The organism is Pseudoalteromonas sp. '520P1 No. 423', assembly GCF_001269985.1.
GTDB lineage: Bacteria > Pseudomonadota > Gammaproteobacteria > Enterobacterales > Alteromonadaceae > Pseudoalteromonas.
Genome location: NZ_BBZB01000002.1, coordinates 980,414 through 1,038,084, shown reverse-complemented (window position 1 = coordinate 1,038,084; position 57,671 = coordinate 980,414). Strand labels below are relative to the sequence as shown.

49 protein-coding genes and 2 pseudogenes (1 of these 51 cut by a window edge) are annotated in these 57,671 nt (G+C 33.6%); 32 read left to right on the top strand and 19 right to left on the bottom strand.

Annotation, left to right across the window (positions count from 1 at the left end; translation table 11 throughout):
• Positions 1–242: 242 nt before the first annotated feature.
• The gene (locus PSA_RS22985; protein WP_082305880.1) at positions 243–1,157 is read right to left on the bottom strand and encodes a LysR family transcriptional regulator; all 915 of its coding nucleotides are present in this window, start codon (positions 1,155–1,157) and stop codon (positions 243–245) included.
• Between the two features lie 78 nt (positions 1,158–1,235).
• Here PSA_RS22985 and PSA_RS24955 point away from each other — a divergent pair, with 78 nt between their 5' ends.
• A complete protein-coding gene (locus PSA_RS24955; RefSeq protein ID WP_082305879.1) occupies positions 1,236–2,165 on the top strand; it encodes a cysteine hydrolase family protein in 930 nt (309 codons plus the stop codon).
• A gap of 252 nt (positions 2,166–2,417) precedes the next feature.
• Positions 2,418–2,870, top strand: a complete 453-nt coding sequence (locus PSA_RS22975; RefSeq protein ID WP_042151103.1) for a hypothetical protein — start codon at positions 2,418–2,420, stop codon at positions 2,868–2,870.
• A 133-nt stretch (positions 2,871–3,003) separates the two neighbouring features.
• Here the strand turns inward: PSA_RS22975 and PSA_RS22970 are convergent, their stop codons facing one another.
• On the bottom strand, positions 3,004–3,900 hold the full coding sequence (locus PSA_RS22970) for a cation diffusion facilitator family transporter (protein ID WP_042151100.1): 897 nt from the start codon (positions 3,898–3,900) through the stop codon (positions 3,004–3,006).
• A gap of 157 nt (positions 3,901–4,057) precedes the next feature.
• Here PSA_RS22970 and PSA_RS22965 point away from each other — a divergent pair, with 157 nt between their 5' ends.
• The 18 genes and pseudogenes from PSA_RS22965 to PSA_RS22880 all read left to right on the top strand — a co-directional run.
• On the top strand, positions 4,058–5,272 hold the full coding sequence (locus PSA_RS22965) for a Xaa-Pro peptidase family protein (protein WP_042151097.1): 1,215 nt from the start codon (positions 4,058–4,060) through the stop codon (positions 5,270–5,272).
• A 244-nt stretch (positions 5,273–5,516) separates the two neighbouring features.
• Positions 5,517–6,782 carry a tetratricopeptide repeat protein gene (locus PSA_RS22960; protein ID WP_042151094.1) on the top strand — a complete coding sequence of 422 codons (1,266 nt, stop codon included), beginning with the start codon at positions 5,517–5,519 and terminating at the stop codon, positions 6,780–6,782.
• A 14-nt stretch (positions 6,783–6,796) separates the two neighbouring features.
• Positions 6,797–7,912 (top strand): hypothetical protein, encoded by a 1,116-nt coding sequence (locus PSA_RS22955; protein WP_059365055.1) that lies wholly within the window; start codon positions 6,797–6,799, stop codon positions 7,910–7,912.
• A gap of 5 nt (positions 7,913–7,917) precedes the next feature.
• Positions 7,918–9,087, top strand: a complete 1,170-nt coding sequence (locus PSA_RS22950; RefSeq protein ID WP_042151087.1) for a hypothetical protein — start codon at positions 7,918–7,920, stop codon at positions 9,085–9,087.
• 155 nt (positions 9,088–9,242) lie between these two features.
• A complete protein-coding gene (locus PSA_RS22945) occupies positions 9,243–10,760 on the top strand; it encodes a lipopolysaccharide assembly protein LapB (protein WP_042151084.1) in 1,518 nt (505 codons plus the stop codon).
• Positions 10,761–10,764: 4 nt separating this feature from the next.
• Positions 10,765–12,837, top strand: a complete 2,073-nt coding sequence (locus tag PSA_RS22940) for a PEGA domain-containing protein (RefSeq protein WP_052380209.1) — start codon at positions 10,765–10,767, stop codon at positions 12,835–12,837.
• 12 nt (positions 12,838–12,849) lie between these two features.
• A complete protein-coding gene (locus PSA_RS22935; RefSeq protein WP_042151080.1) occupies positions 12,850–13,125 on the top strand; it encodes a hypothetical protein in 276 nt (91 codons plus the stop codon).
• Positions 13,126–13,137: 12 nt separating this feature from the next.
• A complete protein-coding gene (locus tag PSA_RS22930) occupies positions 13,138–13,950 on the top strand; it encodes a MotA/TolQ/ExbB proton channel family protein (RefSeq protein WP_042151078.1) in 813 nt (270 codons plus the stop codon).
• Positions 13,951–15,243, top strand: coding sequence for a hypothetical protein (locus PSA_RS22925; protein ID WP_042151076.1), 1,293 nt, complete (start codon positions 13,951–13,953; stop codon positions 15,241–15,243).
• A gap of 3 nt (positions 15,244–15,246) precedes the next feature.
• Positions 15,247–16,326, top strand: coding sequence for a vWA domain-containing protein (locus PSA_RS22920; RefSeq protein WP_042151073.1), 1,080 nt, complete (start codon positions 15,247–15,249; stop codon positions 16,324–16,326).
• Positions 16,327–16,334: 8 nt separating this feature from the next.
• Positions 16,335–17,333, top strand: a complete 999-nt coding sequence (locus PSA_RS22915; RefSeq protein WP_042151070.1) for a vWA domain-containing protein — start codon at positions 16,335–16,337, stop codon at positions 17,331–17,333.
• Positions 17,334–17,369: 36 nt separating this feature from the next.
• Positions 17,370–17,981: a hypothetical protein gene (locus PSA_RS22910; protein ID WP_042151067.1), complete on the top strand. Its 612-nt coding sequence runs from the start codon at positions 17,370–17,372 to the stop codon at positions 17,979–17,981.
• Positions 17,982–18,068: 87 nt separating this feature from the next.
• The gene (locus PSA_RS22905) at positions 18,069–18,731 is read left to right on the top strand and encodes a hypothetical protein (protein ID WP_042151064.1); all 663 of its coding nucleotides are present in this window, start codon (positions 18,069–18,071) and stop codon (positions 18,729–18,731) included.
• 12 nt (positions 18,732–18,743) lie between these two features.
• Complete coding sequence (locus tag PSA_RS22900) at positions 18,744–20,213, top strand: M48 family metalloprotease (RefSeq protein WP_052380211.1); 1,470 nt, start codon at positions 18,744–18,746, stop codon at positions 20,211–20,213.
• A gap of 78 nt (positions 20,214–20,291) precedes the next feature.
• The gene (locus tag PSA_RS22895; protein ID WP_042151063.1) at positions 20,292–20,657 is read left to right on the top strand and encodes a hypothetical protein; all 366 of its coding nucleotides are present in this window, start codon (positions 20,292–20,294) and stop codon (positions 20,655–20,657) included.
• A 150-nt stretch (positions 20,658–20,807) separates the two neighbouring features.
• The gene (locus tag PSA_RS22890; protein ID WP_042151060.1) at positions 20,808–21,038 is read left to right on the top strand and encodes a hypothetical protein; all 231 of its coding nucleotides are present in this window, start codon (positions 20,808–20,810) and stop codon (positions 21,036–21,038) included.
• Positions 21,039–21,215: 177 nt separating this feature from the next.
• Positions 21,216–22,436, top strand: coding sequence for a glycosyltransferase (locus PSA_RS22885; RefSeq protein WP_042151058.1), 1,221 nt, complete (start codon positions 21,216–21,218; stop codon positions 22,434–22,436).
• A 204-nt stretch (positions 22,437–22,640) separates the two neighbouring features.
• Positions 22,641–23,735 (top strand): annotated as a pseudogene (locus PSA_RS22880) (threonine/serine exporter ThrE family protein); the annotation flags it as partial.
• Between the two features lie 27 nt (positions 23,736–23,762).
• On the opposite strand, the gene PSA_RS22875 reads toward PSA_RS22880, so the two are convergent.
• The 3 genes from PSA_RS22875 to PSA_RS22865 form a co-directional block, all read right to left on the bottom strand.
• A complete protein-coding gene (locus PSA_RS22875) occupies positions 23,763–25,283 on the bottom strand; it encodes an IS66 family transposase (RefSeq protein ID WP_059364853.1) in 1,521 nt (506 codons plus the stop codon).
• An 83-nt stretch (positions 25,284–25,366) separates the two neighbouring features.
• Complete coding sequence (gene tnpB / locus PSA_RS22870; protein WP_042153746.1) at positions 25,367–25,717, bottom strand: IS66 family insertion sequence element accessory protein TnpB; 351 nt, start codon at positions 25,715–25,717, stop codon at positions 25,367–25,369.
• Positions 25,714–26,034: a hypothetical protein gene (locus PSA_RS22865; protein WP_042153749.1), complete on the bottom strand. Its 321-nt coding sequence runs from the start codon at positions 26,032–26,034 to the stop codon at positions 25,714–25,716. The genes tnpB and PSA_RS22865 overlap by 4 nt, the downstream gene beginning before the upstream one ends.
• An 80-nt stretch (positions 26,035–26,114) precedes the next feature.
• Here PSA_RS22865 and PSA_RS25630 point away from each other — a divergent pair.
• A pseudogene (locus PSA_RS25630) lies at positions 26,115–26,252 on the top strand (threonine/serine exporter family protein); the annotation flags it as partial.
• A 37-nt stretch (positions 26,253–26,289) separates the two neighbouring features.
• Positions 26,290–26,436, top strand: coding sequence for a hypothetical protein (locus tag PSA_RS25625; protein ID WP_157575825.1), 147 nt, complete (start codon positions 26,290–26,292; stop codon positions 26,434–26,436).
• A gap of 78 nt (positions 26,437–26,514) precedes the next feature.
• Here PSA_RS25625 and PSA_RS22860 read toward each other — a convergent pair whose 3' ends face one another.
• The 7 genes from PSA_RS22860 to PSA_RS22830 form a co-directional block, all read right to left on the bottom strand.
• The gene (locus tag PSA_RS22860) at positions 26,515–27,744 is read right to left on the bottom strand and encodes a hypothetical protein (protein ID WP_042152419.1); all 1,230 of its coding nucleotides are present in this window, start codon (positions 27,742–27,744) and stop codon (positions 26,515–26,517) included.
• Entirely contained in the window at positions 27,729–30,074 is a 2,346-nt protein-coding gene (locus PSA_RS22855; RefSeq protein WP_042152436.1) for an EAL domain-containing protein, read from the bottom strand. The genes PSA_RS22860 and PSA_RS22855 overlap by 16 nt, the downstream gene beginning before the upstream one ends.
• A 20-nt stretch (positions 30,075–30,094) precedes the next feature.
• The gene (locus PSA_RS22850; protein ID WP_052380247.1) at positions 30,095–30,745 is read right to left on the bottom strand and encodes a cupredoxin domain-containing protein; all 651 of its coding nucleotides are present in this window, start codon (positions 30,743–30,745) and stop codon (positions 30,095–30,097) included.
• Between the two features lie 94 nt (positions 30,746–30,839).
• A complete protein-coding gene (locus PSA_RS22845) occupies positions 30,840–32,048 on the bottom strand; it encodes an iron-containing alcohol dehydrogenase (RefSeq protein WP_042152415.1) in 1,209 nt (402 codons plus the stop codon).
• A 424-nt stretch (positions 32,049–32,472) separates the two neighbouring features.
• Positions 32,473–32,697, bottom strand: a complete 225-nt coding sequence (locus tag PSA_RS22840) for a hypothetical protein (protein WP_042152409.1) — start codon at positions 32,695–32,697, stop codon at positions 32,473–32,475.
• A 63-nt stretch (positions 32,698–32,760) separates the two neighbouring features.
• Complete coding sequence (locus PSA_RS22835; RefSeq protein ID WP_042152406.1) at positions 32,761–33,909, bottom strand: HlyD family secretion protein; 1,149 nt, start codon at positions 33,907–33,909, stop codon at positions 32,761–32,763.
• A gap of 5 nt (positions 33,910–33,914) precedes the next feature.
• Positions 33,915–34,256, bottom strand: a complete 342-nt coding sequence (locus PSA_RS22830) for a DUF3302 domain-containing protein (protein ID WP_042152403.1) — start codon at positions 34,254–34,256, stop codon at positions 33,915–33,917.
• Positions 34,257–34,448: 192 nt separating this feature from the next.
• Between PSA_RS22830 and PSA_RS25620 the strand changes: the two genes are divergently transcribed.
• Together PSA_RS25620 and PSA_RS22825 are read left to right on the top strand one after the other, a co-directional pair.
• A complete protein-coding gene (locus tag PSA_RS25620) occupies positions 34,449–34,610 on the top strand; it encodes a hypothetical protein (RefSeq protein WP_157575824.1) in 162 nt (53 codons plus the stop codon).
• A gap of 236 nt (positions 34,611–34,846) precedes the next feature.
• Positions 34,847–35,113: a hypothetical protein gene (locus tag PSA_RS22825; protein WP_042152401.1), complete on the top strand. Its 267-nt coding sequence runs from the start codon at positions 34,847–34,849 to the stop codon at positions 35,111–35,113.
• 182 nt (positions 35,114–35,295) lie between these two features.
• On the opposite strand, the gene PSA_RS22820 is transcribed toward PSA_RS22825, so the two are convergent.
• From PSA_RS22820 to PSA_RS22810, 3 genes are all read right to left on the bottom strand, one after another.
• Positions 35,296–40,431 carry a diguanylate cyclase domain-containing protein gene (locus tag PSA_RS22820; RefSeq protein ID WP_042152398.1) on the bottom strand — a complete coding sequence of 1,712 codons (5,136 nt, stop codon included), beginning with the start codon at positions 40,429–40,431 and terminating at the stop codon, positions 35,296–35,298.
• A gap of 15 nt (positions 40,432–40,446) precedes the next feature.
• The gene (locus tag PSA_RS22815) at positions 40,447–41,769 is read right to left on the bottom strand and encodes an acyltransferase (RefSeq protein ID WP_042152394.1); all 1,323 of its coding nucleotides are present in this window, start codon (positions 41,767–41,769) and stop codon (positions 40,447–40,449) included.
• Positions 41,770–42,023: 254 nt separating this feature from the next.
• Positions 42,024–42,803, bottom strand: coding sequence for a peptidylprolyl isomerase (locus tag PSA_RS22810; protein WP_127924242.1), 780 nt, complete (start codon positions 42,801–42,803; stop codon positions 42,024–42,026).
• Between the two features lie 431 nt (positions 42,804–43,234).
• Between PSA_RS22810 and ushA the strand changes: the two genes are divergently transcribed.
• Entirely contained in the window at positions 43,235–44,893 is a 1,659-nt protein-coding gene (gene ushA / locus PSA_RS22805; protein WP_042152391.1) for a bifunctional UDP-sugar hydrolase/5'-nucleotidase UshA, read from the top strand.
• Between the two features lie 48 nt (positions 44,894–44,941).
• Here ushA and PSA_RS22800 read toward each other — a convergent pair whose 3' ends face one another.
• Both PSA_RS22800 and PSA_RS22795 read right to left on the bottom strand, forming a co-directional pair.
• Entirely contained in the window at positions 44,942–45,874 is a 933-nt protein-coding gene (locus PSA_RS22800) for a hypothetical protein (RefSeq protein WP_042152388.1), read from the bottom strand.
• Positions 45,867–46,688, bottom strand: a complete 822-nt coding sequence (locus tag PSA_RS22795; protein WP_042152427.1) for a PhnD/SsuA/transferrin family substrate-binding protein — start codon at positions 46,686–46,688, stop codon at positions 45,867–45,869. The genes PSA_RS22800 and PSA_RS22795 overlap by 8 nt, the downstream gene beginning before the upstream one ends.
• A 338-nt stretch (positions 46,689–47,026) precedes the next feature.
• Here PSA_RS22795 and PSA_RS22790 point away from each other — a divergent pair, with 338 nt between their 5' ends.
• Together PSA_RS22790 and PSA_RS22785 are read left to right on the top strand one after the other, a co-directional pair.
• The gene (locus PSA_RS22790) at positions 47,027–47,827 is read left to right on the top strand and encodes a S1/P1 nuclease (RefSeq protein ID WP_042152424.1); all 801 of its coding nucleotides are present in this window, start codon (positions 47,027–47,029) and stop codon (positions 47,825–47,827) included.
• Positions 47,828–47,897: 70 nt separating this feature from the next.
• The gene (locus PSA_RS22785) at positions 47,898–51,125 is read left to right on the top strand and encodes a TonB-dependent receptor domain-containing protein (RefSeq protein WP_042152385.1); all 3,228 of its coding nucleotides are present in this window, start codon (positions 47,898–47,900) and stop codon (positions 51,123–51,125) included.
• Between the two features lie 102 nt (positions 51,126–51,227).
• On the opposite strand, the gene PSA_RS22780 is transcribed toward PSA_RS22785, so the two are convergent.
• The gene (locus tag PSA_RS22780) at positions 51,228–51,674 is read right to left on the bottom strand and encodes a MarR family winged helix-turn-helix transcriptional regulator (RefSeq protein ID WP_042152382.1); all 447 of its coding nucleotides are present in this window, start codon (positions 51,672–51,674) and stop codon (positions 51,228–51,230) included.
• Between the two features lie 86 nt (positions 51,675–51,760).
• On the opposite strand from PSA_RS22780, the gene hmgA reads away from it, so the two are divergent.
• Positions 51,761–53,089: a homogentisate 1,2-dioxygenase gene (gene hmgA, locus PSA_RS22775; protein ID WP_042152377.1), complete on the top strand. Its 1,329-nt coding sequence runs from the start codon at positions 51,761–51,763 to the stop codon at positions 53,087–53,089.
• Entirely contained in the window at positions 53,089–53,730 is a 642-nt protein-coding gene (gene maiA / locus PSA_RS22770; RefSeq protein ID WP_042152374.1) for a maleylacetoacetate isomerase, read from the top strand. Before hmgA ends, maiA begins: the two co-directional genes overlap by 1 nt.
• A gap of 96 nt (positions 53,731–53,826) precedes the next feature.
• On the opposite strand, the gene PSA_RS22765 is transcribed toward maiA, so the two are convergent.
• Positions 53,827–54,060 (bottom strand): TIGR02647 family protein, encoded by a 234-nt coding sequence (locus PSA_RS22765; protein ID WP_042152371.1) that lies wholly within the window; start codon positions 54,058–54,060, stop codon positions 53,827–53,829.
• Positions 54,061–54,367: 307 nt separating this feature from the next.
• On the opposite strand from PSA_RS22765, the gene PSA_RS22760 reads away from it, so the two are divergent.
• The 3 genes from PSA_RS22760 to PSA_RS22750 all read left to right on the top strand — a co-directional run.
• Positions 54,368–56,122, top strand: coding sequence for a DUF4856 domain-containing protein (locus PSA_RS22760; protein WP_042152367.1), 1,755 nt, complete (start codon positions 54,368–54,370; stop codon positions 56,120–56,122).
• A gap of 93 nt (positions 56,123–56,215) precedes the next feature.
• A complete protein-coding gene (locus PSA_RS22755) occupies positions 56,216–57,496 on the top strand; it encodes an imelysin family protein (protein ID WP_042152365.1) in 1,281 nt (426 codons plus the stop codon).
• Between the two features lie 15 nt (positions 57,497–57,511).
• Positions 57,512–57,671: the beginning of a TonB-dependent receptor domain-containing protein gene (locus tag PSA_RS22750; RefSeq protein ID WP_042152361.1), read on the top strand. 2,033 nt of this gene lie beyond the right edge of the window; 160 of the gene's 2,193 nt are visible here — the first part of the coding sequence; it begins with the start codon at positions 57,512–57,514; its stop codon lies beyond the right edge, outside the window.

Sequence of the window (57,671 nt, the reverse complement as noted above, 5' to 3'; positions counted from 1 at the left end):
ACGACCTAGTTGGCTTTTGTTAATTTTTTAAAAGAACTTTAAACTTGTATTCCGCATAAAAACTAAGAATGAAGTGATTAAAACTATAATGGCTGTCGAGATGATAGGTAAAAATAATATTACTGCATTAGTCATTTTATAACTTATTATCTAATAAATTATGGGTGGTATTTTACACATGGTACACACACCCATCTTCTTTGTTGGATTTAGAATTATTTAAAACACAGTAAAAAATGGTATTAAGTATTTACGACCATTTGATTTATAAACTTTCTTTTTAATTCATTTATAAATTTTCGAAGCACAACGGGTAATTTATTTTGATATGAATGGACTGCATATACATCTCTTTGCTGCCCTGAGTACTCAGGTAAAACCCTCTGTAATTGCCCTAATGTCAATTCTTCTTTTATAAAAACAGACGGCAGCAGTCCTATGCCTAATCCACACTTTATACTGTTAATTGCACTTGTTGATGTATTCATTTTTATCAAAGTATTACTATCAAAAATTAAATCTTCATCTTTAAGACAGTTTATAACACTGTCTATTTGCCAGGGTAAAACGACTAAGGATTGAATGTTTAAATTTTCGCTTGTGATCTCTGTTGCATTTGCAATGTATTTAGGCGATGCGACCAGTACACTATCGAGTTTACCAATTAATACAGCTTTATAATTACTGTCTTTTTGTGGGCCGACGCTGATAGCCAAATCTAGTTGATTATTAAGTAAATCTAAACGTTCATCAGTGTAGATTAACTCAGGTGTAAGTTTTGTGTACTCATCACATAAATTAGCAATAATCGGTGTGATTAAGTTTGTTTCAAAAGCATGGGGCGCTGTAATTGTAATACGCCCAGCGGGCTCATTATTATATGTATCTAAATCTTGTAATGTATCAGATAGTAAATTGACTAATTGCTCACTTCTTTTTACTAGCAACTCACCTGAAGGTGTTAAGTTTAATGTGCGTGTACTTCTAGTTAATAATCTGGTATCCAATGCAGTTTCTAGTTGTGTTATGTACAAACTAACAGCAGATTTTGTATGACCAAGTGAGTGTGCTGCTAAAGTAAATGATCCTTTATTAACAACTTCATCAAACACTAACATTTGATATGCAAGTTTCTTTTGTTCAGATTTAATGAACATATATTTCACTTTTTAGGTGATTATCTATTATTTGATAAACAATATACTTAACTTAATCAAATAACAAGGAAACACATCATGAGCCAATCAATTAGAAAAGAAGTAATGCAAGCGAGTCAAAACTGGATAAATAGCTTTAATAATGGTGACGTAAATGCGTGTATAGACAGATATACATCAAATGCATTTATGCAAGTACATCCTTTTGGACGCTTTAATTCTAAATCTGAGATATCTAATTTTTGGCAAGGTTTTGCAAAAAGTAATCCAACAGATTTAGTTTATAAAAACGTTCAGATAAAAGTACTCAGCGCTACACAAGCTATATTATCTGCAAACTGGAGTATGAATATTGCTAGTGGTTTTATTACAAAAGAGCTTTGGACTTTAGCTGACGATGGTCAATGGTATTTAGAAGAAGATGATTTTAGTGTTTTAACACAATTGAGCGAACCTTTAACTGATGATAAACGCTCAGCTTTGGTATTGGTTGACTTTCAAAACGATTATTTTGAAAATGGTAAATTTCAATTGGAAGAAACTAAGATCGCAGCAAATCAAGCAAGTAAATTATTAAATAAATTTAGAGATGAAAATCTGCCTATTATTCATATACAACATATTTTCGAAGACAAACAAGCTGCTTTTTTTGCTCCTGAATCAAATGGCATTGAAATTCACCATAGTGTCGCCCCTAGAGATAATGAAGTTGTGATTGTTAAACATTACATAGACAGCTTTACTGATACAGATTTGGAGCAAACTTTAATATCGCTAGGCATTCATAATCTTTTGATAGTCGGCGCTATGGCACAGGCTTGTGTTCAAACAATCTGCAGAACAGCAACCCATAAAGGCTATAAATGTACTGTTATTGAAGATGCAATAGCAGCACCAAAATTATCGTCTAAAGATGAAGATTTTACAGGAAAACAAATTGTTGCTGCTAATTTATTATCTTTAACCTTTGGTGGCGCAAAAATAAGATCCCTTGATGACTTGTTATAAATTTTGAATAAAAAGGCAAGCATAGCTTGCCTTGACGGGGCATGAAGGAATGCTAATTCATTGAACACGTGTTCAAACTACATGGCGTTTGCAACATTTAAATTGCAAAGCAATAAACCATTTCATATTCAAAACTCATTTAGTTTCGCAGTACAGCTAAAAGGTGTCTCGTTTGATAAATCAGCTTCAAGAGCTGTGTTAGGTAAAATGGAGGTACAACCATGAGAGCTTATCCATTAATCATTTTTTTTTATGGATAATGTAGCTGCAAAAGGTAAAATTTCTAAATCTATTTATGCAGATTTAAATAATAAACAAAATTCTGCATTTAATATCAAGATGTTATTTAACGGATTCATGAGTTCAGCATATGTAAGCCAAAGTAACTGTTCAACTCAAGATTTACTAAAACAAATAAAAATATTATCTAAGAGAGTGTCTGATATTGAAGCACTTCTGGATGAAAAACCTGAATTAAAAGCCTCGCAGAGAATTAGTGAAATCTCTGGTATCGTAATTGATGTGAGAGTCAGTGATTTTATTCCTTCACTTGCTCCTAAAATCAGAAGAAGTAATGGTGATATCCTTTATCCAAATGAAAAAAATATCAATGAGATGATAGCAAGCGGTCAAATAGAATCACTTTTGCTTCAGAGGTTGAATTCGCAATGGAACACCCTATTGTGGGTGACACGCCTTTATTAATAAAGGCGAATAAAATATGTAACAACAACAACAACAACTCTGTGATCATGTTAAATAATCAAAATGCTCAAAAGCTGATTTATTTAACAAAAAATAACATGTTAAAAGATACCGGAGTTATTATTGTATTAGATTAAGCAAATGCGCCATTACAGCCGTGTGCTTCAATTTGTAATACACACTGAGTAACGTTGAATTGTTTTTTCAATAGAGATTCTACCTCTAAACGGCATATTTCATCATGCTTGCCTAAAGTACAAGCGTGCTTTAATACAATATGTACACCTACGCATATCTCTTTGTTTTCAATTTTAATAATCAAGTTATGAATATTATCAACGTGATCTAGCTGCCGTAAGGCTTTTTCTATTTTTTTAACTGAAGGTAGGCGTACGCCACAAAAGAATAAGCCGATGACACACTTATGAACGAGTTTTAAACCGGTTACTAATACAAAAATTGAAATTATCATACTTGAAATAGAATCTGCAGCTAACCAACCCGTATAATGAATCACAATACTGGTTATAAACGTTATGATTGTGGATAATAAATCAAAAAATGTATGAAGAAAGACCGCGTATACATTTATGCTATCCTTTCTTCCTCTATATAATACGAAAGCAGAAATACCGTGGAATAAGAACCCAACTGCAGCAATTGAAGACATGATAAAAGTATTAACTTCTAATCCTGCGTGATGTTCATGCTCTAATAATCGTTCAGACCCTTGAAATAAAATAAAGCCACTGATCAATAGATATAAACAGCCATTAATTAACCCGCCAGTTAACTCTGCTTTACGGTAACCATCACTAAAAGTTGTTGCAAGTTTAATTGCAAGAGCAGAAGCAATTAAAGCGATAAATAATGAACTATTATGAACAAACAAATGGCCTGCATCTGCATACACAGCAAGTGAGTTGGCATAAAAAGCACCGATAATTTGTATAATCATAAAGCTACAAGTGATGGCCAGTGCTGTTAATAAACGTCTTTGAGAAGATTTATGGGTTGTAATATCTGTCATTTAAAAAATATATAATGTTATATAATCGCAATTGTATCCTCCGTAACAATCAAAAGCACTTTAATTTTCAATTATTACAGTTAAACACTTAGCTTATCTTCATTTTTGGATATCTACATGGTACATTTTACATATTGTATGCAATTGAGGGTTTAACATGACATTAGGCGTAGGTGGCTCTACGATAGAGAAAGAGCTAAATAAATTGTCAGATATGACAAAAGAGATTGATTCAATATCTAAAAATGAATTTGAAGCGCGTATTTATAAAGCACAATCGTTAATGCGTGAACAAAATATTAAAGCTATGTATCTAGATGCTGGCACTAATTTATATTATTTTACAGGTTTAAAATGGTATAAGAGTGAAAGGCTTGTAGGTGCTATTTTGCCAGCTCAGGGCGAATTAGAGTTTATCGCACCGCATTTTGAAGAAGGCTCTTTAAGAGATCATATGCTTATTCAAGGCCGTTTTAATGGTTGGCACGAGCATGAAAGCCCATATGCCCTATTTGCAAGTACTTTAAATAAAATGAGGATCTCATCAGGTAAAATTGCTATTGATGAGTCGGCTTCATTTTTTGTTTTTGATGGTTTAAGGAAAGCAGCGTCGCATTATGAATATGTTAATGGTTCAGATGTGAGCGCATTATGTAGGCAAATAAAATCAAAATCTGAAATTGCACTGATGCAGCGTGCAAAAGATATGACAATTGAAGTACACAAAGCTGCCGCTAGGGTTTTACATCCAGGCATAACAACATTGGAAGTAACGCAATTTATAAATGAAGCGCATAAACGAGTCGGTGCAACAGGTTCTTCTTTTTGCATCGTGCTATTTGGTTTAGCCACCTCATTCCCTCATGGTGTTAAAGATCCTCAGACCTTAAAAGAAAATGATTGGGTATTAATAGACACTGGGTGTTTATTACATGGTTACAATTCGGATATCACAAGAACTTATGCTTATGGAGAAGCAACAGCAGAGCAAAGAGCTGCTTGGCAGGTTGAAAAAGATGCTCAAATAAATGCCTTTAATGAAGCTAAATTGAATGCACCTTGTGGCAATGTTGATGACGGTGCAAGAACAGTATTAGAGGCTCATGGGTATGGTCCAGACTATCAGCTACCAGGCTTACCTCATAGAACGGGTCATGGATGTGGCTTAGATATCCATGAATGGCCATACTTAGTTAAAGGAACAGAAACAAAACTTGCAACTGGCATGGTATTTAGTAATGAACCTATGTTAGTGATCCCAGGAAAATTTGGAATCCGCTTAGAAGATCATTTTTATATGGATGACAATGGACCAGTATGGTTTACAACCCCTTCTCACTCGATAGATGATCCTTTCGGATTAGAAGCTTAAACATGTTAAAAAGCATCATTTTTATGATGCTTTTTTTATTAATTTAAAATCTGTCTAATATTTACAACTATCTAATTTTTATCGTCTATACTTTAATTGAATAAAAGAAAACATTTAGTTTAAAATGTTTTAAATAAAATATAATAATAAATTAAATATCTTAGCTATAACTAAGAAAAATTTCTGTCAGGGAAAACTTGCTCAAAAGATTACGTCCAATTCGGTGCAATCATGGAGATTAGTTATGACAAAAAATTTATATTTGAATTTTAGTTTTTTAATACTGACATTTTTGTGTTTTTCTATTAGTGCAGCTAATACAATCAGTAACCCCAGTAACCCATTTAAACTTGCTGATAACAACTCACCAAAAACCTTAAATGAGCAAATCACAGACTACGAAAATGCAATTGAAGAACTCGAATCTGCTGAAGGCGTTTATAGTGATAAGTTAGCTCAAGAATTAGCCAATTTAGCCGACATATATCAAAAACAACAAAAGCATGATTTAGCGATCACCACTTTTAATCGTTCTCTTCATTTAAATAGAATTAATGATGGATTATATTCAAAAGCGCAAATTTCCATTTTAGAAAAAATAATTCTAAGCTTAAAACAGCAAAAAAAATGGAAACAAGTTCATGAGAAGTACAATTATTTATATTGGCTGCATAATCGTAATTTTGCCGAGCAAGATGAAGAGATGTTACAAGTTTTGGTTAAGTTGGCTAATTGGAATTTAACATCTTACGCCATGAGCTACTCTCCTAGCCCTGCGCAAGATCTCTATAATGCACATTACCTATATAAAATGGCGTTAAATATTAGTGAAACAGTTTATGGTGAATTTGATAAGCGCAATATATATATATTGAATAACAAATTGATAATAAACTATTTTTTTGCAACTTTTGATATTTCACAGATTAATTCAAACTTAATAGATAATACCGAATATACCACTACAACGAATTATCAAAACCAAATTATTTCACTCAAACGTACCAGCTTTTCAAATGGTAGAGATACAATATTAAATGAAATTGAGATATTGGAAAATCAGACGCAACCGGATTATTTTACTATTTCTACAGTTAAACTGAAACTTGCTGATTGGTATTTATTATTTGAAAAAAGGCAATCCGCTATGCATTTATACAATGAAGCTTATCAATTTGCGATGCTAAATGATGCTGGTAATACATTTACTGAAGACTTATTCCAAAAACCAATTGCACTTCCTTATTTACCAAATTTGGCCACTAATACCCGAGAAAACATATCGAAGGATTTATTACTATCAAATACTAAATTCATACAAGCATCTTTTGATGTGACTAAACATGGTCGAGCAAAAAACATAAGGGTTGTTAATTCAAATATGAAAGAAAGCACAAGGTTAAGATCACTTGCATTAAAATCATTGAGACATACTAAATTCAGACCTAAACTTGTAAAAGGAATACCGATAAAAACCGAACAAATGAAACTACATATCTTTCCGAAATAAATTGGAGTTATATAATGAATACAGCACTTAAATTATTTTGTATGATGACTTTGATTTTTATTCTAGTGGCGTGTAAGTCTACCCAGACGCCTGCGCCTCCAAGTCAGCCGCCTTCGAGTTCGCCACCATCAAGCTCTTCGGCTTCAAAGTCTACACCTACAAAGTCGAGTCCCCCTTCTCAATCTCAAAGTAGCACTAAAAGCCAAAGCCAAAGCCAATCAAAGCCTTCATCTCAAAAGAGTCAAACTCAAGCACAAACGCGCTCTAATGATTCAGCACAACAATCAGAGCAACAATCAGCACAACAATCAGCACAACAATCAGCACAACAATCAGAGCAACAATCAGAGCAACAATCAGAGCAACAATCAGAGCAACAATCAGAAGATACATTTGGTAATGAACAAAGTAAACCAAGCAATAAAGAAATAGACTTTTCAGAAGAGGAAGCAAGTACATCCTCAAGTTCACAATCTAGTGCTAGTGAACAATCAAGCTCAGGTGAACAATCAAGCTCAGGTGAACAATCAAGCTCAGGTGAACAATCAAGCTCAGGTGAACAATCAAGCTCAGGTGAACAATCAAGCTCAGGCGAACAATCAAGTTCAGGCGAACAATCAAGTTCAGGCGAGCAATCAAGTTCAGGTGCACAATCAAGTACTGGCGCCCTTCAGTCTACCAGAGGAGAAATAATCGCAAAGCTTGAAGATAAACTGAATAAATCAATGAATGATTACGATGGCATGATACTGAGTGAAAGAGCTTATATTCAAAACAAAGGTAGTGAAGAAGGCAGTGAAGAAGAAGTAGAAAATGCAAATAATGGCAGACTTTATGACGATGTCCTCAATGGTGAAACTGATTCTTCTCAATCTACACAAAGAGGTATGAATTCGGATTCGAATTCAGGAAACGGATCAATGCCAATGCCTAGTAGACAACCTGAAGGAGACTTTAAGCATTCAAAAAATCAGCAAATATATGCACCCCCTACTGATATTCCCAGTGGTGAAGATGATGATATTGTTGCAAGGCAAATCAGAGAGGCAGCACTTAAAGAAGCTGATCCGATTATTAGAGAAAAATTATGGCAAGAATATCGAAAATATAAAAATCAAGGTAAGGAGTAAATGAAATGCTAAAATTTATACATGTTCTAATTCCTTTAATCATTTTGCAGCTAGGCTGTGCAACAACAGAGGTTAAAACGACTAAAGTAACCCCTGTCATACTTGTAACCACTGAAATTTCAGATGCACATCTGCTTGATATTGGAATACGAGTTTTTGATCCTGGTTTAGATAAGCTACAAGAATTAGATGATGATGCTATCTATTTCCCCGAAATACGTGTGGCTGAAGCGAGTTATTTTCCCTATCTATTAATGGAAACACTACAAACAAGTGCCGCGTGGGGAGCTGTTAGGGTTGTCCCTTTGGAGCATGATTCAGTAGATGTTTTAGTCGCTGGTGAAATACTTAAATCTGATGGTGAATTACTAACACTTAGCATAAAAGTAACAGATGCAACGGGTAAGCATTGGTACACTAAAGAATATCGACATAAAGCAAGTAAATATTCTTACAATGCTAAAATGCAGTTACCAAAAGAGCCCTTTCAGAATGTATATAATCAAATAACAAATGATCTATATCTATATCTAAAAACACTACAGCCCAATCAATTAACTAAAATAAGGCAAATATCAGAATTAAAATTTGCTAAGTCTTTTTCTCCGAATATGTTCGAGGGCCATTTATCACAAGATCAATCGGGCAATTATTCTGTGAACAGGCTGCCTGCCGAGGGCGATCCTATGATGGTTAGGATCAGACAAATAAGAGAGAGAGATTACTTATTTGTTGATACGCTTCAAGAATATTACGGTCGTTATGTTAAAGGCATGAAAACCCCATATCAAACCTGGCGTAAAGAAAGCTACAATGAAGTCATAGCTATGAGAACAATGCAAAGAAAGGCCAATAACCAAAAGCTCATCGGGGCAGCCTCTATCATCGCTGGTATTTTTGCTACAGGACACTCAAGTGGTGCAGCTCGTGCAGCAGGCACCGTCGCAGTGGCTGGTGGTAGTTACATTATTAAAGATGGATTCGATAGAGATGCTGAGTCTCAAATTCACATAGAGGCACTTCAAGAGCTGGGTGATTCATTAGAGGCTAACTTAGAAACACATGTTATAGAACTTGAAGATCGCACTATTACATTAAGTGGTACTGTTGATAATCAATATGAGCAATGGCGAGAAATATTAAAAGATATCTATAAAGTTAATGTAGGTGAATAACAGCTTATGATGCTTGTTATATAAGCGATTACCCATGACAAGGAAGTTGGTTTTAAATGAATTAATTTTAAATTTAATAATGCAATTCATTAATTTCTAAACTATATATTAAACATAGAAAAGATTTTAGATTATTCGTTAACTTAGGAGGCTGGATGACTCATAAAGATACTTCGGAACAACAAGAACAGGCGATAACTCACTCTAAAACTTTTGAATTAAATGATAAAAATATAAGGAACTCAAATACTAAGTTTAATAGCGTTAACTTTTATTACCTTATAGGGATAACAGCCTTAGTTTTCGCTTTGATTTTTGTTATTTTTTATTTACCAAAAAATATCTCTAAACCTGAGTTAGAAACTGATAGTAAAGTGTTTATGGAGAAAGAGTTAAATAAAGCAATTGATGAATCTCCATGGCATGAAGCACAATTATCAAAACATCGAAAAACCTCTCAAACAATTTTGGCTAAAGTGCTTGATAAACAGAATATACTCGAACAGCATCATGTTGAGCTATGGGGAAAAGAGAAGTTTGATCTGGCTTTTGAAAAAGCGAAACAAGGTGATTTATCTTATCGGCTTCAGGAGTTTAATAAAGCGATTTCACTCTATACTGAATCGCTCACTGAACTAACTAATCTAGAGCATGAAATTGAACAACACTATCAATTGTATTTAAATAAAGGCAGTGAAGCTTTAGCTAACAATAATGCAACGAGAGCAAAGAAACAATTACAAATAGCCATGTATTTAAAGCCCACAGACGTTGAGGCACAAAAAAAATACGATCGTGCACTAGTATTAGATGAGGTACTCTCATTAAATAATGAGGGTGTCATTTTAATAAAAAATAAATCATTAGATAATGCTAAAAAACGTTTTTTAACTGCTATAGATTTAGATAAAAACTCTCAATTAACACAAGATAATTTAAAATTAGTTGAAGCTAAAATCACACAAAGAGATTTCTCTAAAGCCATGTCTCAAGGTTATATCAGTTTAAATAACCATGAATTTAAAACTGCCATAAAGTATTTTACCCAAGCACAAAAAATAATACCTGATTCGAATGATCCAAATGCAGCAATATTACAATCTAAAAATCAACAAACACAGAGTCAAATTTCGAACATATTAAAATCAGCCTTAGAACTAGAAAAGTCACTTAAATGGCAAGATGCTGCTAAAGAATATAATAAAGCTTTATTAATAGATTCAAGCCTTACCTCAGCACGAGTGGGCTTAATAAGAACTAAATCAAAAGCTGACTTAGAGCATAAACTTAATGGCATTATTAATTATCCAGCGCGGTTATCAAACAATAATGTGTATCAAGAGGCACAAAATATTTATAAACAAGCAACTGAAATACAAAACCCAGATGTAAACCTACTAAAACAAATCACATCAGTACAACATATTTTGAGGCAAAGTAAATTACCAATCAATATTGAAATTTTATCTGATGATTTAACACGTATCACTATTTATCGTATTGGAGATATTGGTCATTTCACCAATAAAAATATGTCTCTAAAACCAGGTGAATATACTTTAATCGGCTCAAGAAATGGTTATAGGGATATTAGAAAAGTTGTGAATTTACTACCTGGCAGTAAAAATAATAAAATTCTTGTTAAGTGCGTTGAAAAAGTAAATAACGGGTGAAGTTATGAATAAAGATTCAAATTTTACGAATAACTCAAACAATATAATTAAACCGTCAAATTTTGTGCCTTCAAGTGAAGTGATAGCGCATAAAAAAAGTCAATTTAGCACAAAGCATCTGGTACTGGTAATTCTATTATGTATCAGTATTATCGCGATATTATATGTGTTTACTGCTAAATCAGTTACTTTCAGCACTATGCCCGCTTCTAAGAATATTACTTTATCGGGTGGCTTCTACGTTAAAATGTCAGATTACTATTTAATGTTGCCTGGTAAATACAGCTTAAAGTCAGATAAAACAGGATATTATCAACTTGATACTAGTTTTGAAGTAACTCAAGAACAAAATCAATCTTTCGATTTTGAGTTTACTAAGTTACCAGGAAATCTTGAATTAATTGTTAAACCCAAAGTCAAAGTCGCAGTAAAAATAGATTCTGAATCTGTTGATTTAATAGATGGAATTATAAAAAGCATTCCTGCTGGAGATCATACTTTAATAGTTTCAGCGAATAAATATTTTGACTACGAAACTCCCATAACAATTGTCGGTAAAAATAAAACTCAAAATTTAACGATAGATTTATCACCCGCTTGGGCTCAGATCAGCATAAGTTCAACGCCTACAGAAACTAAAATATTTAAAGATGGCATACATCTTGGTACGACTCCCGCCTTGCTCGATTTACTTCAAGGTGCTCATTCCTTAGTGTTTAAAAAGAAAGGTTATCAAGATGTTCAAAGAAATATAGATGTAATAGCGCTAAAAAATGAAACAATGAGAGATGTGCATTTAGAAAAGTTGTTAGGTATTTTGAAAATTACAAGCTCTCCTAGTGGTGCAAGTGTTACCTATGGTAATGAGTTTTTAGGAAAAACCCCTATTTTAGCTAATGTAGTTCCTGATCAAAGTGCTTCATTATTGATTTTTAAGGAGGGATTTAAGCAGCATAGTCAAACATTAATTGTTAATTCTAATACCCAGGTTAATAAAAATATCAGTCTATCCCCTATTCTCGGTGATGTTAAGTTTAAAGTCGCCCCATCTGATGCTTTGATTTATATTAATGACACTTTGATGGGACGCGCATCACAAGATTTAACTTTATCTGTTAAAAAACAAAGTATACGAATAGAAAAGAGCGGATATGTTACATATCACAAAGACATACTACCTAATCCCACATTAGCACAAACATTTAGTGTTCAGCTTAAAACGTTAGAACAAGCAAAGTGGGAAAATATGAAGCCAATTATTTCAGATCCCTCAGGTGGAAAACTAAAATTATTTAAGCCGAAAAAAACGTTTTACGCAGGTGCTTCGCGTCGTGAACAAGGTCGTCGTGCAAATGAGATCAAGCGTACACTAAACTTATCTCGCCCTTTTTATTTAGGGTTTACAGAAGTTACCAATAAACAATTTAAGCAGTTTCAAAGCGAACACTCTTCTGGCAATGTAAAAGGTAAAAGCTTAAATGGCAAACTTCAACCTGTTGTAAATATCACTTGGATTCAGGCTGCATTATTTTGTAACTGGTTATCAGACAAAGAAAAATTAAACAATTTTTATGACATAAAAGATAATAAACTGGTTTCATTTGATAAAAATGCCACAGGTTATAGATTGCCAACAGAAGCTGAATGGATTTGGTCATCAAGATTTATAGATGACAAAATGCTGAAATACCCTTGGGGGGATTCACTGCCTCCAGCTAAAAAGTCAGGAAATTTCGCTGATATTTCTGGCGCAGCAATTTTGGGTAATGTGCAACCTAAATACAATGACGAATATCCAGTATCTGCTCCCGTTGCTTCATTTAATAAAAACCAAAAAGGGATTTATGATCTTGCTGGTAATGTCGCCGAATGGAGTCATGATTTATATGAAATTCAAACCGGTCTATCTTCAAAAGTGCAATATGATCCTATGGGGCCTCTAACAGGAGACTATCATGTTATCCGCGGCTCAAGTTGGGCACATGGAACTCGGACAGAACTAAGACTTTCATTTCGGGATTATGGCAATGATAAAAGACAAGATCTTGGTTTTAGAATTGCTAAATATGCTAATTAAGAGGCAAATTATATGGTTATAAAAATAAGTGTTTTTATGTTCTTAATTTTTACAACATCAAGTGTATCAAATGAAGCGATTAACATATCACCTACTAGTAATAAACAAGCAAAAATATCAACAAGTGATATTGATAAGCTAATAACTGATAAGCCTAAAAGAGTTTTTAGCTTATCAGAAAATAAACCAATTAAAAGTAACGAAAAACCTAAAAACAAAGATAAAAAGTTTATTCCGACAGAGTCTATTTCTGAAGACTTATCTGTTCCATTCCCTGTTGATATATAAAGGATATTTATTATGAAACGAAGTTCTGGCAGTGAATTTATATTCCAAATATTTTCTTTATTGATCTCAATTTTAATTGTACATGCAGTTTATGTTGCTGTGATCAGACCCAATGCAGACGCGCTTTTACAACAGCAAGAAGCACAGCAACAAGCCGGTAGTGAAATTAGTACTCAAAGATCCCTTTATATAGTGCTAAAAGATTATGAACAAGAAACCTGCTTTATATTAATGTTTTGGGTATTGTTGATCATGGCATTTAAAGCAAAAAAAACTGTTCATGAAACTTCAATGCTAAATTTTTCAGTATTAAATATTCAACAAGGTACCAAGGTTTTGCCAGAAGATGCCAATAGTTTATGCCGTCCAATTGAGAACCTGTCAAAAGACAAACAAGTATTGTTATTACCACGCACAATTTTAATTGCACTAAAGCGATTTATAGCAACAGAAAATATCGCAGCAGTTGCGACCGCTATAAAAGATACCTGTGATTCAGAAGCTGATAGATTAGATAGTGAATTAGCAATGGTCAGATATATTTCTTGGGCAATTCCCTCTATTGGATTTATTGGTACTGTACGAGGAATAGGTGAAGCATTAGGTCAAGCGCATAAAGCTGTTGAAGGCGATATTATTGGGGTAACCAATAGCCTAGGTGTGGCATTTAACTCAACCTTTATCGCTTTAGTGATCAGTATATTTATCATGTTTTTCACTCATCAATTGCAACTATTTCAAGAACGGCATGTACAAAATACACAAGATTATTGCGATGAAAATCTGTTAAATCATTTAAAAATTGATAGTTCAGAGGAGTGCTAAATGGATTTTATTGTTATCGAAGTTAATGACTTTCAACTTATAGTCCATGATAGTCACTCAAGCTCAGAGTCAAGAGCTTATGCATATATCACAAAAGATAAGCTTATATTTGGTGAAGATGCTTTACCTAATATCAAATTATCTCCTGATGACTTTTATTCTCATTTTTGGCAACGTTTATGTTATGAAGAAATTAACTGTAAAAATGACAGTATTAGGCATTTTGCAGATTTAGCGTATCAGCAGCTTTTAAAGATTACTGAAAAATATGATTCAAATATTCCAGTTGTTTTCATCACGCCATCTTATTACAAAGAGCAAGAATTATCATTGTTATTAGGTTTAGCCCAAAGTTGTAATTTAAATACATTAGCATTGGTAAATCAAGATGTAATAAATATTGAAGCTGTTGATTATATGGGTGATTATACTATTGGCCAATTAGGGTTACATAATTGTAATTTATCGAATTTGACCATTAGCAAGACAATTAAACTCAATGAGCAAAATATATTTCTTGAATTAGGGTTTATTGAGTTAGTTTGGTATATATCAAACTGGTGCAACCAAAAGTTTATTAAACATATCCGTTTTGATGTTTTTCATAGTGCTCACACTGAACAAAGCTTATTTAACCAAATTTATACATTGCTTATTAAGTTATCAAATACAGGACAATTAGCAGATACTGATATATCTATTAATGAAAAATCAATTAATCTAGAAACTCAAGATTTATTAGAAAAAATAGCTGAATTTTTTAGTGTTCTATTTGAAAATAAACCAAATGATGCTCCATTATATTTTACACATGACTTTTATAATTTAATTGCTAATACTCAGTATAAAAATGACGGTAAACGATTAAAAAAACCTTCTATATTCGCCTTGATACAAAACCTACTACCTTTTATTAAACAGCAATCTGGCGTGTGTTTATTGGAACAAATCCCGACTCTAAAACGATACCAACAAGATAAGGTTATAAATATCAAGCATGCCACACATATTGTATTTAATCATTTAAGTGTGGCATTTAAAAATAAACATGTGTACTTAAACAATCCTAATGATAAAAAGACCATACACCCATTTAGTCGACATCAAACATCCGAATCTTTTGCAGTTTTGACTCCCAATGGTAACAAAATCACCTTAACTTCAATTAGAGCAAAAAGCTTAACTGTCAATGGTGCATCCGTTAAAGATAATATTCTTTTAAACAATGCAGACATAATTTCAATTTCCGATAACTTTAATTTCGAATTAATTACTGTTGAAGAGGAGTTCTAATCTATGACAAAAAAGCGCCAGTTTACAACTTTTAGCTTATCATTTCTTGATATTATGTCTTGCGGTTTTGGTGCTGTGATCTTAGTTTTTTTAATTATTAAACACGATGTTGATACTGTTGTTGATGCACAAAACATTACTTTAAAGGCTGAAGTTAATTTATTAGAAGAAGAAATTTTAGAAGGAGATAAAAATTTAGTAAAACTAAAAAATACAATTTCAACTTTAGATCAAACTTTGGTCGAAACAAGTGGTTTAGCCCGTAGGATTAATGATGAAATTGATGCAATAAATAATAAAGTAACACAACTAGATATACCCGATGACGATCAACAATTATTAGATTTAAAGAATAAAATAAAAACCCTGATGCTTGAAAAAGAAAAGCTTGAAGATGAACAAGCTAAAGGGAATGACGCCAGAGACTTTTCCGGTCAAGGAAATAGACAATATTTAACAGGCCTAAAGCTCAGTGGCGCCAGAACCTTAATTTTAATAGATACCTCCGCAAGTATGTTAGATAACTCGATTGTAAATATCATTCGAAAAAAATATATGCCAGATGAAGCAAAAAGAGCTTCTTCAAAATGGATGCGTGCCATTTTAGCCGTTGAATGGTTAATCGCTAAATTTCCGGTTCAAAGCCAATATCAAATTTATGCTTTTAATACAGATGTGTCTGCGGCATTTAAAGACAGTATTCACAAATGGCATTATATATCGGATAAAGAGACTCTAAACTCTAGTATTAAAAACCTGAGAACAACAGCGCCTACTGGCGGTACAAATCTAGAAAAAGCATTTCAGGTGGTTAATTACTTAGATCCCCTACCCGATAATATTTTGTTAATTACCGATGGTTTACCAACTCAAAGTAGTACCACGGATAAAAATGCGACCACGATTACAGGCCCTCAAAGAGAAGCTTTATTTGAAAAAGCAGTAAATAGTTTGCCTGAAGGTATTCCTGTTAATGTTTTATTGTGGCCAATGGAAGGTGATCCTATGGCTGCTTCTGCATTTTGGAAACTTGCACAATATACTTCAGGTTCATTTATGAGCCCTTCACAAGATTGGCCCTAGGAGTTTTTATGGCAAGAAATAAAAGGATACAACAAGAGTCAAGTATTGCATTTTTAGATGTGATTTGTTGTGGCTTTGGTGCCATCATTTTACTGTTAATGATCACTAAAACTGTACAGCCAATTGTACTTGAAAAGTCTGCAGTTAATTTAGATGCCCAAGTTGAAAACCTACAAAAAACCTTATTTAGTATTAGAGGCGAAACAACCATCTTTAATCGTAATTTAACGGCCAAACATGAACAAATAGATAACGAAAAAAAGCGTATTGCTATTTTACGTACAAAGCTCGCGACCATTGAAGCCCAATACGCCCAAACTTCAAAAGCTGCAACTTACATGCAGAAAGAAAAAGGGAAACTAGCAATTGCGCTGCAATCGCTTTCGGATGAAATGACCCGTTTGTTAGGTGCAAATTATAAGAATAAAAATAACTTAATTGGGGGGATCCCAGTTGATAGTGAATATTTAGTTTTCATTATAGATACATCCGGCAGTATGTATAACTATGGTTGGCAAAGATTATTAGAAGAAATTATCGCAACATTGGATATATACCCTAAAGTCAAAGGCATTCAAATTATGAATGATATGGGTAAATATATGTTCACAAATTATAGAAGGAAGTGGATCCCCGATACACCAGGACGTAGAGAGGCAATTATAAAACGGTTAAGAACATGGAACCCCTTTAGTAACAGTAGTCCAGTTGAAGGCATTCAAAAGGCGATTAGTACTTTTTTTACTCAAGATAAAAAAATTAGTTTGTATGTCATGGGTGATGAATTTTCTGGACGTTCAATTCAAACAGTACTGGGTACCATAGAGCGAATAAACAAAGTAAATAAGGATAACGAAAGATTGGTAAGAATACACGCGGTTGGTTTTCCTGTTCAATTTATGCGACCTACTCATTTACAAACAACAGGCATTCGATTTGCAACCTTAATGCGAGAACTAACATATAGAAATGGCGGTACTTTTGTTGGGCTAAATGATTACAAATAGATAATAACGCTTAATTTTTATAAAAAGGACATGTTAATGATATTTAATATTATAAAATTCATCTCTTTTATTTTAGTTTTGTTTGTTTTTACAGGATGTAAAAGCACTTTAACAGTAGAGGGGGAGTTCCCTACCCCCGTCGTTAATAAACTACCTTACACCTTAGGGGTAATTTATGATAAAGAGTTTAAGGCATATCAATATAATGAAAAAGATGAAAAACGAGAAGAATGGGAAATTGAAGTCGGCGATGCTCAGTTAGCGTTATTTAACACAGTATTGCCTGCTATGTTCTCTGATGTTGTTAGTGTGCCAGATCTTGAAAGTAAACCAAATAACCCCATTGATATATTTTTTAAACCCCATGTTGATGAGTTGCAATATAACGTACCAGCAGAAACTAAGCTAAATATGTTTGAGGTTTGGATCAAATATAATATGAAGGTATATGATAACCAAGGCCAGTTATTAGCAGATTGGATATTAACAGCTTATGGTAAAACTCCTACCGCGTTTATGCAAACTCAAGAAAGTGCGTTAAACGAGGCTATGGTTATCGCATTAAGGGATGCAGGCGCTGGTTTAACGCTTAAATTTAGTCATATACCTGAAATAAATAACTGGTTAAAGAAACACGCAAATAAATAAGCATGAAATGGTGAATTTAAATAATAGAAGCTATGCTTAATTTATAAGCACTTTATTTTTAATTGCTCAATACTAAAGGTAATTATGATGATCAAACTATCTTATGCATGTGTATTTAGCCTTTTTTTTATTTTATTTGGTTGTACTACTGTGACCATAGAAGAAGTTCAACATGCCTCTACTGAATTAGTAGAAGGCGAGTCAATTGTTGTTATTGGTAGAAGAACTAGCAGTGATTATGAAACTGAGCCTGAGCTTATTTCTTGCATAGGCAAGATCTTAGCAAAAGGTGAAAATCAGCTGAATGTGATCCCAGAACAAACATTTGTTGATAATTTATACCCTTGGTTTGAGCCCCGCACTGCCCCATTGAGAGTGAGAGACTTACAACGTTTACTAGCCTATGATGCTGTATCGGAGAAATTTAACGATTTTAATGTTCACTACATTATTTGGGTTGATGGTAATACAGAAACGACCCGAAGTAGTGGTAGTATCACCTGTAGCTTAGGCGGTGGTGGCTTAGGGTGCTTTGGATTTGGCACTTGGGATAAAAAAGCTGAATATGAAGCTTCAATCTGGGATTATAAAAAGAAAAAACTGATAGGTAAAATTAGTAGCGAAGCAGATGGTACATCATATATGCCTGCTGTTGTTATTCCCATCCCAATTATCGCACAAGTACAAGCTGATGCCTGTAAAGGTATGGCTTTGCAATTAAAGCACTTTTTCAATAATACAGAGGGATAAATGGGAGTTTTTATGAATATATTGCTTATGACTATAATCAGATTTATGATTTTGATCCCTATTTTATTAATGATGGCTTGTTCAATAAATCCAGCTACTGGGACGCCAGATATCGTAATGATGTCTGAAAGCTCAGAAATTGAAATGGGCAAAGAAATGCATGAAAAGTTGATAAAATCTATGCCGATTTATCAGGATGAAAAGTTAGCCAAATATGTAGATAGTATAGGTCAAAAAATTGTTAAAAATAGCCATAGAAAAGATATTAAATATCATTTTACTATCATTGATGCCCCCGATATTAATGCTTTTGCACTGCCTGGCGGTTATATATACATCAATAGAGGTTTATTAAGCTATTTAGATTCAGAAGCACAACTTGCTGCCGTATTAGCACATGAAGTCGGACATGTGACGGCTAGGCATGTAGTTAGGCAAGACTCAGCAAGAAAAGGAGCAAGTGTATTATCTGTATTATCTGTATTTACAACAGGTAGTGCAGCCATTGGTGATGTTACAAACCTTTGGGGAACCGCTGCAGTTAAAGGTTATGGGAGAGAAATGGAGCTAGAAGCTGATGGTTTAGGTGCTGAATATCTATTTAATAGTGGTTATGATCCCCATGCTATGGTTGAAACAATCGGTGTTTTAAAAGATCAAGAGAAGTTTGCGAGGTACAGAGCTAAAGAAGAAGGTAAAAAGAATAAAAGCTATCATGGTGTGTTTTCCACACACCCAAGAAATGATATTCGATTAAAAGAGGTTATTTCAAAAGCTGGTACGCTTAAATCAAATGATAATAAAAAAATTAATGAACAAGTATATAGAGAAAAAACAGAAGGCATGATTTACGGTGTTAATTACAGCGCCCTTTTAAAAAAACAACCCGTTGAGAAAAACAGATATATACATGAAAAGTTGGGTTTTTCGTTATTATTTCCTGTAGATTGGCAAGTTACTAACACCAGAAAAGCAATTATTAGCGAACCTAAAAATAAATCAGCCCAAATACAATTACTGGTGTCCAAGAGGTTAAAAGGCGTATCTCCTGCAGCACATTTAAGAAATCAAACTAAAGTATCTATGTTAAAACGCTCTGAAGACTTTAAACAAAATGGATTAATTGGCCATACAGGTATTATTGAAGGTGCTAATGGTAAAACAGATCAAAGAGTAGCGACTATTTTTCAAGGTGGACGCGCCTATACGTTAATATCAACAGTGAATAATATAGATACAGAGATAGACTACGATAGTATCTTCTTGAAAAGTATTCATAGCTTCAAGCCCCATCGAGTTCAAAATACCAATAAGAAATCTAAAGTCATTCATTATGTTAAAGCAAATGATCAAACTAAGTACTCATTACTTGCTAAGCAATTAAAGATAGGACTTTATGGAGAGCAGCAATTACGCTTGATAAATGGTCAATATCCGCGAGGAGAGCCATTATCTGGGCAATGGATAAAAATAATAAAATAACGGTTTACTTATAGAGTGATTTTTTAATTGTATTTGATTACAATCCAAAATCAAAAAACTAACTCGATAGGTATTTTAGTGATTGATGCATTGCGTGATCAATTAACACTGATGAATGAGAACTTTGTAGAAAAGAAATCTGGATTCAAAGTAAAAGTTATTCCATATTTTTGTTCTGTGTTTGTTAAAAAAGATATCAAAAAAGAAGGTATATTAACTTTTTATACAAATCAGCTATTGAAAGTATTCTTAGTTGTTCTTTTTTTATTATTTGGCTTAGCCATTTATGATTCAAAACTTGGTATGCAGCATGGTCCAATTCAATTGGCTTTGTCTGCTCTCATATTTATCAATTTTTTGATAAGCCAAATGGCGATAGAATCGCTAAAATCGCGGATCCTGTTGTGTCAGATGAATAAAGAAAATGTGGATTTAAAAGAATAATTCACGCCAATACTTGGTACGCCTGAAATTATGGATATGCAAGTTATTGATCCTAACTAACGTGTAAACTCCCCTCAAAATGTTTCACTACATAATAAAGGCACTAAGCAACAAGTAGAAATTTTGTTCTTATCAAGTTCTGGGATCACAATGCGGGCAAACTGTATAACAAGCGCTAATAAACTATTCGAAGGTAAAGAGCTTGAGATACATTTACCTGATCAGAGGCAAGTAAAATTAGCCCTAGAATCTGTAAGATCTGAGGATAATATCATCGCGGGAAGATTTAAGAATGTTGCGCAAGGCAGAGACTGTTTGATAAAGTTTTTATTTAACCTCCATAGAACTGAGTACTCAGAGCTTTATGAACAAATAAATTAAAACTCTAAACATAAATACTGTGTCTAAAAGCTTTGATTTCCTGTTATTATCTACTTTATATAATACCTAAGATATTAGGTATAAAGCTTAGTTATCTGTTTTTAAGAGTTTGTTATATATTAGTCAATTTTATCAAGATTGAACTTTTACCCTATTTTATGTAAGAAGAATTCTGTAATGAAAAAAGTACTTGTGATCGGTTATGTTTGGCCTGAACCAAACTCATCTGCTGCTGGTAGCCATATGCTATCAATTTTGAGGTTATTCAAAAAGCAAGATTGGCAAGTTGAATTTGCAACGCCGGCTCAAAAAACAGAGCATATGATAGATTTAGAACTTGAAGGGATTTCAAGTAAAGAAATTGCATTAAATTGCTCCAGTTTTGATGAGTATATTCAAACATTATCTCCAGATATCGTAATGTTTGACCGTTTTATGATGGAAGAACAATTTGGCTGGAGAGTTGATAAGTTTTGTCCTGATGCATTAAAGATATTAGATACGGAAGATTTACAATGTTTAAGAAATGCGCGCCATCAAGCTCATAAAAAAGATCGTGCAATGACACTAACTGACTTGCAAAGCGATATTGCGAAAAGAGAAATCGCTGCAATTTTAAGGTGTGATATCTCTTTAATAATATCAAGTTTTGAAATGAAGTTGCTTAAAGGTACATTTAATATACCTTGTAACGTTTTGCATTATTTACCCTTTATGCTTGATTTAAATAAAATACCCAGTAAAACAAAAGCCTTTAACGAACGCTCTGGATTTATGACAATCGGAAACTTTCGTCATGCACCTAATTGGGATGCAGTATTATTTTTACAAAAAATATGGCCTCTGATCCGTAAACACATACCAGATGCACAATTAAATATTTATGGCTCTTATCCACCACCAAAAGCAACCGCCCTCAATAATCCAAAAATGGGTTTTAATATTAAAGGTTGGGCTGATGATGCACTTGAAGTAATGCAAGAAGCAAAGATTTGCTTAGCACCGCTTAGATTTGGTGCAGGGATAAAAGGTAAATTATTAGATGCTATGACTGTTGGCACGCCAAATATCACTACGGATATTGGTGCTGAGGGCATGTATGATAATGAACAATGGCCAGGAGACATTCAGAATGATATTAATGAATTCGTGAAACAAGCAGTTAAACTTTATGAGAATGAAGCATTATGGAATTCGGCTAGTCAGGCTGCTTCTCCTCTATTAAAAAATAGATATAATGGTGAACTTTTAGGCCAACAGCTTGTTGAGAAAATTCATTGTACCATCAATGAATTAACTTCCCATAGACGCGATAATTTTACGGGTGCTATGTTAAAACATCATACTATGAGCAGTACAAAATATATGGCTCAGTGGATTGAAGCGAAAAACAAATAAAAAATGTGAAATAAAGCGTGACAGATTTTTTTTTCAATTTACAATCCACCTAAAATTATGAACATGTTTTTTTATAAAATCTGTTCATTAAAAAATGCTTACATAAAATAGCCTAATAGTATTTAAGCTATTAATATAATTACCTATCGCTTTTATATAAATATTTTAGCTATAGTTTATGTATACTTCTTTGTGGATTGAATTTTGAATAACGCGACTTTTACTCAGAAAAGAAAATTTATAGTAAAACTTGGAAAGATGCTTCACAAATATGGCACGCCAGCGTACAGATTAGAAGCACACTTACTTAATGTAGCCAGCTCATTTGGATTAAAGTCTTCATTTATTATCACTCCAACCGCTTTAACTTTCGTTATTTGGAGTGAAGGTCATGAAAATGAATATACTCATGCAGCACGTGTCGCCCCTGGTGAACTTGATTTAGGCTCATTGTCCCGTACAGACGAATTGGTTGATGAATTATCTAACGGCACAAGAACTTTAGAAGAAGCAGAACAAAGATTAGACTATATAAACGATTTACCTAATCCATACAGTAAAGTAGCCACAGGTTTAGCATTTTCAATGTCTGGAGGTGCTTTTGCTATGCTGATGGGCACCAGCTGGAATGATGCTTTTTGGTCTGCGATTATCAGTTTAGTTGTTTATATTTTTGTTTTATGGTCTGAGCGCTCAAAAGGCGTTGCCCATATGTTAGAGCCTTTAGTTGCTGTTGTATCAGCATTAATTGCTTGTGCTATCAGTGTATATATCGACCCTGGAATTAATATAAGGCTTGTGATCCTCTCTGCTATTATTGTGTTCATTCCGGGTCTTGCTTTAACACTTGGATTAGCTGAACTTTCAGCAAGACATCTGGTCTCTGGTACAGCTCGGATCATGGATGCAATCATGCTGCTATTTAAGCTATATTTCGGTGCGTTTTTAGGCATGGCATTAGGTTTTGCGCTATTTGGTCAAGCTGAGTTTATCGCACCTGTACCACTTGAAAAGTGGACTGCTTGGGTGGCTATAGCTGCATTATGTACAAGCTTAATTATAATATTTAAAACTAAAGCAAAACATGCAACTTGGTCAATAGCCTCAGGTTTCATTGCATTTGGTGCCAGTTATTTGGGTGCGATATATTTAGATTTCACTTTAGGTGCTTTTGTTGGTGCTTTTGCAGTGGGAATATATAGTAATTTATTTACCCGAATTGCAAATGCACCTGCTTGTATTGTATCTATGCAAGGTCTAATTGTATTGGTACCAGGAAGTAAAACTTATATAGGTTTAAAGTAAACGCGCAACTAGGCGGTGCGGCTAGTTATAATCAAAGTCTAGCTGCACATTCCACGGCATTAAATCTGTTAAATCTGAATTTTCTTCTCGATTTGGCATTTCTTTAAATAAATGTTGGAAGTAGTAATATGGGTTTATATCATTTGCCCGACATGTCATGACAATACTATAAAGTATCGCACTTGCCTCTACACCATTGACTGATTGTGAGAACATCCAGTTTTTCCGTCCCGTGGTAAATGGTCTGATATCTCGCTCCGTTATATTATTGTCGATACCTAATTCACCATCTTCTATATAATGATTTAATTTATCCCATTGATTAAGTGTGTAGTTGATTGCTTTGCCAATATGGCTCTCTTTGGTGACTTTTATCTTGGCTTCATCTAACCATATTTTAAATGCTGCTAATATTGGTTTGGCTTTTTCTTGCCGTAATTGATAGCGTTTCTTTGCGCTTAGTTTCTTGTTTTTTGCCTGCGTTTCTAATTTATAAAGTTTACTGATGAAACTGATTGCCTTATGTGCCCGACCTTTATTCTTTGACTCAGCCTTAAGTGCATCATTATATTTACGCCTGGCATGTGCCCAGCAGCCTACAGGCGTGATATTTTCAACATTGTCATAAACAGGGTAGCCATCACACTGTAAATATCCTTGATAATCCCCTAGGAATTCTTTTAAACAGGCGCGACTTCTACCCGCCTGGTAATCATAAACCACAACAGGTTGCTCACTCATTTCGTTACTGCGATACACCCACATATAAGATTGGTTTGTGGCTTTTTTATCAGGCTCATCTAATACCTGAACTCGAGTTTCATCGGCGCATAAACTATGCTGAGCGAGTAAATGTCGTCTCATTGCTTCAACTAAAGGTTTAATGATTGCGCCAGCTTTAATACACCAATTTGCCAGCGTGCCCCGAGACAAGCTAAGTCCACCGCGTTTGAATATCTCAACCTGTCGATAAAGCGGTAACGCATCACAATATTTAGCCGTCACAACTGCAGCCAGTGTTTCCGCGCTGGCAATACTGCCGGGTATCGGTTGTTTTGGCTTGGAAGCGGTAATGATTTTGTTTTTGATTTCAGTATTTTCACAATGACGACAAGCGTATTTGAATTGCTTGTGTTTTATGACACTGATTTTGGCTGGGATAATTTTAACTTGTTCACTTTCTTCAGTGCCACAAACATGCATATCATTCCCGCAACACATACAACTGCTATCTGCTAATACATGTTCAACTTCTTCACGCGGTATATCTTCAGGCAGTGTTTGTTTGCCTTTTTTATGATGCTTGGGCGCTGACTTTGCTTGCTCTGCTTCGTTAAAGGTGCCACGTGGTGCCTTCTCACTTTTCTTGCCATATTTTTGAGATTTGCTCAGTTTCAATTCTGCAAGAAGGTGATCAATACGCGCCTGCATTTCAACCATATCTTCTTTTAATGCTTGTTTATCTTGCTGCAATGCATCAACCTGAGCTTGCAAAGCCGCCAGTTGTTTTTGCAGTTGATTTATTTGCGCATTATCAGACATTTATAAAGCTTTATTTATCTCAAAGTATGGCTAGCATGACACAGTAAAAAGATCGTTCAATACCTAAAAAATGCTCTTCAGGATCACATAACCGATAGGCCTGATAATGTGTGATGTCGTGACGGATTACTAACAGGCAAGCCTGAGAGTAACCATTGCAACTGGCGTTGTTCAATACCCATAGCAGCCAATGAACAACTGTTTTTCGGCCATTGAAAGCGACCTTGTTCTAAACGTCGATAATAGAGCCAAAAACCATTAGTATCCCAAAATAAAATTTTTAGCTTATCGCGATGTTTATTACAAAAAACATACCAAGCTTGATTGAGAGGATCTAACTCAAGTTGCTCAGCAACAATGATTGATAAACCATTTATGGATTTACGCATGTCAGTAAAGCCAGTGACCAAATATACCTGTTGAGGACAGATCATTTAAGTAAACTCACAATATGATGAAGCTTTTGATGACATAAGTCCTCATCAAATTCTAATTGATAGCCGGTTGGTGTACTTAATTTGAGCGAGGTCGTTTGAAGTTCAGCGGCACCTTCAACAAGCAAGGGAATAAGTTGTTGCTTTTGAGTCGGCAGGGGCTTATTGCCATTAGTTTTGGCTATGCGTTTTTTCCAGGCATAAAATGTAGAAGTTGAAAATTTTTGCTGTTTACAAAAATCAGTAATAGAAAGACCACTGTTTTGTTGCTGAATAAAGAGTGACTGCCAATGTTTAATTTTTTGCTGATATTTCATAATTATCCCGAATTAATTTGATGAGATAATTTTGCTTAAAGCTGATTGAAATTGGAATGTGGGGTTAAATTAGCGCTTACGGTTTAAACGCACTGATGTCTGGTCAAGATTTTTTACATACTGAACACATAGGACAGCAAACTTTCATTATTTTTATGTCTTTAATTGCTGGAATAATATTTGCCAACGTCGCTCTTCCTCCTAAGAAAAGCCTTTAATCATTCAGCCCTAGTTTTTAGGGCTATCCTTTTATATTTGAAACTTACTGTACCTGAACAAGACTTTAAAGAAGACGGTAACTATATTATTGTTTTAGAAGAAAAAGATTGTGGTACAGAAAACTGTGATGATACAGAATATAAATTGGCTATCGAACATACAGTTGCAAATATCGTAGAGTAACCATATTTATCAATACTTTTTAAAAGGAGCTTATTAAGCTCCTTTTTGTTTTTTTATTCTTTCACTATCTTAGGAGTATTAAAAATAATGTCTAAAAGCGAGTTGATATTGGTGTTCTATTAAATCTATATCCTGTTTTAAATACCAACGGGAAGGTCTTGATGAGTCAATCCAGTTATACTCAGTATGAATAAAGCTTCTTTTATTTAATTTATACCTATAACTTAATGTGATGCTTTTTCCGTATTCGTTGTTATTATCACCCACTGTAGAATCATAATCTTTAACTTCAAATTCTTCTAATCTTAATGCATATTGATTGTTATTCTGAAGATAACGTATCATAACAAAGCCGCTATTAAAGTCATTTTCAACAACCTTATCGCCATAAGGCGATTGCATAAATGTACTGCCAGTCATATATTGCGCAATAAACTGAAGCTGTTTATATACGTTATATTTGATGCCAAAGTGTTCAAAGTTTGTGTCCCAAGTGTATTGTCCTGATTTTACAATACTTGCATCGGCATTATTGTTATAGACTCCTCCAGACACTGTTAAATAATTTTGGTATTTCCAATTTGTTGTTAAATGTACTCCCCATCGGTTATCAAGTTCAATAAATGGATCTGAACTGGCTGCTTGTCCATTTAAAGTAGATTCCCGCGCAGCAAAAGGTTGCACAACTAACTTTTCATTCAACAGAGTCTGTCTATTGCCTAGAGTCCAACCATGCCAAGATAACATAGCGCCAGTAGTATCATTATTGTGAAATAAGGCCATATCGAAAGAAAAGTTATGAGAAGATTTGGTGAATTTTCCAAGTTTATCTAATGAAAATTGCACGCCAGAGTGTCTTAATTCCTCACCTACCCAGTTGTTTAAACTTGAGCTTGCTAATGTATAAGGCGTAGACCAAGCTGTTGCGATATTTTCTAATGAAATATTAGGATAGAAAATGCCCGCTTTTGATTTTACACGCCAGCCATTTTGGTTTGGTAAGCTTTTATAAGATATAAATGCTTCAGTTAAGCCACCTCCATCTTTAACACCATCTAGATATAAATTTCCAACAACACGTAATTCAAGATTATTCTCCCATTTTAAAGCGTATTGCAAACCAAGTTGAGACAAGGTTAACTGGGTATCATCACTATAATTAAATTTACCATAATCACCTTCTAGATAACTCGTATTATTGTCAGAAACAGATACGATTCTAGTATCAATTAAACCTTTAAATTCATGTTCAATTGAAAAAGCATTCACACTGAGTAGTGCAAATATTGAAACTATAATTTTAACCATTTACCATCCTTAGCTGTGCTGAATGCGCTTTCCTTTAACCATGTTTGAAATAAATCAGCTTTAATTGGCCGACTAATAAAATAACCTTGTGCTAATTCACAATTATGTTTTTGCAGCCAAAGTAATGTTCTTTCATCTTCAATGCCTTCAGCAACAACACTTAACCCCATATTATGTGCTAATTCAATTGTAGATCTGACAATGATTTGATCATCTTTGTTTTGCATTAATTGCTGAACAAATGATTTATCAATTTTTAACTCTTGTACAGGTAATTGCTTTAACTGAGCCAATGAAGAATAGCCAGTGCCATAATCGTCTATAGAGAGTTTAAACCCATGAGATTTTAAGTAAGCTAAAATTTCAGTTGCCTGTTGTGGATCAGATAAAACAGCATCTTCAGTCACTTCTAAAGTGATCTCATAATCTGCAATATTATTATCTTCTTTCAATGCGATGACATAGTCGCTATAAGATTTGTCTTTTAAATTATCAGCTGAAATATTAATGGCGATTTTGATATTAATATTAAGTTTTTGCCATTTTAAGTATTGCTCAATCGCTTCTTTAGTCACCCAACGGGTTAATGCATCCATTTGACCGGTTTGCTCTGCAATGCTGATAAATGAATCTGGTGGTATTAATCCATTTATAGGGTGCTCCCAACGAACAAGTGCCTCAACATGACTAATTTGCATCGAAGATAAAGAAACCTTAGGTTGATAATGTAATACCAGTTGGTTTTGTTCTATTGCAGTTTTTAAACTATTAATTAGATGAAGTCGCTCAACTGTATTAAAATCAAATTGGCGATCATAAGTTTGATAGATGCGATTATGTTTTTTTGCGTATTGCAAGGCAATGTCTGTTCTCTTTAATAGGTCGGTAATTTCACCTGTATGATGTATTGGGTATTGCGCTATTCCGATACAATATTGCAAATGAAGATTTAAATTTTCGTGGTTAAACAAAGGGTCTAAACGAATTGATAACTGTGATATGGTATTTTCGATCTCTAATTTCTGACTTATCAATACAAATTCATCAGCCCCTAAATGAAACAGCTCATCTTCCAGACAATATTCTTTAAGTCTGTTAGAAAACTCAATTATGACCTTATCTCCGACTTTATGACCTAAAGTGTCATTTATTTCTTTAATTCTTCTAATATTAATTTGAAGAATTAAAAAGCCTGTTTCCTTGTTTTTATATTCAACTAACCTTTCTGCAAGGTAGTTCCTATTAGGTAAATCAGTAATTGAGTCATGATATGCTTGATGTCTGATCAACTGCTCACGAGCGACTACAGCATCTTTCATTTGATTAAATTCATCAGCTAATTGGGTTAATTCGTGAGAGGCATCAATCTCAACATCATGATCATATTTCCCTTGGCCAATATGTTTTATTTGATGTATCAATTGTTTAATGGGACGGGTAATGCCCGCTGAAATTAAATATGCGCCAAAAAGAGATAATACAAGTTCAAACATGAATATTATGAGGAATTCCTGCCAGTCTGCCTGAATATTCTTAAGCACTGATACTTTAGACTGAAACATTAATGCCGTCAGGTTTGAACTATTAACTTCACCTAATCTAAAGTGACTTGAAATATAATTAATATCAATGCCAGCGTTTATCGATTGAATCGACTTAAGATCATATTGTTCATTATCTGATAAGTGAGAGCTGATCACTTCTGTAGTATTATTCAAAGCAGGATCTTCAAGCAAAAAACTAATATTAACACCTGTTAATTTTGCTAATTCATTTGCTAAATTATGATCTATGATATAGCCGAATCCGACCCAGCCTATTATCCTACTACCACTTTTTAAAGGCGCTAAGCTTAATTGATAGATTTTAGTATCTAAATAATAAAGCTCAGTTGTATCTGTTTGAGTAAAAATTTCAAAGTTATTAAAAGTCTTTCCTTGATCTGGACCTACTTTTACTTTTTTTTGTTTGTTTTTATGATATGTAATTAACTGACCAGTGATTTCGCCATCTGATTTAATTGATATCGCTAAATCTGCATTAATTCTTTTTCTATGGTTATTAAGTGCTAACAAAAAACTTTTTCTGTCTTCGGTAAATACATTTTTTAAACCATAATCTTTTGCCGCTGTTTCAGCAAAGGCATTTAGGTAATAGTTTCGATTGTTTAGCTGTGTTTCAAACACTTGTTTAGCGGTTGCTATTTTATTATTTAATTGAACGGTTTCAGATTTTTGCTTTGCTTGGTATGTTGAATAAAAAGACATCATTTGGATGCACAAAAGCAAAAAGAGAAACAAGATAAAAATACGACTTTGTAAACTTTTCATAAAAGAAACTTTCATAAAAACTAGTATCCTTCTAAGAAATCAAATTCGTCTTGATTTTGCTGAACGGGTATAGGAAGCAGTGCTTTAGGTAATGTTACTTTAAAATTTTGTGTTTTTTGTATCATTATATCTGTTACAAACTCATTATTGTTAGTTTCTAACTGTGGATGCCATATGGTTAGTTTATAATTACCCGAAGGTATATTTTCAAAATTACTGATACCACTTGATGTTGTTTTATTAAAATATGGCGTATCAACAACTAACACATAACCACTCATCCAATCATGTATATTACAACCCATGGCAATCTCACCTGCTGTGCTAATATTAATATTATCCTTGTGCCCCCCTGCTTTCACTTTGAAATCAAAACGGTTTTGACCTGAAACAGAGTATATGTGGTGAGTTACATCATCTTGGTTTTTAAATTTTATTTTTTGACCTTTTTGTAAAACAGCAATATAGGGTGTAAATTTCTTGTTATTTTGAGAAATTATGAGAGTTTGAGTTGTATGAGAATTAACGGACGATTTATCTAAAGGGGATAAATACACTACTACCCCTTCTATTGCAGCCAATTTTGGGTCTAATACTGTCACAGTAGTATAATTAGCTAAAACTTGGCTACTTAACAATAAAAAACTAATGAAATTAAATTTGTATATCAAGAAAAATCACCTCTAAATAGGGTTTATAACATCTAAAAATCTACTCTAGAAATTATAGACCCTATTTATAAGAAATAACTTTCAAATTATTTATTTAAACTAATAACTTACTTATAACTTCTTTACATTGCATTAAAGTCATAAATTTTGGTACAGGGTAATCTGGATGCGCTTCTTTTAATGCTTTAGTTGCAAGCATACTGATATCTGATTCTCTTAATTCAGACAAGCCTGTTGGTAGGCCCATCTGTTTATTTAAATTCTCTATGGTTTCAATTAAAGCATTGGCTTTATCGCAATCGAGTTTAAACTCATTTCCTAAGTTGCAATAACGAGCGATTTCAGCAAGTGATTTATGTGCTTTATTATCATACCACCTAAGTATGTAAGGTAAAGTCACTGCATTTGCGAGTCCATGAGGTGTGCCATATAATCCACCTAAATTATGTGCAATGGCATGTACGTAGCCAATAGATGTACGCGTAAAAGCCTCGCCAGCATAAAAAGATGCTAATAACATATTGTTTCTTTGCGTTAAATTTCCTCCTTCTTTATATACATTCAATAAATTGTCAAAAATCAGTTTACATGCTTTTAAAGCACGATCATTTGTGAATTTATTGCCGTTGATTCCAATATAAGCCTCTATTGCATGCGTTAATGCATCCATGCCGGTTGCGGCTGTAATCTGTGCAGGCAATTTTAAAGTCAATTCTGGCAGTAAAACCGCAGCTTTTGGCATAAGCACCAGATCTGTGACGGCATATTTTTGTTTGTTTATAGGATCAGATACAACAGCAGCAATAGTAGTTTCTGATCCTGTGCCTGCGGTTGTTGGTATCGCATATAGATCGGGTAACTTTTTAAGAACTTTAAACAGTCCTTTTAATTGTGCAATAGATTTTTTTGGTTTGACAACTCTTGCACCAATCAATTTCGCACAATCCATTACTGAACCACCACCAAGCGCGATTATTGCTTGGCTGTCAGAAGTTAAATAAGCACGTAAACCACTTTCGACATTTTCAATCGTTGGATTTGGCTGTACATCACTATAAATTGTATGCGCTATTTTATTTTTATTAAGTAGTGTAATTAAAGGCTCTAATAAACCAAGGTCTTTTAATACTTTATCTGTAACAAGTAATAATGAACGCTGTTCATTTGATTTTATATTTTCAACTAACTGACTTAAGGCATGCTCACCTTGATATAAAATTGGCCTAGGGAAAGGAATAATTGAACTAAATAGTTTAAGTGAATAATGATAACTACGATAAAAAAGTTTTGTTGTTAGTAGCATAGCTGAACTTATAATTATTATTGTTATAAGCCCACCTTATCTGTTTTTTAAAATACTGCAAAGTAAATTAGAATATTATATCTATTAATTTTTATGTCATTATTCAAATCATCACTTAAACTTTAAATTTAGCTAACTCTTCCGTTAGTGCATGGGCTTGTTTAGACACGTCATCCAAATTATCTAGTATGCTTTGTAATTCATTTAGTAATTGAGTAGAAGAGTCATTGAAATGATCAATAGCTCCATATCAACAGACATCTGAGATTGCTTCTCGATCGCTTAGTTTATTTGCTATTGATTCTGTGCAATTTTTACTTGATTGCATCTTCAACTTTTGCTGCATTTTCAATAATATTGATGACTAAGGTTCTAAAAGTTGTCAGAAATAGCTAAATCAGCTGTTTTTACATCACTAACAAGTTTATAGTAGCGTTTCTTCGATTATTTCGTCGATTCGGGCTTTAGTTATAGGGTTAAAGCCTGCTCTGACTTGTAATGGCTTTGATTCTTTTAGCCATGTAAATGTTTTAGCTGAACTAATATCAATATTTGGATTTTTATCAAAATTTACCTTTGGGCCAGGTGAGGCGCATGCAATCAAAAATACCATTAAACTTAATAATAAAATCACTTTCGTCTTTATCATAATGTTTCCTAAATTAATGTTTGGGTAAAAGAAAGGCTATTTATTCTGAGCCTTTTAATAAAGTTATTTTACTGGGTAGATATATTTCAACCAGCCTAGCATGCGTAATAAAATTCGACGTACAAGTGAAACATGTAAAATGTCGTGTTCATAATTTAAGGTAGCAGCTTGCCCTTGAACACCAAGTGGTAAGTTGAATTTCCCAAGATCATCATCTAATTCGATAATCGCAATCGCATATCCATGTTTGGCAATCATAGTAGATGGTATTAGTGAGCCATTTGCTTGTACTTCACCCTCAGCCATTGCTGGCAAAACTTCAACAACCTTACCAGTAAATACATGACCTGGTACTGCATCTAAAATGACTTCTGCATCTATTCCTTTCTCTAGCCTTAATAATGAATTTTGCCAAAACAGGCCTGCTATTCTGCGTTTTTCTTTTGGTACAAATGTCATAACAGGCCTTAGTGGTAAGCTCGCTGCCCTTATACCTGGTCTAATAGCAACCTGAGTTGGAAAGCCATCTGATGGTGCACGAACAAAAGTACGCTCTAAATCAAGTTTAGCTTTATCTCTCGCTGCTTTTAGTTGTGCTACTTGTGTATTTTCACCAAAAATTGTTGATTCTGTGATTAACCTTATACGTCTTTCATCAGCTTGCGCAGCATCTAATGTAGCAACATCAGCCTCATATAATTTCTTTTTAGTATCTACTTGCTGTTCAGAAAAAGGTGAATTTACGCCTCCTTTTAAGTGGCCATCACGATAACGTATATACGTCGTGTTGCTTCTGTCTTTATTTGCTTTTGCTTTCTCTACTTTTGCGATGGCTGCTAATAAACTTTCATTTTTTTGCAATGCACCACTTTTTGCTTCAATTAGCGCCGCATCGGCTTTGGCTAGTGCGATTTTTTGTTGTTCATTTTCAAGAGTGAACAAAACTTCGCCTTTATTAACGAGCTGATTAGGTACTACATTCACAGTGTTAACTGTCCCCGTTACTTGAGGAACGATAGGTACAGATACAAATACTTCTTTTGCATATTTTGCATAAGGATGGTTGTAATTCATTGTGACAATAATCGCTGATAAAATAAATATACCACCCAAAACAGCGGTTGGAACTGACCATTTATTAAGCGGTATTTTAAATGTCTTAAAAATCATAATACAAATTGCGGTATAAGTTAAAATAATGAGTAAATCCATAAATATTATTCCTTTTGCGCTATTTGGTTTTGAAGTTTATTAACTGTATCTTTTAGTTGAGCTAATTGATCTGATAATTCACATTCTTCTTGATTGTTCTTTCTTGTGTGACTTTTAAAACCCCAGCCTCTGTCTTCACGATATAGAGTGGCCCATATCCATAAAAAAGGCCAAAGTGCATGTAAAGTAAATAAGCTGATCCAACCTGTTGCATGAATTGCATCTTGATGAGGGTGATTCCTATGTACTGCTATTTCATAAGGAATATCGTGAATTACAATAATTCCGTAAAATACGACAAGGAAAACAAAAAAAACTAAAAATAGTGCAAAGTAGTCTAAAAACATGTAGAGGTTCCTTTAAATTCAAGATATTAAATTGAAGCGCTATTTCAAAAGTAGTGTATGGCCTATTGTTTTACAACTAATTCATTGTTGTTAACTATATAAACTATCTTATCTTTCATTATAGCGCTGCATTGTTGATTTGGTTGAGGGCACCAAGTATCAACGACCTCTAACTCCCCTTTAACTTCAACAATGTATATTGATCCCTTTAATGTTTATTGTTTAACTTTTCTAGCAGCGAATGCATCTAATAATGTACCTGAGATTTTTGCAGCATCTTTGCCACTTCCAGATCCAAAAGCAGAACCGAAACCAACACCTACAGCGGCACCTATTAGTGGTTTACCATCATAACCATTTTAGTTGTGATGACTTCAGATTTTTTAACAACATCTTCAAAAATTGTTGTGGTGCTATTTACGTTAAATGACAAACAAGCTAATACAATAGTAACAATTAAATTTTTCATATAGATTCCTTTAAACTTTAATCATCTTTTCACACTTGATTTTTGATGTGTTAAGGTTAAAGGATAAATGCAACAGTAATCTCAAGACCAGTTTTCTCAAGAATTGGCTACAAATCACCCTATGTTTGAAGCTGTTTCTCAGTCTATCTTAAGTAAATGGGAAAGTGAAAAACAAGAACCTCCCCTACTAAAACGCATGTGTATAGCAAATATTTTAGGTCAAAGTTATGCGTTAAATAACGAAGAAAAAAATCAACTTAAATATGCTCACTCTTTAGATTTACAGCATCAAAAATTTCAGAATATATATGATTATCAACACAATAAAGTTAAGTTAGCTCATTGGGAAAAAATAGAAAATATAGAAAAAGATCTAATAGAAAAATAACATTTAAATTTAACACATGAGGCTTTAAGTATTATGCAAAAGTCTCTAAAGATTTTTGGCTGTCAAATTTAACAACTTGGTTAAATCGGTTTAGTTTCTGCACTAGAAACGATCTGGTTTAAAGTAAATAAAGACTTTTTAAAGTCTTTAAATGATATTTGAGCACAATTAAGTATCAGCAGTTAATTCATTGTTGTAACTTCGCCGATATCTTTTTTAAGACTTTCAAAATCAATATGGCAGTGACGTCCGTTATGTTTAGCTGCATAAACAGCTTTATCTGCACCCTCTAATAACATTTTAATGTTGGTTTCATTTGTTGGTACTATAGTATAACTACCAATACTTAACGTAATTCTATTATGTGGTAAGTTACCAGAATGTGTAATATTAAGTTCAGCAATAACTTGATTGAGCCTTTGTGCCATAAAATTCGCTTGTTTTTTATCAATATCAGGCAAAATAATTGAGAACTCTTCTCCACCATAACGAGCGGTTAAATCCGAACTTCTGACAAATAAAGATTCCATCGCTTTAGCAACTTGTTTTAATACCTCATCTCCTTCTACGTGACCAAATGTATCATTGAAAGATTTGAAATTATCTATATCACAAAATAATAAGGTTAAAGGTTGAGCAAGGCGCCTGGCTCTATTAAATTCATCATCAAGACGTTGATTAAACTGTCTGCGATTTGCTAAATTTGTCAAGCCATCTGTATTTGCTAGTTTTAACAGTTTTAAATTCGCTTGTTGTAATTTTTGATGGGTATCATCTAGCTTTTTATTTGATTTTAACAACTCATGATTAAGTAACTCTTGTTTTTCAAGGGATGTTTGCAGTGCTTTAGTTCTATTTAATACTTTCTTTTCTAATTGAGAGAAAAAGTGGGAGTTAACAATTGAAATAGCAGCTTGAGATGATAAAAGCTCAATCATTTCTATCTTTTGATTACTAAATGCACCTTGTAATAGACTATTCTCTAGATATAAGATGCCAACTTGTTTACCTTGATGCATAATACAGTGGCAAAAACATGAATAAACCGCATGGCTCTCAAAATATTCATCATCGCTAAAGAGTTTATCTTGCGTTGCATTTTCTATTGATAAATCAGTTTGTGTTCTTGTTACATAATTAATGATACTGACTGGTAACATAGATTTTAATTTTTGCTCATCAGTTTCATTTATTGAAGTGATATTCAGAGCTAGAGATTCAACCCAACCAAAGGCTTGTAATGCAAGACTATCGTTTTCTTGCAATAAAAATAGAAAACCGCGATCAGCCCCAGCATTTTCCATAATAATTTTTAACAATGTCTTGGTTAAACTTTCTAACTCTATTTCTTTAGTCATCATTTGAGATGATTTAATTAAGCTTGTTAAATCAAGTCCGTCACCTGTGTGAGTTTTTCGTGTTAAGCTAAGTTGTGTATTAAGGTCAGGTTGAGATAAATTAGGCATAATGTTTATGAACTCTTTTTCTATCTCGCTTACTTTATTATGTGCCTGCCAGTTCCTATATAAATAATATGCTTGTTTAATATCTGTAATCGCTAAACGTTCTTGATTTAATGATAGGTAAAACTTAGCGGTTAATTCATGGGCAAGTGCTTGCTCATGGTGTAAATTTGCATTTTGCGCATTACAAATTGCATCAGCATAAAATGTCATGGCTTTCTGGATTTTTCCAAAAAGGCTACAACACTCGGCTTCAACAAGTTGCCATTTATTTAAATAGTTTTCAGGTGCATGCTGTGCCCAATGTTTTAACTTTTTTTGATTCTTTTTAATACGTTTTAGATGTTTACGCTTATTTGCGGGTACAGCTTTAATATCTTTTATTAAGGCTAGAGAATCGTAAAAGTGAAAAGCTGCATATGCATACATGCCTGCCCCAGATTTTAAAAACTCACGGCCTTTATTTGCATAGGTTATGGCATTTTCTTTGTTAAAAAATATACTCAATAATAATTTATTAAAATATAATAAAAATAAGGTACTGTTATCTTGTGCTTTGTGATGTAGTGTTAATTTTTGATTTTCGTTATAAGCTTTTCCACATAACATATCGGGGTCATCACATGGCTCGTAAAAGTTGTTAGCAGTTTGCCAACAGATATCATGCCAGTATTGAGAAGAAGTATATCCAAAACCTTTAAGTATTTTGTGTGTATCTTTCATACCTGCTACAAGCTCATCTAATGGCTGCGAACTATTAAATTTAGCTTGTGTTAAATTATTTAGTGCATAAGATGCGTATTCATTATCACCTTTTTCTAAAGATACTTCATAAGCGTGTTCTAAAGTTGCAATAGAATCAGTTAGCGGTTTTTCAAAGTTTTGTAACATCCAGCCCATAAAGAATAACGGCTGCTGTAACTGTAAGTCATATTTTTCAGCGATTTTTATTCCAAGATTGCCAAATTCAGTGCCAGATTTAATTTGATTTAATAGCGCAGATTCTGTGATCCCCCACCACGAAAAAGCATAACCTGTCATTGGCGAATAACCTAGTTCAACAGATATTTGCGTCATTTTAAAAACGATTACAGCGACTAAATTTTGACTAGTCCAATATGCGGGTGGGATTGTTAAACCTAAAATCCTCATAATTAATAAATTACTAGGATCGGTCATTTCTTGCAGTTCTAGTAAGCTTTCACAGGTTTGATTTCGTAATTTATATTTTGTTTTGAATAACTCAAACATTACCTTTGAAAAAGAAGGCAATTTAGACAAATTTACGTCAAGAAAAGATAAAGCAATATTCGATGCCTCAACAGCTTCTTCAAGTCGGTTTTGTGCAGTGTATGCTTGTAGTCTTAATGTCCAGATACTTGCTTGTTCAATTGGTAAGCGTGTATGCGCTAATAGTTCATCAATCCACGATTCCATTTTACAATATTGTTTTTCTAATAATGCGGTTTCGGCAGCTAACGTAAGCAATTGAGCACAAATATCTTGTAAATTACTCCAAGGATCTTCCGGTAGTAACGAAATTGCATTTTCAAAATAACAAAGAGCAGATGAAAATGCGGTACTGTTCATGGCTTTTTTACCTGCAGCCATATTTAAATTAATTAAATTATGAATATCGGCATCATTTTTAATCAAATTTGTCGCAATATTGTAGTGATTAACGATGTTAAACAGCTCTTTTTGTTTTTCTGTGTTTGATAGTTTTGATTCTAATGTGCGTGCTATTTGTAAGTGGGTTTGTGTTTTTAATGGCTCAGGAAGCAAAGCATATGCTGCTTGTTGTAAGTTATCATGGGTAAATCGATAATGTACATCTTGATAAATTACTTTTTGTGTAGCATAACGGTAATTGATATCCAGCGGCCTTATTATCCCTTCTAATAAAGCCGGTTCTAATGATTGAGCGATTATATTTTGGGGTTTACCTATTACACTAGCGAGCATTTTAAGCGAAAAGCGATTATTAATACTGGCAGCATATCTTAACGCTTGCTGTGTATCTTGGGCCAATATTAATAACTTTTGAGACAGCAATTCAATGACATTACTTGTCATATTCTCTTTATGTAATTCATCATGATGCCAATACCAAGAGTCATTTTTAACATCAAACAAGATAAGAGATTTTTCTTTTAGAGTGTCTAAAAACTGAATTAAAAAGAAAGCATTTCCGGCTGTTTTATCAAATACTAATTTTACTAAATCGTCGATCCCTATAGGACTTTGAAGCATTTCATTTATAAGGTCATAAACATCATTATATGTTAAGTTTTCAAGTAAAATATCATGATTGTTAATAGCTGAACTTTCAATGTGACTTCTAACAAGTGAGAGTGAATGTGCATCATCAACTTCATCATCTCTGTATGCATTGATCAATAATAAACATGAATCCTGCATGTCATCAGATACACGCTTTAATAATGATAGTGAGGCATTATCAGCCCATTGCCAATCATCAATAAAGATAATTAAAGGGAATTTTTTAGTTGCTAAAGAAGTTAAAAACTTTATAAATACATAATTAAACCTATTATATGCTTGGCTGCTAGAGAGCTCTGATACATCTGGTTGCGTTCCTATTATTAGTTCAAGTGAAGGTACAACTTGTGTTATGACTTTGCCTAAGTCCCCTACTGCGTCTTGAATAATATCTTTCCAGAATTCCAATACATCTGCTTTTTCTTTTAATAAAAGGTGAACCAATTCATTTAATGCTTGGGACCAAGCATAAAAGGGAATATTTTTTTGAAACTGGTCAAACTTCCCAGATATAAAGAAACCAGATGTACTGGTTAAAGGTTTATATATTTCTTGTACCAGAGCGGTTTTCCCTGTGCCTGATTGCCCTAAAATAAATAAAACTTCAGCTTTTGCACTACAAATATTAAAAAAAGAATTTAATATCGTTTTTATATGTTTTTGACGACCATATAATTTTTGCGGGATATTAAAGACTTGAAGGCTATCTTTTTTACCAATTTCAAAATCAAAATCTTGATTATTAAGTTTTAATTCAAATAAACAGGTATCTAAATCAGAGATTAAACCTTCAGAACTCTGATAGCGTGAATCTGCAGATTTAGACAATAATTTCATAATTATTTTTGCAAGCGCTTTTGGAATTTTGTTATTAATTTCACGCACATCGATTGCTTGCTTGCTAATGTGGGCATGAACTAAAGCAAGTTCTTGCTGTTCTTTAAATGGTAATAACCCAGAAAATAATTCATATAATACAACGCCATAGGAATAAAGATCACTGCGATAATCAAGGTTTCTATTCACTCTCCCAGTTTGCTCTGGTGAGATGTAGGAAAGCGTACCTTCAAGTTGATTTACATTTTGAAAATTATGAAACTCATTATTTAGTAAAGATGCTATGCCAAAGTCAATAATTTGGATTTGGTTGGTATCTTCATTATAAACAATATTATCTGGTGTAATATCTTTATGAATCAAATGATTTAAGTGCAAGGTTTTTAAGGCATTAGCTAAAGATATTGCGATTACTAATCTTTTATCAATATTGATTTCTGTATTAAATTTCAACCATTTACTTAATGAGATTCCATCAATATCATTACCAACAATGACTAATGTATTATGTATTTGAAGCAAGTTTTTTGTTTGCCAAACACTGTCAATTCCTCTTAACTCTTTGGAAACATCATACTCTCGACGAAATTGGCTTAACTCTAATTGTGTTGGGTAATCACGATTAAGTGTCTTTAATATAACAGGTGTTAAGTCATCTAAAGTAACCGCACGGTAAATAATTGAAATGTCACTTTCATATATTTTTTCTGTAATTTTAAAATCTGAGAAATTCACTAATAAATCCAAATCTTAATCTTTAGCGTGAAGTAAAGTTTTAAACTGCGATAATAAATCTTTATTCACTTGTGGACATTTTAAAGATGGAAAAAAAGATAAACATAGTTCCTTGTTAGGAGAGAAGTTGATAACAGCAACCGGTCTATTTACTAGTGCAGCTCCTAAGTTGTCTTTAGGCTCAATATTGACAGCACTTAAATGTTTTTTAGAAATACAATCATGTAAGAATCTGTCGCATCCAAGGTAATCATAATTATTCCAATTGGTTACAACAAAAGAAAGTGCTTCGTCAGAAGTACCTACTAACTCTTGTTTTATTGCCTCTTCAGTTAAAGAAAACATAGAAACATCTATGCCTTGAGTTTTAAATTCCACAATACGATTATGTATTTGTAATGCTATATCACTCAGTGATTTTTCACCATCAACAGTCACAGGTAAAAAAGAAATATAGTTACCTGTATAACGTTGCCTATCCTCATTGTTTAATAAATCGGATAACATTTTAAAACTAATTTTATGTTTTTTTGGTTTGGATCTTTTCTCAACATTGACTAAGTAAACTGATTTGGCAAGCATTGCACATACAATACTATTCTTTGTTAGTTGAGGGTAAGTATTACGACAGTGAGCGATACATTGATTAATATCTAACTGACTGTTCAGAGGCTCTCTGATATTTTTTTTGAAATTATCAAGGCACTTTGTTAACTCAGTTCTGTCTATGCCATATTCACCAATATCTTCAATTTTGTATTCAAGTAAGTCTTCAATATTCTTTGCATTATGAATTTCTTCTCTTTGTGATAAAGCTTGTGTCACAAAGTTTTCACCTGAAATTGTTTTAAGAGATTTTATTTTACTTAATATGCCTTTACTTAAAGCGGGTTCATCTTGTAACACAGCATTATAATGATTAATGAAATTGTTAAAAATATAATTGGCACTTCTTGCATCCATATAAGTATGGTTACTTGATATAGCTATGATGAATTCTGATCTATTTTTATTCTCTAGGACATTCATGATCATTGGCGCGGTACTGATTAGATCGATACTTTGACTTGATAGCTGTTTAAAGTCACCTTCTATATCATCACATAGTTGATGGCCAAATAAGATAGTAGACGGTTCATTGTTAAGCCAAATAAAATCATTTTGAGATTTATAATTTAATTGAAACTTAAATTTATTTACACAACCAAATACAGCTTCAAAACTGTGTTTAAGTTGATTAATATTGGCAGCGCCATCAAAAACATATCCATTTGTGAAAATGATATTAGCGCGATCCATTAAAGCTTCTAGGCCTATATTTTCAACTACATATGTCATCTTAACTGCCTTTTTATTATTGTTCGTTATTAATAGTTGAAACTATGTTGATAAAGTTTAGAGTAAACACTTCAAATTACATATGTTAAATACTTAATATTTCTAAACATAATACCTAAGCTATAGATAACTTCAATACGTTAGATCAGGATATAGTATTAATTGGTATTTATTTCCCTTTGTAGCTGTATTTATTTTTATACTGTTTAAAAAGCAACCTTAACTGGCTGCTTTTATTGACAATAATTAAAGTGCTATCTAAATTTTTTACGAAATGCAATCAGACCAAAGGCTAGTATATTTAGCCAAGAAAAAGTACCACCGCTACTACTATTAACCTGATCAGGTGTTTTATTACTTTCTTCTATTAGTGTATTTTTTATTGGTGAAAGCGAACTAGCAGAAGTAACATCTGGATCATTAATTGTAATTTGATTTACAACTACAAAGTTTTCTAGGCCTGGTAAATCACCATTTGTACATTGGTCTTGAGTATAATCGGGCATAGGCATTTCACCACAAAAAGATAGACTGGTTATTGATTCAATTACTTCCATCCCTTCAATAACTTGACCAAAAACTGTGAAACCGCCATTTTGGAGGTCAAGATTAGCGCTATTGTCTTCGAGATTAAAAAACCATTGATTAGTAGCACTATCAATTTGATTTTCAAGCTTAGCCATAGAGATTGTGCCTTTGACATTTGACCAAACAGGTTCGTTTTTAATGGCAGAATCTGTATCTACTTTGGTTAAAGGAATTTCATTTTCAAAAGTAAACCCACCGCCTTGAACGACAAACCCTGGTATAGCCCTGTGTATAACGGTATCTGTATAACTCCCATCATTCAAATATTTCAAAAAATTAGCGACTGTGATTGGTGTTGTTTCATCAAATAAATTCACTTTAACGCTTTTAACTTCATTTGAAATTGAGACATCGAATTCTACAATTGTAGCTTGTGATGACATGCTCAGTGTTAGTGCACTTAAAGCGATTACTGGTTTGATGAGCTTAGATATTTTATTCTTCATTAATTGTTACTACTATGTAATTTTCTTGTTAGTGAAACTAGCATAAACATTTGAAGTACAAAAAACCACAAATAGCTTTGCTTGTTCACATTTTTAGTTGCTTTGATTACATATTGGTTACAATTGATTGTTTTATAAAAAGCTAGAAAGTGCTATGAAATTCAAATTTTTCCTTTATTTAAACATAATATATTGATCGAGGTCTTCTGGTAAAAAAGTGAATAGGCTAATTTACCTTTTGAATGATAAATACTAGCTCATATAAAATCTAGATTGTAAAATACCAATAAAAGAAAGAATACTAGCAATAAAAGGCTCCAACAAAATTAGTATAATTGTTCAAATCCCAATTTTCAGTTACCATATGATTAATATCAGATGGCTATTTAAAACATTTAAATAGCCATCTTTTTTTAAAATATAGGTTCATAATGTCTTTATCACTAATATACAAATCAATTTTAATCTCAAGTATTTTCACAATAAGTGCTTGCTCTGTATTTAAAGAACAAGCTTCCGTTTCGAAAACACACAAAATAACAATATTGCATACAAATGATAACCATGGTCGCTTTTGGCATAATGAAGATGGTGAGTATGGCATGGCGGCCCGTAAAACATTATTAGATCGCTTACGTTCAGAAGCCAAAGCACAAGACAGTGAAGTTTTATTATTATCTGGTGGTGATATTAATACTGGGATCCCTGAGTCAGATATGCTACATGCCGAACCTGATTTCAAAGGTATGTCTTTATTAGGTTATGATGCAATGGCAATTGGTAATCATGAGTTTGATAATCCACTTTCAGTACTTAAAAAACAACAACAATGGTCTAACTTTCCTTTATTATCAGCTAATATTTTTAATAAAACTACAGGCGAACGTCCATTCCAAGCCTATAAAATGTTTAATAAAAATGGACTTAAAATTGCTGTTATTGGATTAACAACAACTGATACAGCTAAAATTGGTAATCCTGAATATATTAGTCACCTAAGATTTGAATCTCCTACTCTATCTAGTCAAAAATTGATTAATGAACTTAAATCAACTGAAAAGCCAGATATTGTTATTGCAGTAACTCATATGGGCCATTTTACAGATGGAAAACATGGCATAAATGCACCAGGTGATGTAAAGCTAGCTAGAAACCTTAAACAAGGATCATTAGATATTATTATTGGGGGCCATTCGCAAGAGCCTGCGTGTATGGATGGTGAAAACAAATATGATACAGATTTTCAACCTGGTGATGTTTGTACTCCCGACCAACAAAATGGTACTTGGATCATGCAAGCCCATGAATGGGGTAAATATGTAGGTAAAGCAGAGTTTGAATTTACTAATGATGAACTAGTATTGGTTGACTATCAATTAATACCTGTTAATTACAAAAGAACAACGATTGCAGCTGATGGTACAAAGGTTAAAAAATTAGTTGGCAAAAAAATTGAAAATGACCCTGAAATGTATCACTTTTTGTCTAAGTTTCAAAATCAAGGGCAAGCACAACTAATACAACCTATTGCACAGTTAAAAGGTGATTTAGACGGTGAGAGAAATCATGTCAGATTTCATCAAACAAACTTAGGTAGATTAATTGCTGCTGCGCAAATGCAAAAAGTAAATGCTGACTTTGGTGTGATCAGTGGCGGTGGGATCAGAAACTCTATTAGAGCTGGCGATATAAACTATAAAAATGTATTAACCGTACATCCGTTTAAAAATCGTTTAGCTTATGTTGAAATGAAAGGAGATGAAATAAAGTCTTTTTTATCTAAAGTCGCTAGTTTCCCATCTGATGCCGGCGCTTATACACAGTTTTATGGTGTTTCTTTAACTTTGAAGCAAGGCATTGCTGAGAATATTAAAATTCAAAATAAACCAATCGATTTAAATCGTACCTATAGATTTAGTCTCAATAGTTATAATGCTGCAGGCGGTGATGGTTATCCGAAATTGAATAAACACCCTGGGTATGTACCTACCAATTATATAGATGCTGAAGTTTTAAAAGAATTCTTAATTCAAAACAGCCCTATTAATGCAAATGAATATTCTCCTAAAGGTGAAATTAAGTACCTTTAATAAAATTTGGATGAGTATTAGTTTATACTCATCCATACTCTCTACTCTCTATTTCCCTATCAGTTCAATATGCTCTGTTTCAATTGTACTTAATCCATAGTGGTGTAACTTAGACCTTGAGCCTTCTCCATGTGCTTTCGGCGGGTAATAGATTGCTTTTAATTCAGGCGTATCAGTAAATACTTCATCTAAAGCTGCTCTGATCTCACTTAAAGTTTTTTCTAAGCTATTACTAAAGTTTGGCCTTTTACGAACTGTGTGTCCTAACTCGATAAGTCTAAGGAAGTATTTATTGGCTAATTCCGTTAGTTCATCTGGTAGGTCTTTATTTTGATTGAGCACGATATCTTTATTGAGTGTACAAAACTCTGTAAGCGCAACATAAAAACATAAGGGCTTATTTGCAAGCGAAATGGTTACGTTAGTCTCACTATTGATCAGCACTTTTTCTTTTAAATTGATTATTAAAAACGGCGTTTTAGGCTCATCTTGCGTGATTAATAATGTATTTTTACGGTTTTGCCAAATTAGGATGTGATCTAAAGTAAGGTAAGCAAATAATATGGCTATTAGAAGGGGAATTAGGCTTAAATACTCTGAAATAACGAAACTAGGTTCAGATATTTGTATATTTACAGATTCACCTGGTGCAAGTAAGCTTCGATATATTAGGCTATCGTTATTTTTATTATCAATTGAAATGTTTTGAATTGTGTGGAGTTGGGCTTTATATCCCATTTTATTCAGTTGGGTATTGAATTTTTTTATGTAGTTTATAATAGAAGAATGATCGCCTACATTATTAAGTGACCGATCTGGAAGGCTTAATCTTGGTAAATCAAGTGCAATTCTTGTCTGTATTTGACTTACCGATTTATCTATATTCGCCCTGTGATCTACATAAGCCCCCAAAGAATATGAAAGTTGTAATACTAACCAGAAAAAGAGAAATGATATAATTACTTTATGATACTTAAGCATCTGTTAGTACCTTTGTTAATAGTTCCGTATTACAAGATTTAAATAACTTTACATGATTAAAATAGGTTGATTCATTTTCTTTAGCTAAATCAAGCAAATTCCTTTGTACCGCACAAAGTAAATCTGTATTGTCTACATCCATTTTTAAATACCACTTACTACCGCTTATTGGATCACTAATTGGTTCTATATAATTTTTAGAAAACTGCTTTTCATCTCCTTTTTTCCAATAAGATGCAATTAAGTCCACTTTGCCGCTAGCTAACAAGTCTCTTAATCCTTCATGTGAATTAGCATAAGTGATATCTAAATTATCAATATTAAGTTCTAAATCTTTAAATAAAGCTTTTGGTAAAATGTGTCCTGAACGACTTGTCGGGTAATCTAACAACCCTATTTTTTTATCTAAAAAGTAGAGTTTTTTTAATTTTGGTTTTTCTTTTAATGATATAAAAAATGCAGTGTAATTTGAGTAACCTAAAACAGCTTGATAGTTATAAGTAGATTCAGCCATGAAAGCCTGCATGATATTCTCTTTTGCAAGTATCAAATCTGCAACGCCTTTTCCTAGAAATTCAACAGAATCCCCTAACTTATATCCCCAGTGTACAATTACATTCCCGTATTGTTTTGCTACAACTTCATCTTGACATAGTTTATGTGAGACCTGTTTAGCCACAACTTCTGATGGTACATAAATAATTAAGTTATGATCAACAGCTTTGCCGTTTGTTTTACATTGACTTGATATTTCCATAAATACAGGAATAGCTATATTAGATATTTCAGTTCTTGAATTACCTAGGTAAAACATAAATACAATTACTGTACACAAAAATGTAACAATAACTCTTTTTTCAAAAAATGCGATTTCCGATAACACAATACTTCACTTTACTTGTTTGCAACATTGCACATTTGAACAAGTTTAGTTACTTATTGCAATAAATAATTTTACCTAAGCAACATAAGCTATTGTTTCAATAGCTTTGTTAACAAGTAATGATGAATGCTGTTAACTCCTTTCTATTTAACTTTAAAAGCGTGAAAATAAGTAATCGAAACAAGGTGATTTGTAATTATTTGCAATTGGGTAGTTAGGTGAAAAAACAGTTAACAATAAAATTTATTATCGGCTTTTATGCAATATTAATGTTTGCTTTATCTCATAATGCACATGCGTGGAGTCAAAATGGCCATAGAATTGTAGCAAAAATAGCAGAGAATCATCTCACCGAAACAACTTTACAAGCTATTTTACCGTTATTAGAGGGTGAGAAATTAGCCGAGGTTTCAACTTGGCCTGATGAAATGCGTTCAAATCCAAGTGATTTTTGGCAAAAAGAATCAGGTAAATATCACTACGTTAATATTAGTAAAGCATCAGATTTTAAACCTTCGTCTTATAATATTTCAGCACAATCAGGTGAAGTCACTGATGCTTATGCTTTAATTTTAAAAGCCACTTCAGTTTTAAAAAGCCCCTCTTCTAATTTAAAAGACAAACGTTTTTATTTTAAATTTTTAGTACATGTAGTTGGTGATATTCATCAGCCTATGCATGTTGGCCACAGTGAAGACCGTGGTGGAAACCGCATCAAGGTTAAATTTTTTGGTAAAGACAGTAATTTGCATTCACTTTGGGATGGCTTATTAGTTGAAAACCAAAATTTATCTTTTACAGAATTTGCACACTTTATAGATACAAACGATAAAACTCTCATTTCAAAATACTTAAATAGCCAACCGAAAGACTGGATTTTAGAGTCGTTTTATATAGCACAGAAGTTATATGACATTGGCGATGCTAATTATAGATATAACTATGTATACGAACAAACACCTGTTGTTAAAAAGCGTTTAACGCAAGGTGGCATTAGATTAGCAGGTTTATTGAATCGCATATTTGATAAATCAGCAATACCTTTAGTGAATTCATTAAACAATCACTAAATCAAAGCAGTAGATAAATAATATATAAGCAAATTAACTTTCAAATAATTGTTACACGGGAAACGACTAAATGAAAACTTATCAACTTTCGAAGATCACTGGCGCGTTAGTTTTTGCGTTAGGTTTATCGACAAGCGCAATGGCAGCAGACACCTCTTCTGCTATGCGTGGTAAAATATTAACACCACAAGGTGATGCTGCAAGTAATGTTAAAATTACTGTCGTTCATCAGCCTACAGGTACATCAAGAGAATTAACAACAAATGAAAATGGTGTATTTGTTGCTAAAGGCTTACGTGTTGGTGGTCCTTACACAGTTGTTATTGATTCTGATACTTACTCTGATGATATGTTAGAGAATATCTACTTATCTTTAGGTCAAACAGAGCGTGTTAAAGCTCAGCTTGAATCTAAGAAGATGGAAACGATAGAAGTATCGGGAGTAAGAGTTTTACAGGATGTTGGTGGCGCAAGTAGCGTTTTTGGACAAGCAACGATTGATAATATGCCTAGCTTTAATAAAGATATTAAAGACGTTGCACGTTTAAACCCATTAGCCAGCATTAATGGTAATGGTGAGATGACTATTGCCGGTGGTAATCCACGTTCAAATAGCCTTACAGTAGATGGCATCGGTCAAAATGATGACTTCGGTCTTAATTTTGGTGGGTATGCAACGCAACAACCTCCTGTATCATTGGATGCCATTGAACAAGTATCCGTTGATGTGTCACCATTTTCTGCCAAAAAAGGCAATTTCGGTGGTGGTACTATTAATGCAGTAACAAAATCAGGTACCAATGAGTTTAAATTCTTTGGCTTTGCAGAGCAATCAACTCCTGAACTCGCTGGTGATCGCTCAGTATTACAGCAAGAAACTTATACTGAAAAAGGTGAATTACCTAATGGTGATAAATATTACCCAGGTAATGCTATATTGGACGAAACTGGCCACAAGACTTTTTCTACTAATAAAGTTAAACCAAGCAATACAGATACACGTTTTGGTTTTAATGTGGGTGGACCTTTAATACAAGATGAGTTGTTTTTCTTTGTAAACTACAGTAATTGGAAAAGTGTAAATGAAGTAGATTATGGATTCAAAGGTAGCGGTGCTACCAATGAATATAATATGACTCAAGATGACTTCAACAGCTTTATGAATACGCTAAACAATACTTATGGTATTCAAGATTCATTAGGTGGTGATGTTGAAGACAGTAACGAAACTTTATTAGTAAAATTAAGTTGGAATGCATCAGATAGCCATCGTGCAGATTTCACTTATCAATGGCAAGACGATCAAGATGCACGCGGTGCAACTTTTGGCGGTCAAAACATAGCATTAAATTCTCGTCGTGCAAATTATGTGACTAAATTTGATAACTTTGCAGTTAAGCTTTACTCTGATTGGACTGATGAACTTTCCACTGAAATAGGTGTAAGTTACAAAGACGTTTCATCAGATACAATAAATAATTCAAACTTTGGTAGCGTAAAAGTTAGCCAAGGTCGTGATCAACCTTCTGTTGAATTTGGTGCGAAAGGTACCAATCATGATAATCATTCACAAACTAAAAATTTAATTGTTTCATTTGATGGTAGTTACTTACTTGACGATCATGAAATCAAGTTTGGTGCGCAATACGAAAATTTAAATCTGTATAACTTATTTGCCCAAGACTCGTTAGGTTCTTGGACTTTTGATGACTTTGAATTGTTTGAAAATCAAAAAATTGGTAAATATGATTTTAGATATTCAAATGCTTATACAAATGATTCAGCTGATACTGCTTATGATGCTTCACGTAGCACTTTAGCGCTATATTTAGAAGATACATTTTATGTTACTGATGATTTAGAGTTAACTGCGGGTGTTCGTTATGAAAGATTATCATCAGACGATAAACCTACTTTAAACACTAATTTCTACGAAACAAATGGCATTTCAAATCAAGAAAACTTAGACGGTAAAGATGTGATCTTACCTCGAGTTGGTTTTAAGTATTATGCTACAGATGATGTGGTAGTGCGTGGTGGTATTGGCCGCTTCCAAGGTGGTATTCCAAATGTTTGGTATAACAACCCATTCACTATGGATGGTATTACTTTAGTATCAGCACCAAGTTCTGCTACTAATGGGTATTATCAAGATGAAAACAATATCGTTGATTCATTTACAGTTCCGCAAGAAATAAAAGATTCTCTTGAAGCAGGTGCAGGTAGTGTAAATTACATCGATCCTGAATTTGACTTACCAACAAGTTTACGTGCGCAAATTGGTGTTGATTACACCGTTGATATTCCTATGATAGGTGAAGGTTTTCTTTGGTCTTCTGAATTAATGTACCAAAAGAAAGAAAATGAAGCTGTTTGGGTAAATACAGGTATTTTTGATTCTGGTGAGCGTGCGGCTGATGGTGTTCGTGTTATTAATGAAAGTATCTATGAAGATAACTTCGATATTATGATGACAAACGCTGAAGATGATGGTCGTTCTATTATTTTCTCAACATCTCTAGCTAAAAGCTGGGATAATGGTGTAAGCATGACTATGAGTTATGCACATCAAGATATCGAAGAAAATCATGTAGGTTCTGCATCTCAAGGTCAAGGTAACTACAAACATAATATCATAAAGAACCGAAACCAAGATATGGTATCTCGTGGTTTTTATGAAGTTGAGCACAGCTTTAAATTAAACTTAGGGTATTCAACTGAGTTCTTTGCTGGGTATGCGACGAGCTTTAATATGTTCTTTGAGCGTCGTTCAGGTCGTCCGTTCAGTTATACAATGGGTATGTATAAAGACGGAGATTTTGGCGATACTTCTGCATTTTGGTCACAAGGCGCTTACTTACCTTATATCCCTACAGGAGCTGATGATCCAAATGTAAACTGGGAAGACTCAAAGGTTTCATGGGATGAACTTAAAGGTTATTTAGATGAAGCTGGAATTTCACCTTCAGGTAAAATTCTTGATCGAAATACAGCTACTCAGCCTTGGGTAACAACTATGGATATTAGTATTAAACAAGATATTCCTGGTTTTGCAGAAGGTCATTCAGGTCAAATTTACTTCATGGTAGATAACTTTGCTAACCTGCTTAACAGCGATTGGGGTGTAGAGAAGAAGATTAAATATGCCAACCAAGTGGTTTATGATTTTGGTGGTTTAGACGAAAATGGTAAATACATAATACATAAACCATACGGCGGCCGAGATACACGTAATTATAATACGATTGCTGGTGGTTCTGCATGGCAAGCTAAGATTGGCGTAAGCTACAAGTTCTAATTATATTTGTAACTGTCTTTCCCTAGAGACAACAATTAAAACAGCCCTCATTAGAGGGCTGTTTTTTATTTTTCGTTTTGTATATGCATATAATAAATAGTGTTATTTAACTTTTACTTTATTATCTAGCTTAGACAAGACCGACATAAAACAATCGTACTCTTCTTCTGATATATCAGCTTTTAAATTCCTTTCCCAAGTTAATGCTTTTGGTGCTAGTTCATAATATAAATCTTTACCTGCTTTAGTAAGCGCTACAAAATAAGCGCGTTTATCAGCTTTGTTCACTCGTTTTACTAGATACCCCCTATTTAACATAATTTGAATTGCGCGGGATACGGTTGATTTGTCCATAGAGGCTAGATTGCCTAACTTTTTGGCTGTTACAAAATCATTCTCAAATAGATTTACTAAAATTCGCCATTGCGCAATGCTTATTCCATACTCAAGCGAATAAACAGCAGAAAATGCTTCACTGATATTATTTGATAAGTTTGCGATACGGTACGGTAAAAATGACTCTAATTTAATCGTTTTTTCTGTTGTCATAAAATCTTCTCAAATATAATTATTGCAAATACTCTCACGTGAGAGTATTTTTATAAAGCTTATTTCTAAACGTCGAGCTTAAAATCATGACTTTAACAAAAACAGATAAACAAAACCTAAAATATATGACTGGTTTTGGAAATGAATTTGAAACTGAAGCACTTGAAGGTGCACTGCCCGTTGGGCAATTTAGTCCACAAAAAGTAAAATACGATTTGTATGCTGAGCAATTTAATATTACGGCTTTTACAGCGCCTCGCTCCCATAATCTTAGAAACTGGTTTTATAGAATACGCCCGTCAGTTGTTCAAGGTAACTATGAACCGATTGATAATGCATTAATTCGTAGCGCGCCAATAACTGAGATCCCTACGCCACCAGATATGCTTCGTTGGGATCCAATAGACATACCATCTGATAAAACTGATTTTATCGATGGACTTGTTACTATGGCTGCTAATGGAAGTGTAAATGCACAAACAGGTATCGCGATCCATATCTATGTTGCAAATACTTCTATGGACGGTCGTTACTTTTGTAATGCTGATGGTGAGCTTTTATTTGTACCGCAAGATGGTGAGATAATTTTAAACACTGAATGTGGCAAGTTATATATTAAACCGGGTGAAATCGCGGTTATTCCTCGTGGCATTAAATTTAGTGTTGAGCTGTTAACAGATAATGCACGTGGTTATATTTGTGAAAACTACGGTAATGCATATGAATTGGCAGAGCGTGGCCCTGTAGGTGCAAATGGGTATGCTAACGACAGAGATTTTCAGTATCCTGTCGCATCCTTTGAAGATAAAGAAGGTGATTTTGAGCTTATTACTAAATTTAACGGTAATATGTTTCGCTGTGATTTAAAACACTCTCCTTTAGATGTTGTCGCTTGGACAGGCAATGCAGGACCATATAAGTATGACTTATCTCGTTTCAATGTGATGAACACTGTCAGCTTTGATCACCCAGATCCTTCAATATTCACAGTACTCACATCTCCATCTGGTACGCCAGGTGTTGCTAATATAGATTTTGTTGTATTCCCGCCTCGTTGGATGGTAGCAGAAGATACATTTAGACCACCGTACTACCATAGAAACATCATGAGTGAGTTTATGGGATTGATTGAAGGTGTATATGACGCAAAAGAGCATGGATTTGTCCCGGGCGGTGCAAGTTTACATAATTGCATGTCACCTCACGGGCCTGAAGCTGAAGTTTTTGAAAAAGCATCAAACGCTGAGTTAGCACCGCAAAGATATGAAAACACCTTAGCCTTTATGTTTGAGTCAAAATATATTATCTCGCCAACTAAATTTGCACTACAAGGTGAAACGCGTCAGCCAAATTATCAAGATTGTTGGCGTCAAATTAAAAAATACTACAAAGCCCCTACTTTGGAGCAAAAATAATGAAACTATATACTTATTTTAGATCGTCAGCGGCATACAGAGTACGTATTGCTTTAAACCTAAAAGGTTTAACACATGAGCTAGTGCCTGTTAATTTATTAAAATCAGCGCAAAATGGACAAGATTATTTAGAAGTTAATCCTCAAGGGCTTCTACCTGCACTTGCAACTGAGAAAGGCAATATTGGCCAGTCTCTCGCAATCTTAGAGTGGCTTGAAGCTGAGCACCCTGAAACTCCAATTTTACCTGGCGATCATTGGAACCAAGCTCAAATTCGAAATTTAAGCTATGCCATTGCCTGTGATATTCACCCGATTGATAACTTGCGTGTTTTAAAATATTTATCGTCAGAATTAAAAGTAACGGACGAACAAAAAACGACTTGGTATAAACATTGGGTTGAAGTTGGGTTTGAAAAAATTGAAACGATGCTTGAGCAGTCTGATTTATATCAAGGTCAATTTTGTTATGGTGGCACTCCTACTCTTGCAGATATTAACTTAGTACCACAAGTGTTTAATGCATTAAGATTCAAAGTAGATATGTCTGCTTATCCTAAAATAGCTGCAGTATATAAACTGTGTAACACTTTACCAGCATTTATTGATGCAGCACCTGAGAATCAAGTAGACGCAACTTAGACTTTATAAATATATTAATGCCCTATTTTACATTAGGGCATAATTTAATTATTCGTTTTTATAATGACTAGAGAGACAAATTAGATTGTTATGCATTTATGCGCTTAAAGCTGATTGTAATGTTTGCGCATGTTCTGCTAAATCTAAACCTAAGTCTGTTAAATAACCTCCATCTATTTGGTCTATAATTCCTTTTTCAAATAAGCGCTTAGCCGCTTCAACAAGTGCTGGATCGGCATCTTGGTGTACTTTAAGGCCCTGCATCATACTATCCATTGGAAACTTCAAAATTAAATCAAGTTCTTCACACATATGTTGATCAAATTGCATTATTCATACCTTAACTTTTTTTATTGTCTGTTCAAACATAGCTTGTTGTGAAAATAATTTAAAGTATTTATTTAATAAACATTGATTTATAGCAAATTGTGAGTGAACAACATTAAATTAAATTTAGTATGAAGAAATAATAATGTAAATTTAAACAAAACAATCTAAACTAGATAAATAATCTTGATACAAATAAAATCTATATTAAAAATATTAAATTTATTACAAATGATATTGATTATCATTGGTATAACTATATAATGTGATTCATATAAATTAAATACTTCAATAGAATCAAGGGTTATATATGTTTAATATTCGTAAATCTATTTTGGCAACAGCTATTTTAGCTGGTACTTTAGGCCTTACAGCTTGTGGTGGTTCTAGCGATAAGACAGATCCGGTGGTTGAGCCGCCAGTAAATGTAGCTCCGAGTGCACCAACAATCGATCTATCTATAATCAATGATGATGCAGTGGGTACTGTAATTGGCACACTTTCAGCAACTGATGATGCTACTACTGCATTAACATACACTGTAAATGATTCTCGCTTTGAAATAGTAGATGGTAAATTAAAACTAAAAAATAACTTCGCTTTTAACTTTGAACAAGAAGAAGAGAAAACAGTTACAGTTTCAGTTACTGTGTCAGATGGCGCACTTTCTACATCGGCAGATTTAACATTAACAATTGAAGACGTTGCAGCAGAAAAAGGTGTAAACCTTTATGAATTTGATTCTAAGTTTTTAGATGGCTCTTCTGTAAGTTATAGCGGTCAAATCGCACGTCAAAGTCTATTAAATGAAATAAAAAAATATATCGGTACTTTAACTGTTGAGAACGTCGATGCAAACTTGATAACAGCTGAACAGGTAGCTGCCCATCTAAATGCTTTGTTTGCTGATTATGATGCCATTTCTGAAAATGAATTTACATTTGTAGACCCAACGAATTACAAGCAAAAAACGTTTGCTGACATTTCTTCTTCAGGTAAATCTTTGACTGGTAAAATTGCTGGTAATGATGCTGGTAAGCAAACTAAAGATTGGCTAGTCGAAGGCACTTTTGTTGGGTGGGAAAACTTTGGTACTGAGGCAAAAACACCTGAAGGCCTAGTGAAACACATGTTTGCCACGATAGTTGAGCAAGTAAGAAAGCACAACGATGGAGAAGTCATCACAGATCCTGCAGGCAATACCATTACAAAGTTATTTATTACTCCTGAAGGTCTTGATTTACAACAGTTAGTTCAAAAGCACGTGCTAGGTGCGATTATGTTTTCTCAAGGTACAGATGATTACCTAGAAGATGGTCTAGAATCAGATAATACAGTGCAATACAAAGGCACCAAATCTTACACTGCGCTAGAGCATCAATTCGATGAAGGTTTTGGTTACTTTGGTGCAACGCGTGATTACTTAGAGTACTCTGATAATGAGATATCAGGTAAAGGTGGCCGTGATGATTATCAATCAAAACACGATACAAATGGCGATGCATTAATAGATTTAAATTCAGAGTTTATTTTTGGAAACTCTGCTAACGCAGCTAAACGCGACCGTGGCACGAAATCGAATGCAAATCCGACTGATTTTTCTGCAACAGCAATGAATGCATTTATCGCTGGTCGTAAAATCATTAACGATGCAGTACCAAATGCATTAACTGATGAACAAATGAATGCAGTAAAAGTACAACGTGATATTGCCGTGCTTGCTTGGGAAAAAGCAATTGCAGCGACTGTTGTACATTACATCAATGATGTTATAGCTGATGATGATGGTGATATTGATGATATTTCAACTGGTAGTTACACAGCTAGCCAATTTGCTGTGTTTGCTAAACATTGGGGTGAAATGAAAGGTTTCGCGTTAAACTTCCAATTTAGTCCGTTTTCACCAGTCTCTGAGGCAGACTTCGCTAAAATACATGAATTGTTTGGTGAAAAACCTGTCATGGCACAGGCTGAAATAGAAGCTTATAAAGCAAGCTTATTAGAAGCACGTGGGATAATTCAAAACGCTTACAGCTTCGATGCGGATAATGTCACTGGCTGGTAATTCTAGTTACTAACTTTTAGTTATTAACTTTTATTAAAAGGTTAGTGCTTTAAAAGCACTAACCTTTTGTTGTATATAAACTTAGGAATAATAATGGCAATCAATAAACGCTTAAATACTATTTTTCTAGCGATTAGCACGACATTGTTTTTATCTGCTTGCGGAGAAAGTACCTCAAGTAAATCTGGTCCAGATTTTGGTACTGCAGATCCGGGTAATGGTGGCGGTACACCGACCTTTGATGAATCTAAATTAATCAACAACCTTGTTGACCAAGTAATCTCCCCTACTTTTAATGCGTTCTCAGAGCAATCAATAAATCAATTAGCCGCTATTTCTGATTACTGTACATTAGAAGAAAATTTTACACCTGATTTAGATGATCCTGCTTCAGTATCAGCCTCTCTTTTGGTGGCCAAGCAAAATTGGCAAGATACTATGTTAATTTGGCAACAAGCCGAAGTAATGCAAATGGGCCCATTAATTGAAAATGACAATGAACTTAGAAATCGCATTTATTCATGGCCTGCTTACAGTTATTGTGGTGTCGATCAAGATGTTGCTTATTTTGAAGATGGTATGGTTAACTTAGATCCAAATAAACCATATGATATAAAAGCACGTACTTCTACACGCCGCGGATTATTTGCTCTTCAAAGATTATTATTTAATGAAGATTATAATCATGCCTGTATTACTGCAAATGATGCTCTAAGTGATTGGAATAGCCGTACGGTTCAAGAACGAAAAGTTGCGCGTTGTCAATTTGCAAAAGAAGTATCAAAAGATCTAGTTGATAACTCAGAAGAGTTGTTATCGAAATGGAACGGTGATAATGGCTATGCAAATGAGCTTAAAAATGCAGGTCAACCGGGCAATAGCTTTGAATCAACGCATGCGGCAGTAAACGTGCTTTCAGATGCGATGTTTTATACTGACTCTATAGTAAAAGATAAAAAATTAGGTGTGCCATTAGGTCAGTTTGCTAATTCTTGTGGTTTTGAAGTATGTGCTGAAGATGTGGAATCATTTGATTCTGGTTATTCATTAGCAAATATAAAAGCGAACTTAGTTGCATTTGAAAAATTATTTTTAGGTAATTTGCAAGGTGAAGACGCCAAAACTGGTTTTGATGACTTTTTAGTAGAAGAAGGCGCTTCTGATACTAAAGATATTATGATTCAGGGGATCAATGATGCAAAAAATGCAGCAACACAAATTGATTCAGAATTAAAAACTGCATTAATTTCTGAAAATGAAAAAGTTGAACATGCACACGCGAAGGTAAAGGATATTACGGATCAACTTAAAAATGATTTTATCAATAAACTCGCTTTAGAGCTGCCAAAATCTTCAGCTGGCGACAACGATTAATCAAAGGTATCCAAAATGAAAAAAACATTATTAGCATTATCAGTCGCAACCTTAATTAATCCGCTTGCTGCAATTGCTGGCGATACAACAGATGATGTAAAGAATAAAGCAATAGAACATATGCAGATTCTAAGTCATGGTGATAAGTTAAGAACTGAATCTGGATCTTCAACTT

Excerpts from the sequence above, each read along its gene's own strand:
- PSA_RS22785 (WP_042152385.1), top strand. The coding sequence starts at position 47,898 with ATGAAAACTTATCAACTTTCGAAGATCACTGGCGCGTTAGTTTTTGCG.
- PSA_RS22860 (WP_042152419.1), bottom strand. The coding sequence starts at position 27,744 with ATGGTTAAAATTATAGTTTCAATATTTGCACTACTCAGTGTGAATGCT.
- PSA_RS22885 (WP_042151058.1), top strand. The coding sequence starts at position 21,216 with ATGAAAAAAGTACTTGTGATCGGTTATGTTTGGCCTGAACCAAACTCA.
- PSA_RS22985 (WP_082305880.1), bottom strand. The coding sequence starts at position 1,157 with ATGTTCATTAAATCTGAACAAAAGAAACTTGCATATCAAATGTTAGTG.
- PSA_RS22875 (WP_059364853.1), bottom strand. The coding sequence starts at position 25,283 with ATGTCTGATAATGCGCAAATAAATCAACTGCAAAAACAACTGGCGGCT.
- PSA_RS22855 (WP_042152436.1), bottom strand. The coding sequence starts at position 30,074 with ATGAAAAGTTTACAAAGTCGTATTTTTATCTTGTTTCTCTTTTTGCTT.
- PSA_RS22975 (WP_042151103.1), top strand. The coding sequence starts at position 2,418 with ATGGATAATGTAGCTGCAAAAGGTAAAATTTCTAAATCTATTTATGCA.
- PSA_RS25620 (WP_157575824.1), top strand. The coding sequence starts at position 34,449 with ATGTATATTGATCCCTTTAATGTTTATTGTTTAACTTTTCTAGCAGCG.
- PSA_RS22810 (WP_127924242.1), bottom strand. The coding sequence starts at position 42,803 with ATGAAGAATAAAATATCTAAGCTCATCAAACCAGTAATCGCTTTAAGT.
- ushA (WP_042152391.1), top strand. The coding sequence starts at position 43,235 with ATGTCTTTATCACTAATATACAAATCAATTTTAATCTCAAGTATTTTC.
- PSA_RS22865 (WP_042153749.1), bottom strand. The coding sequence starts at position 26,034 with ATGAAATATCAGCAAAAAATTAAACATTGGCAGTCACTCTTTATTCAG.
- PSA_RS22900 (WP_052380211.1), top strand. The coding sequence starts at position 18,744 with ATGAATATATTGCTTATGACTATAATCAGATTTATGATTTTGATCCCT.
- hmgA (WP_042152377.1), top strand. The coding sequence starts at position 51,761 with ATGACTTTAACAAAAACAGATAAACAAAACCTAAAATATATGACTGGT.
- PSA_RS22940 (WP_052380209.1), top strand. The coding sequence starts at position 10,765 with ATGAATAAAGATTCAAATTTTACGAATAACTCAAACAATATAATTAAA.
- PSA_RS22960 (WP_042151094.1), top strand. The coding sequence starts at position 5,517 with ATGACAAAAAATTTATATTTGAATTTTAGTTTTTTAATACTGACATTT.
- PSA_RS22955 (WP_059365055.1), top strand. The coding sequence starts at position 6,797 with ATGAATACAGCACTTAAATTATTTTGTATGATGACTTTGATTTTTATT.
- PSA_RS22965 (WP_042151097.1), top strand. The coding sequence starts at position 4,058 with ATGACATTAGGCGTAGGTGGCTCTACGATAGAGAAAGAGCTAAATAAA.
- PSA_RS22815 (WP_042152394.1), bottom strand. The coding sequence starts at position 41,769 with ATGACATATGTAGTTGAAAATATAGGCCTAGAAGCTTTAATGGATCGC.
- PSA_RS22825 (WP_042152401.1), top strand. The coding sequence starts at position 34,847 with ATGTTTGAAGCTGTTTCTCAGTCTATCTTAAGTAAATGGGAAAGTGAA.
- PSA_RS22935 (WP_042151080.1), top strand. The coding sequence starts at position 12,850 with ATGGTTATAAAAATAAGTGTTTTTATGTTCTTAATTTTTACAACATCA.
- PSA_RS24955 (WP_082305879.1), top strand. The coding sequence starts at position 1,236 with ATGAGCCAATCAATTAGAAAAGAAGTAATGCAAGCGAGTCAAAACTGG.
- PSA_RS22920 (WP_042151073.1), top strand. The coding sequence starts at position 15,247 with ATGACAAAAAAGCGCCAGTTTACAACTTTTAGCTTATCATTTCTTGAT.
- PSA_RS22835 (WP_042152406.1), bottom strand. The coding sequence starts at position 33,909 with ATGGATTTACTCATTATTTTAACTTATACCGCAATTTGTATTATGATT.
- PSA_RS22845 (WP_042152415.1), bottom strand. The coding sequence starts at position 32,048 with ATGCTACTAACAACAAAACTTTTTTATCGTAGTTATCATTATTCACTT.
- PSA_RS22780 (WP_042152382.1), bottom strand. The coding sequence starts at position 51,674 with ATGACAACAGAAAAAACGATTAAATTAGAGTCATTTTTACCGTACCGT.
- PSA_RS22930 (WP_042151078.1), top strand. The coding sequence starts at position 13,138 with ATGAAACGAAGTTCTGGCAGTGAATTTATATTCCAAATATTTTCTTTA.
- PSA_RS22765 (WP_042152371.1), bottom strand. The coding sequence starts at position 54,060 with ATGCAATTTGATCAACATATGTGTGAAGAACTTGATTTAATTTTGAAG.
- PSA_RS22950 (WP_042151087.1), top strand. The coding sequence starts at position 7,918 with ATGCTAAAATTTATACATGTTCTAATTCCTTTAATCATTTTGCAGCTA.
- PSA_RS22800 (WP_042152388.1), bottom strand. The coding sequence starts at position 45,874 with ATGCTTAAGTATCATAAAGTAATTATATCATTTCTCTTTTTCTGGTTA.
- PSA_RS22890 (WP_042151060.1), top strand. The coding sequence starts at position 20,808 with ATGCGGGCAAACTGTATAACAAGCGCTAATAAACTATTCGAAGGTAAA.
- PSA_RS22925 (WP_042151076.1), top strand. The coding sequence starts at position 13,951 with ATGGATTTTATTGTTATCGAAGTTAATGACTTTCAACTTATAGTCCAT.
- tnpB (WP_042153746.1), bottom strand. The coding sequence starts at position 25,717 with ATGATCTGTCCTCAACAGGTATATTTGGTCACTGGCTTTACTGACATG.
- PSA_RS22905 (WP_042151064.1), top strand. The coding sequence starts at position 18,069 with ATGATCAAACTATCTTATGCATGTGTATTTAGCCTTTTTTTTATTTTA.
- PSA_RS22970 (WP_042151100.1), bottom strand. The coding sequence starts at position 3,900 with ATGACAGATATTACAACCCATAAATCTTCTCAAAGACGTTTATTAACA.
- PSA_RS22830 (WP_042152403.1), bottom strand. The coding sequence starts at position 34,256 with ATGTTTTTAGACTACTTTGCACTATTTTTAGTTTTTTTTGTTTTCCTT.
- PSA_RS22910 (WP_042151067.1), top strand. The coding sequence starts at position 17,370 with ATGATATTTAATATTATAAAATTCATCTCTTTTATTTTAGTTTTGTTT.
- PSA_RS22840 (WP_042152409.1), bottom strand. The coding sequence starts at position 32,697 with ATGATAAAGACGAAAGTGATTTTATTATTAAGTTTAATGGTATTTTTG.
- PSA_RS22755 (WP_042152365.1), top strand. The coding sequence starts at position 56,216 with ATGGCAATCAATAAACGCTTAAATACTATTTTTCTAGCGATTAGCACG.
- PSA_RS22760 (WP_042152367.1), top strand. The coding sequence starts at position 54,368 with ATGTTTAATATTCGTAAATCTATTTTGGCAACAGCTATTTTAGCTGGT.
- PSA_RS22790 (WP_042152424.1), top strand. The coding sequence starts at position 47,027 with ATGTTTGCTTTATCTCATAATGCACATGCGTGGAGTCAAAATGGCCAT.
- PSA_RS22945 (WP_042151084.1), top strand. The coding sequence starts at position 9,243 with ATGACTCATAAAGATACTTCGGAACAACAAGAACAGGCGATAACTCAC.
- PSA_RS22795 (WP_042152427.1), bottom strand. The coding sequence starts at position 46,688 with ATGTTTTACCTAGGTAATTCAAGAACTGAAATATCTAATATAGCTATT.
- PSA_RS22915 (WP_042151070.1), top strand. The coding sequence starts at position 16,335 with ATGGCAAGAAATAAAAGGATACAACAAGAGTCAAGTATTGCATTTTTA.
- maiA (WP_042152374.1), top strand. The coding sequence starts at position 53,089 with ATGAAACTATATACTTATTTTAGATCGTCAGCGGCATACAGAGTACGT.